This is a genomic window from Hydrogenophaga sp. OTU3427 (assembly GCF_038440225.1).
Taxonomy (GTDB): Bacteria; Pseudomonadota; Gammaproteobacteria; order Burkholderiales; family Burkholderiaceae_C; genus Hydrogenophaga.
In genome coordinates, this window is record NZ_JASATI010000035.1 from 1 (window position 1) to 50,056 (window position 50,056).

The following is a 50,056-nucleotide window of genomic DNA, read 5'->3' on the forward strand; positions in this document are numbered from 1 at the left end:
GGGCGTGGGCGCGGTGCTGCCCGGCGACACGATCACCGGCCGCGTGTTCGGCGTGAACGAGATCACCCTGAGCATCGGCGCCGCCGAATAAGACAAGACGTTCAACCCACGGAGACAAACCCATGCAGATCCCCACCACCCGCCGCCACGTCCTGGGCGCCGCCACCGCCGCCGCGCTGGCCCTGAGCGCCTTCGGTGCCCATGCCCAGGCCCCGGCCAGCGACTTCCCCACCAAGCCCGTCACGCTCTACACCGCCTTCGCGGTTGGCAGCGGTCCCGACGCCGTGTTGCGCCTGGTCGCCAACAAGCTGTCGCTGCTGTGGAAACAGACCGTGACGGTGGACAACAAACCCGGTGGCGGCGGCTTCATCGCCATCGAGGCCGCGCGCCGCGGCACCACCGACGGCTATACCCTGCTGCAGCTCGACAGCGAGCACCTGGCCGCGCTGCCCCACCTGTACAAGGCGCGCAACTTCGACACCCTCAAGGCCTTCGACGCCACCGCGCCGCTGTTCCGCACGCCCTTCATGGTGGCGGTGTCGGCACAGTCGCCGTGGAAGAACATGACGGACCTGCTCAACGCCGCCAAGGCCAAGCCCGATGGCGTCAGCTACGGTTCCTGGGGCGTGGGCAGCCCGGGCCACCTGGGCGCCGAGTGGCTGGACATGTTGACCGGCACGCGCATGGTGCACGTGCCCTACAAGGAGGTGAGCCAGCTCTACACCTCGGTGGCCACCGGCGACGTGCCCTGGAGTTTTGCCAGCATCCCGTCCAGCCAGGGCGTCTACAAGGCCGGCAAGATCAAGTACCTGGCGGTGGCCGCGCCCAAGCGCATTCCCCAACTGCCCGACGTGCCCACCGTGGCCGAGGCCGGTGGCCCGGCCGCGCTGGACGTGAACTCCTTCGTGGTGCTGGTCACCCCCAAGGGCGTGCCGGCCCCGGTGCGCGCCAAGATCCACGCCGACGTGCTCAAGGTGCTGGGCGATGCCGAGGTGCGCGAGCGCTTCAACACCTTTGCCTTCGAACCCCTGGCCTGGTCGGTGGACGAGATCAACAAGCAGGCCGACACCAAATCGCGCCAGTACCTTCAGCTGATCCAAAAAGCGAACATCAGCCTGGACTGAAGCTCAGCGGCTTGTCCTCAAACTCCGTGTTGAGCACCACCGTGCTGGTGGTGCGCGCCACGCCGGGGATGGCCTTGATCTGGTAGATCACGTCTTCCAGCGCGCGGGCGTGGGTGGTGCGTATCTTGGCCAGGAAGTCGTACTCGCCCGCCACGCTGTGCAGCTCCAGCACCTCGGGCAGCAGGCGCAGGGCGGGCGCCACCTCGCGGCAGTGCACGCCGCCGTCGTTGCGTATGGCCACGAAGGCCGTGAAGTGCAGGCCCACCTTGGCCGGGTCCAGCCGCAGCGAGAAGCGCTCGATCACCCCACGCTCCAGCATCTTCTTCACCCGCTCGTGCACGGCGGCGGTGGACAGCCCCACCTCGGCCGCCACCTCGGCGTAAGAACGCCGGCTGTCCGTTCCCAGTGCCGTAAGAATTCTGGCGTCTGTCAGATCGAGCTGTAAATTTGCTTGCATTGGTGGCCTGCTTTGGTCAAAATCTGGCGCAACGCCAGATTTCCGTAAATTATCCGGTCAAACGTCCATCATGCCTACCGATTTCAAGCTCGCCGCCCAGGGTGGCCGCCTTCTGCCCTTGCTGGTGGCCCTGCTCACGGTCTACATCGTCTGGGGCACCACCTACTACGCGCTGGACGTGGCCATGGACTCCATGCCGCCGGTGCTGATGAACGGCACGCGTTTCCTCACCGCCGGGGTGGTGATGCTGGCCGTGGCGCGCTGGCAGGGCCAGGCCTGGCCCACCGCGGTCCAGTGGCGCAACGCGGCGCTGATCGGCGGGCTGATGGCCTTCGTGACCATGTCGCTGGTGGTGCTGGCGCAGAAGCTGGGCATTGGCTCCGGCCTGATGGCCACGGTGGTGACCACCATGCCCATGTGGCTGGCCTTGTGGTCGCGCCTGGGCGGCGAGCGTGTGCCTGTCACCAGTTGGCTGGGTCTGGCCCTGGGCGCGGCCGGTGCCGGCGTGCTGGCGCTGGAGGGCGATTTTTCCGCCACCTGGCTGGGCACGCTGTGTGCCTTTGGCGCGCCGCTGTGCTGGAGCATCGGCTCCTACGCCTCGCGCAAGCTGTCGCTGCCGGCGCCGGCCATGGCCTCGGGCGCGCAGTGGTTCATCGGTGGTGCCATGGGGGTGCTGGCCGCCTGGGCGCTGGAGCCCGGCGCGGCCACCTTCTCGCTGGGCCAGGTCAGCGCTGCCTCCTGGGCCGCCTGGGCCTACCTGGTGGTCATGGGCACCCTGGTCACGCTCAACGCCTACCTGTGGCTGCTGCAGAACAGCTCGCCCGCCGTGGCCGGCAGCTATTCCTTCGTCAACCCCGCCGTGGCCCTGTGGGTGGGCGTGGCCCTGGGGGGCGAGGTGCTGACTGGTTGGGTCTACCTGGCCATGCCCCTGGTGTTTGCCGCGCTGGCGCTGATTTTGTATGGCACGCCGCTGCTGGCCTGGGCCCGGCGCTGGTGGCCGCTGGGGGCTTCGCTGTCAGCACAAAAGCCCTCGTGCTGATGCCCCAAGGTGGCATCGCCTAGCATTTGGGGCATGAACATGCGCCTCATGCATGCGTGTCGCCGACTGGCCGCCGCCACGTTGTTGCTGTCGCTGGTGGCCTGCGCCAGCATGCCGCAGGTCAGCCTGCCGCTGCGCTTTGCCTGGTTTGAAGGCCGGCAGGTGGGCTACGTCAGCACCGACGCTTCGGACCCCGATGTGGCGCGTGAACTCGGTGTCAACCACGCACCGCGCCTGGCCGCCACCGTGCCCGCCGACCCCGCAGCACCGGGGCAGCGCCATGCGCTGGAGCGGGTGTACCACTTCAACGACGGCGCGCAGATCAACGTCTTTCCGTCCGTGCCCCAACCCGTGGGCCCCGACAGCACCGACCGCGCCTACAGCCCGCTGTGGCGCGTGGTGGAAGTGGCCTGGACGCCGGGCAGCACGCGCCGGCTGCTGACCTCCGAAGAAGCCGTGCTCGACGCCGTGGAGCGTGGCCAGCTGAGCCTGCGCGTCACCCGGGTGGTGGTGAACTGCGCGGTGGTGTCGGTCGACGGTGGGCGCGTGCTGCCGGGGGCCAGGCTCCAGCCCTGAGCACCTCAGTCGTCGTCACGGTCGCCACCACCGTGTGGGCGGCCCACCCAGCTGGTGCCGGGCTGGCCCGTCACCGGAGCGGGTGCCTGCTGCCACTCCCAGGCCCAGTAGCCCAGCACCACCGCCAGCAGCAGCCCCGCCAGCCAGGCGCGGTTGTGGGGCACCAGGTCGGGGCCGGTGCCGTCCACGCGGCCAGTGAGCATGGGCTGCGCCTGGTTCTTGCGGCGCAGCAGGCTCAGGCCCAGCAGCAAGGCCAGGTGGGCCAGCACGGTCCACAAAAAGAACTCGCCGACAAACTCGTGCGCCTCTTCCAGCCACTCGCCGCCCCATTCGTTGTAGGTGGCAACGCCGCTCAGCGTGAGCGGCAGCACCAGCATCAGCAGGGCCACCACGGCGCCGGCCATGGCCAGGTTCTGGCCCTGGCGCCAGTTGACGGTGCTCACCGCGACCGAGCCGCCGGCGGGCCGGAACGAACGCAGCCAGCCAGGCAGGCCGGCCACCTTGCGCCAGAGCATGGACAGCCGCGCGTGACGCGGCCCCAGAAGCCCATACAGCACCCGAAAGCCCAGCAGCCCGGCCAGGGTGTAGCCCAGCGTGACGTGTATCAGCCGCCAGCGTTCGCCGTCGGCCGTGGCGTAGGCGCCCACAAAACACAGGGCAAACAGCCAGTGGAAGAGACGGGTCGGGGCGTCGACGGCGCGGCGGCCGGGTGAATGCCTTGTATGCGCCTGCGCGGTGGTGGATGTGGGGGAAGGCAGGGTGGTGTTCATCGGTTCCTCCAGGGGGGTTCTGTGGGTTTCAGTCGCGCCACGCGGCTTGTTGGCGAGCGCCGAGGCCAGCCGGTACGCGCAGGCGGTCATCGCTGAAATCGCCTTGTTCGGCCCCGCCGTGGCAGGCCGCGCACTGGGCGGCGCTTTTCACGCTGGGCAGCTTCCACACGGCCGTTTCGATGTGCCGGTGTTTGCGCTCGAACCAGGCCGAGCGGGTGATGCGGTCCTGCGGCGGTGCCTCGGCCACCCGTTTGTAGGTGCCGGCGTGGGTCTGCAGCCAGCTGTTGAGCTGCAACACGGTGGCAGCGTCCAGGCTGGCGTCGCTGCCGTAGTGCTTGTCCAGCCCGGTCATGACGCGGCGCCACGAGGCGGCCGGCAGCAAGCCCGGCGGGTAGGCCACGTGGCAGGCGGCGCATTCCTGCGTGTAGGCCTTGGGCACCTGGGCCGGCATGGCGCGGCCACTGTCGGCAAGCACGTGGGTGTGGGCGGTGAGGGTGGCCAGCAGGGTGGTGGCGCACAGGAGGCGGTGTTGCATGGTGTGGGTTGGTCAGGGTTTGAGACGCAGCAGGTAGGCCAGCACGTTGGCCTTTTCGCCGGGGCTGCACTCGCGGCTGAGCACGTCCTTGCAGTTGCGGCGGAACCATTTGTCGACCTTGGCGCTGTCGGTGAAGGCCTCGCGGTTGAAGGCCGGCGCCAGCGGCGCGATCGGCTTGCCGGTGCTGGCGTGCTGGCCGGCGCGGGTGGGTGGGCTGTGGTGGCAGCTGCTGCACGACCACTCGGCGCCGTGGCGCTGGGTGAACAGCTGCTGGCCACGCTCGGCGTTGCCGGGCGCGCTGGCCTGGGCGCTCCAGCGCTCCAGTTGCTGGGGGGCGCTGGTGTCGGCGGCGCGCACGCCGCCGGTGGCGAGCAACAGGCCGGCCAGGACCGCGGCTTGCAGAGGGTGGAGGTGGTGTGTCATGGCCGCCATCCTGCGACCCAGCGTCTGTACCGCGTCTGAAGGCGCCGTTCATCTGCGGTTCATCGCTGCGCCGCGACAATCGGGGTCCATCCCACCGCTTCAGGGCCACCGTGCACCCGTTTGTTTCTGTGATCGCTGCCTGCGCCGTCGCCACAGGGCCCGCCCTGGCCAGCGACAGGCACGACCACGACCGTGCGCGCGCCGCCCTGCAGGCGGGCGAGATCCAACCGCTGGCCACCGTGCTGCAGCGTGTGGCGGCGGACCACCCCGGCCAGGTGCTGGAGGTGGAGCTGGAGCGCGACGGCGGCCGCTGGATCTACGAGATCAAGCTGCTGCAGGCGGGGGGTGGCCTGCTCAAGCTCGAGGTGGACGCCGCCAGCGGCCAGGTGCTCAAGGCGCGCGCGCGCCGCCAGGAGGGCCGTTGATGCGTGTCCTGCTGGTGGAAGACGAGGCCGCGCTGGCGCTGCCCCTGCAGAAGGTGCTGACCGAGGCCGGCTACGCGGTGGACTGGGTGGACAACGGCCGCGACGCCTGGGCGCTGGGCGGGTCACAGCCTTTTGACGCCGTGGTGCTCGACCTCGGCCTGCCGGTGATGGACGGTCTGAGCGTGCTCAAGCGCTGGCGCAGCGAAGGCATGAGCGCGCCGGTGCTCATACTCACCGCCCGCGACCAGTGGCACGACAAGGTGACCGGCATCGACGCCGGCGCCGACGACTACCTGACCAAGCCCTTCCACACCGAAGAACTGCTGGCCCGCGTGCGGGCGCTGATCCGCCGCGCCCAGGGCCTGGCCTCGCCCACCCTGGTGTGTGGGCCGCTGGCGCTGGACACGCGCAGCGGCCGCGTCACGCTGGACGGCCACCCGGTGGCCCTCACCAGCCACGAATACAAGGTGCTGGCCTACCTGATGCACCGCCCCGGCGCGGTGGTCTCGCGCGCCGAGCTCACCGAACACATCTACGCCCAGGACTTCGACCGCGACTCCAACACCATCGAGGTGTTTGTGGGCCGCCTGCGCAAGAAGCTGCCGGCCGAGCTGATCGAGACCGTGCGTGGCCTGGGCTACCGGCTGGTGGCGCCGCCCGGCCCATGAAGCGGCTGCCGCTTTCTTCGCTGCGCTGGCGGCTGCTGGCCGCCACTGTGGCGGGCGCGGCGCTGGCCCTGCTGCCGGCCGGCCTGGCGCTCACGGCCCTGTTCCGGGCCGAGATCGACCGGCAGTTCGACGACGCCCTGCGCCAGCAGCTCGACCAGCTCACCGCCCTGGTCGAGTTCGACGCCCAGGGGCAACTGCGGCTGGACGACAGCGGCCTGACCGACCCGCGCTGGCGCCGCCCTTATTCGGGCCTGTACTGGCAGGTCGACGCTCCCACGGCGCCTGCGGTGCTGCGCTCGCGTTCGCTGTGGGACGCCACGCTGGACAACGCGAGCGACGCCCTGCCCGATGGCAGCCTCCACCGCCACGACGTCACCGGCCCACAGGGCGCCACGCTGCGGGTGCTGGAGCGCAGCGTGTTCCCGGCCGGGCAGCCCCAGCAGCTGTGGCGCCTGCTGGTGGCGGCCGACCGCAGCGCATCGGCCCAGGCTGTCACGCGCTTTGGCCGGGTGCTGGCCCTGTCGCTGGGTGTCCTGTGGTGTCTGCTGGTGGCCGCCGCCTGGGCGCAGGTGCGTGTGGGGTTGGCGCCCTTGCGTGCCCTGCAGGCCGCTGTGCGCGCCGTGCGCGAAGGCGGGGCCACACGCATCGAGGCCGACGCGCCGACCGAGCTGCGGCCCCTGGTGCAGGGCTTCAACGAGGTGCTGGCGCACAACGAGGCCATGGTCGAGCGCGCCCGCCAGCAGGCCGGCAACCTGGCCCATGCCGTCAAGACGCCGCTGGCCGTGATGGCACAGGCGGCCGAAGGCGAGGCCTCCCCGCTGGGCCAGGTGGTGCGCGAGCAGACCGAGGCCGCCCGCCGCCAGGTCGACTGGCACCTGGCGCGCGCCCGGGCCGCGGCCCACAAGGCCTTTGCCAACGAGCGGGCGGCGCTGGCGCCGGTGGTGGACGGGCTGCTGCGGGTGATGGAGCGGGTGCATGCCGACCGTGGCCTGCACCTGCGCGCCGAGCCCGGCGACCCCACCGCTGCCTGTGGTTGCCCCGCCCAAGACGTGCAGGAGATGCTGGGTAACGTGCTGGACAACGCCTGCAAATGGGCCCGCAGTGAGGTGGTGGTTTCCGTGCTGCCGCGGTCTGGGGCCTGGTGCCTGCAGGTCGACGACGATGGCCCGGGCATCGCGCCAGGGCAGCGGCAGGCCGTGCTGGCGCGTGGCGTCAGGCTGGACGAGTCGGTGCCCGGCTCGGGCCTGGGACTGCACATCGCGCGCGATCTGGCCCTGGCCCACGGTGGCGACCTGGCGCTCGACCAGTCTCCTCTGGGTGGCCTGCGGGCGCAGCTGGTGCTGCCGGCTTCGAGGAGCTTGGGTACGATGTGAAGCGCGGCGCGGGTTGCGGCGCGGAGCGGGCCATGCCACTGTTCTCGAATTTCAACCTCTCGCGCTACTTCTCCACCGTGAGCCTGGTGCTCATCGTGCTGGCCGGTGGCCTGCTGGTGTACTTCTACGAACGCTACTCGGTGGCCCAGCTGCTGCGGCTGGCCGAAGACCGCAACACCGCCATGACCCAGGTGTTTCGCAACACCCTGTGGCCGGGTTATGGCGACTACCTCAAGACGGTGGACCTGCGCGACGTGCCCCGCCTGCGCGACGCCGACACCTACGGCCGCCTGCACGCCGAGGTGACCCGGCTGATGCGCGACACCGAGGTGGTCAAGGCCAAGGTCTACAACCGCGACGGCCTGACCGTGTACTCCAGCGAGGCGGCCCAGGTTGGCGAGGACAAGCGCGGCAACGCCGGTTTCCGCTCGGCCCTGGATGGCCGCGCCGCCTCTGAACTCACCCACCGCGACGCGTTCAGTGCCTTTGAAGGCAGCCGCGTCGACCTCGACCTGATCTCCAGCTACGTGCCCATCCGGGGTGCGGACGGTCAGATCGAAGGGGTCTTCGAGCTTTACCAGGACGTGTCGCCGTTTCTCGCCCAGCTGCGCCGCACCATCTGGTGGATCGCGCTGGGCGTGTTGTCGGTGCTGGGCCTGCTGTATTGGGCCCAGTACCTGGTGGTGCGCCACGCCCACCGCATCCTGCGCCAGCAGGAAGCCCAGCTGCAGGCCAGCAACAACGCGCTCGAATCGCGAGTGTTGCAGCGCACCGCCGAGCTGGAGTCCAGCAACCGCGCGCTGGAGGTGGAGGTGGCGGAGCGGCGCGCCACCGAACAGCGGCTGGACCACCTCGCGCACCACGACCCCCTGACCGGCCTGCCCAACCGGCTCATGTTCAACGCCCAGCTGGAGCGCTCGCTCAAGAGCGCCGACCGCGCGGGGCAGCAGGTGGCGGTGATCTTCATCGATCTGGACCAGTTCAAAGACGTCAACGACTCGCTGGGCCATGCGGTGGGCGACGAGCTGCTGCGGGCGGTGGCGCAGCGCCTGGGCGAGGTGCTGCGCGCCAATGACCACCTGGCGCGCCTGGGCGGCGACGAGTTCATCTGCATGGTCGAAGGCGTGCAGGGCAGCAGCGGCGCGGCGCACGTGGCGCAGAAGATCCACGACCACCTGCGGGCCCCGTTCCACCTGGACGACCATACCCACCATGTCTCGGCCAGTATCGGCATCAGCGTGTTCCCCGAAGACGGCCGCGCGGTGGGCGCGCTGGTGCGCAACGCCGACACCGCCATGTACCGCGCCAAGGCCCAGGGCCGCAACGGCAGCCACTTCTATTCGCCCGAGATGACGGTTTATGCGCGCGAACGCCTGCGCCTGGAAGGCCTGTTGCGCCACGCGCTGGAGCGCGGCGAGATGGCCCTGCATTTCCAGCCGCAGTTTCACAGCGTGGACGGTGTGCTGTTGGGAGCCGAGGCCCTGCTGCGCTGGAACAGCCCCGAACTCGGCGCCGTGCCGCCCGCGCGTTTTGTGCCGGTGGCCGAAGACACCGGCCTCATCGTCGCGCTGGGCGACTGGGTGTTGCGCGAGGCCTGCCGGCAGCTGGCCGACTGGGACCTCGCGGGTTTTGTGCTGCCGCGCCTGGCGGTCAACGTCTCGGCCAAGCAGGTCGAGCGTGGCGACCTGGTGCTGCGGGTGGCCGAGGTGCTGCAGACCCATGGGCTGGCGGCCGGTCGGCTGGAACTGGAGATCACCGAGTCGGTCATCATGGAGGTGGACAACGCGATGGACGTGCTGGAGCGCCTGCGCCAGACCGGCGTGCGCCTGTCGGTGGACGACTTCGGCACGGGCTATTCCTCGCTGTCCTACCTCAAGCGCCTGCCCTTGCACAAGCTCAAGATCGACCGCAGTTTTGTGGTGGGCATCGGGCAGACGCCCGGTGACGAGGCCATCATCCGCACTGTGGTGGCGCTGGCGCACAGCCTGCAGCTGGACCTGATCGCCGAAGGCGTCGAGACGCCGCAGCAGGCCAGCTTCCTGGCCAGCGTGGGCTGCCCGGGCGTGCAGGGTTTCCTCTACGGGCACCCGGTCGATGCCGCCGACTTCGTGCGGGCCCACGCGGGCGCGCCGCGCCAGCCATCTGTCTAGGACCTGACGGCGCCGGCCGCGCAGCCGCTATGCTCCCGCGGTGGATTCACCACAGGGAGCAAAAAACATGGACTTGTTGAAATCGGTGCTGGGCGGCCTGGCCGCAGCGGCACAAGGCGGTGCCGCACCCCACGCGAACGCCGCATCGGGTGGCCTGGAGGCGCTGGCGCCCGTGCTCATGGAGCTGCTGGCCGGCAAAGGCGGCGGCGCCGGTGGCGCCGGTGGCCTGGGCGGGCTGGTCGAGCAGCTCACCCGCGGCGGGCTGGGCGACGCCGTGCAGTCGTGGATCGCCCGCGGGCAGAACCTGCCGGTGTCCGGTTCGCAGCTGGAGTCGGCCCTGGGCAGCGACGTGCTGGGGCAGCTCGGCGGCCAGCTGGGCATGAACAGCGGCCAGCTCGGCGAGGTGCTGGCGCAGGCCCTGCCGGGCCTGATCGACCGCATGACCCCCGACGGCCAGTTGCCCGCTTCCAGCCCCGGCGCCGGCCCCGATCTGGGCGCGCTGCTGGGCCAGCTGATGCGCTGATCCATGGTCCCCGGCCGGTGTGCCGGGGCCTGGGTGGTCCGATCGGGCCAAGGGTCGTGTGGGCGTTCGGGGTATGCTTTTCGGGTTCGTACCCCCTCAAGCGGCCTCAGGCCGACCCAACATGACCCCCTCCCCTGTTCGCAAAGCCGTGTTTCCCGTTGCTGGCATGGGCACCCGTTTCCTGCCCGCCACCAAGGCCATGCCCAAGGAAATGCTGCCGGTGGTGGACAAACCCCTGATCCAGTACGCGGTCGAAGAGGCCTACGCCGCCGGCATCCGCGAGATGATTTTTGTCACCGGCCGCCACAAGCGCGCCATCGACGACCACTTCGACATGGCCTACGAGCTCGAGCGCGAGCTGGAGGACGCCGGCAAGGACGCGCTGCTGGAGCAGGTGCGTTCGGTCAAGCCCGACGACATGGTCTGCATCGCCATCCGCCAGCCCAAGGCCCTGGGCTTGGGCCACGCCGTCTTGTGTGCCGAGCCGCTGGTGGCCGGCGAGCCTTTTGCCGTGCTGCTGGCCGACGACCTGATGGTGGGCACACCGGCCGACGGCGCGGTGCTGAGCCAGATGGTGCGCCAGTTCGGCCAGCTGGGCCGCTCCATCCTGGCGGTGCAGGAGGTGCCGGCCGATCACACCCGCCGCTACGGCATCGTGGCCGGCGACATGTTGAACGAGCGCCTGATGGACGTGCGAGAAATCGTCGAGAAGCCGGCCCCCGAGGTCGCGCCTTCGCGTTGGGGCGTGGCCGGGCGCTACGTGCTCACGCCCGAGGTGTTCCAGCAGATCCGCGAGCAGCCGCGCGGCGTGGGCGGCGAGATCCAGCTCACCGACGGCATCGCCGGCCTGATGCGCAGCCAGAAGGTCTACGCCTTCCGCTACGAAGGCAAACGCTACGACTGTGGCAGCAAGGAAGGTTTCCTGGAGGCCACGGTGGAGCTGGCGATGCTGCGGCCTGAGCTGGCACCCGGCCTGCGGGCCACCATGCAGGCCTTGCTGGCACGCTGATCAGCGCCCCACGCCGGCCGCCCAGCCCACCAGGGCCTGCAGGGCCGGGCGCGCGGCGCCGGCGTTGGGGTGGTTGACGATGGCCACCAACACCAGGCGCTGCCCGCGCGGGCCGTGCACATAGCCGGCCAGGGCACTCACGTCGTTGAGGCTGCCGGTCTTGAGGTGGGCCAGGCCGACCGCGTTCTGGCTGCGGCGCAAGGTGCCGTCGTGGCCGCTCAGCGGCAGCGAGGCCATCAGCTCGGGCATCTGGCCGGTGGCGTAGGCCACCCGCAGCAGCTGCGCCAGCGCCTGGGCTGTGGCGCGGGCGTTGCGGCTCAGGCCGGCGCCGTTGTCCAGCTCGGGCAGGGGCACGTCGGGGCCCATGCGTTCGCGCCACCACGGGGCCACACGCTGGCGCGCCGCCTCGAAGGTGGCCGGGCCGTTGCCGGTGTTCAGGGCCAGGCTCAGCAGCAGGTGCTGGGCCATGACGTTGTTGCTGAACTTGTTGACGTCGCGCACCACCTCGCCCAGAGTCACGGAAGGCATCACCAACCGGGGGCTGAGGCCGGCCGGCACGGCGCCGTCGCGCACCTGGCCGTCGAGCTGTCCGCCCACCGCCTGCCACATGCCCAGCACGGCGCGTTCGGCAAAACGCTCGGGCGCGGCGTAGGCCACGGGCCAGGTGCGTTCGGCGCAGCTGGCGGGGTAGGCGCCGTTCAGGCGGATGCGCAGCGGGTCGGCAAAGTCGGCCTTGAGGCCGCCGCGCCAGTCGCCGCAGGCCGTGCCGGCGGGCGCCAGCGGCACGCTGGTGGGCAGGCCCACGCCCCCCAGCGGCGGCTCCACCACCACCTGCGCGACGCCGTTGGCGGGGTCGGGCGTGAAGGTCATCAGCAGCGACTTGAAGTTGATCAGCAGCGCGTCCGGGGCCGCGTTGTAGGGCCGCAGCAGCTCGCCGTCGAAGGCGCCGGGGTCGGTGGGCGGCAGCTGGAAGGCGCGGCGGTCGAGCACGATGTCGCCCGCGATGCGACGTATGCCCAATCCCTGCACGCGCCGCATCAGCAGCCACAGGCGTTCGGTCACCAGCTTGGGGTCGCCCGCGCCATGCAGGTAGAGGTTGCCCTGCAGCACGCCGCCCGTGACCGGGCCGTCGGTGTAGACCGGCGTGTTCCAGGTGTGGGCCGAGCCCAGCAGGTCCAGCGCCGCGTAAGTGGTCACCAGCTTCATGACCGAGGCCGGGTTGACCGGCACATCGGCGCGGTGGCTGAGGTGCGTCTTGCCGGGGTCGGTCGCGTCCACCACCAGCGCCGACAAGGCCGAGACCGGCACCCGGGCCTGGGCCAGGGCCGCCGTCACTGCGGCGGGCAGGGCGTCGGCGGGTGGTGGGGTGGGCTGCGCGGTGTTCTGTGCCACAGCCGGCAGCACACAAGCCGCCAGCAGCGCCCACACGCCCAGGCGCCAAAGGTGAAGGGATGACGGTGTCATGGGGCCGATTATCCGAGCCGCACCCGGATAATCCCGGCCATGACGTTTTCCTTTCGCCGGCCCAGTCCGCGTGTGCTGGGCGTGGGCTCGGCGCTGGTCACGGTCCTGATGTGGACCGCCTTCATCGTGGTGGCGCGCGCCAGCGCCCACCGCACGCTCACCCCGTTCGACATCGCCTTCATGCGTTTTGTGGGCGCGGGTGTGGTGCTGCTGCCCGTGGGCTGGTGGATGGTGCGGCGCGCGGCCGACCGCGGCCAGACCTGGCTGGGGCTGTCGCCCTTGTCCGCCCGCCTCACGGTGACGGTGGGGCTGCTGGCCGGTGTGGGCTATTCGTGCCTGGCCTACAGTGGCTTTTATTTCGCGCCGGCCACCCACGCCTCGGTGCTCATGCCCGGCACCCTGCCGCTGTTCACCACGCTGGTGGCAGCCTGGGTGCTGCGCGACCGCATCACCCCGGCGCGGGCCGCCGGTCTGGCCCTGATCCTGGGCGGCGACCTGCTGGTGGGCGGGGCCAGCCTGCTGCAGGCGTTTGCGGGCGGCACGGTCTGGATGGGCGACCTGATGTTCATGTCGGCCGCCTTCTGCTGGGCCATCTACACCGTGATCGCGCGCCGCCACGGCCTGGCGGCGGTGCCGGCCACGGTGGCGGTGTCGGTGTTCGCCCTGCTGAGTTTTGTGCCGCTGTATGTGGCGCTGGCGGCCAGTGGCGTGGTCACCAGCCACCTGCTGCAGGCGCCCTGGCAGGAGCTGCTGTTCCAGGCGGCCTTCCAGGGCGGTGGGTCGGTGGTGATTTCGGGCATCACTTTCACCCAGATGGTGCGTTATTTCGGGCCGGTGCGCTCCACCATGCTCACGGCCATGGTGCCCGGCCTCTCGGCCATGGGTGCCGTGCTGCTGCTGGGGGAGCCGTTGCACTGGAACCTTGTGGTGGGTTTGGCGCTGGTCACCGGGGGTATCCTGTTTGGCGTGCGGGCAGCGGCCCAACGCGCCTGAAGCACAATCGGCCATGGTCCGCGTTACCCGATTCCTTGCCTTTGACACCAGCACCGACAGCCTCTCGGTGGCGGTGGGCGCGGGTGGCCCCGACGCCGCCCCCCTGGCTGCACACACCGGTGTCGGCGGCGCCCAGGCCTCGGCCACGCTGATCCCGCTGATCCAGGATCTGCTGGCCCAGGCGGGCTGGCGGCTGGACGAGCTCGACGCCATCGTTTTCGGGCGCGGGCCCGGCGCCTTCACCGGTGTGCGCACCGCCTGTGCGGTGGCCCAGGGCCTGGCCTTTGCCGCCCGCCCGCAAGGCCTGCCGGTGCTGCCGCTGGACACCCTGTGGGCCGTGGCCGAAGACGCCCGTGCCACGCTGGCCGCCGCCGGATCGCCCGCCCCCCACACCATCGCTGCCGTGCTCGACGCCCGCATGGACGAGGTCTATGTGGCCCGGTACACCTTGACCGGCGACGCCCTGAGGCCCCTGGAGCCGCCTCGCCTGTGCCGGCCCGAAGACCTGCTCCAGGTGGTGCCGGCGGTGCCCGGCACGGTGCTGGCCGGCAACGCGGTGGCGGTGTACGGCAATCGCTTCGGGCCTGCCCTGTTGGCCTTGCCGCAGGTGCCCGCTCTGCCCACGGCCACCGCCTTGTTGCGCCTGGCGCCGCAGGCCATGGCCCAGGGCCTGGCCGTGAGCGCGCCAGAGGCCCAGCCCCTGTACGTGCGCGACAAGGTGGCCCAGACCACGGCCGAGCGCGAGGCCATCAAACAGGCCCAGGCGGCCACGGGGCCTGCATGACGCGCCGCGTGGCCTGGGAGCCCCTGGGGACCGGGGTCTTGCCCACCGTGGTGGAGGTGGAAAAAACCGCCTACAGCCACCCCTGGACCGTGGGCCATTTCAGCGACACCCTCAACGCCGGCCACCACACCCAGGTGCTGGTGGGCGAGCCCTTGCCCGGCGATGTGGGCCTGCCCACCTTGAGCGACGGCCGCGTGCTGATCGGCTACCTGGTGGCCATGCAGATCCTGGACGAGGTGCACCTGCTCAACCTCACCGTCACACCCGCCCTGCAGCGCCAGGGCTGGGGCCGCGTCTTGCTCGATGGCCTGGCCCTGTGGGCGCGGGGCCAGCAGGCCCAGTGGCTGTGGCTGGAGGTGCGCGCCAGCAACACCGCCGCACTGTCGGTTTACCGCCAGCGCGGTTTTGCCGAAGTGGGCCGCCGCCGCGACTACTACCCGCTGGACAACAGCCGGCGCGAGGACGCCATCGTGATGAGCCTCAACCTCAAGGTGGCCGCATGAGCGACACGACAACGCCCTTGACCCAGGGCCTGCAGCTCGACGAGCGCCAGCGCGCCATGCTGGCGGAAATGGGCGTGCGCCTGTGGTGGCCCGAGCCCGAGGTGCCCGCCGAGGTGAAGGCCGACGCGCCCGCCCGCCCTGCGGTGGCAGCGCCCGCGCGCGCGGCTGCACCCGCACCTGCCACTGCGCCGCTGCCCCGAGCTGCGCCGTCCGAGCGCCCGGCGCCACCGGCCCCCCGCACCGTGCCTGTCGTTCCCCTGGGCGATGGCGCCCTGACCGACCTCGACTGGCCGGCCCTGCAGGACCACATGAAGGCCTGCACCGCCTGCCCGCTGAGCCAGGGCCGCTGCAACGTCGTCCCCGGCGTGGGCGACGCCCAGCGGCCCGACTGGCTGGTGGTGGGCGAAGCCCCGGGCGAGCAGGAAGACCGCCAGGGCGAGCCCTTCGTGGGGGCCGCCGGGCAGCTGCTGGACAAGATGCTGCTGGCCATGGGTCTGGCGCGCGGCGAGCGGGTCTACATCACCAACGTCATCAAGTGCCGCCCGCCCCACAACCGCAACCCCGAGCCGGCCGAGGTGGCGCAGTGCGCGCCCTTCCTGCAGCGCCAGATCGAGCTGCTGCAGCCCCGCATCGTGCTGGCGGTCGGGCGCTTCGCCGCGCAGAGCGTGCTGGCCCTGGCCGGCGTGGACGAGGCCACCCGCGGCCAGCCGCTGGGCAAGCTGCGCGGCCAGGTGTTCCGGCTGCCGACCGCGCAGGGCAGCGTGCCGGTGGTGGTGAGCTACCACCCGGCCTACCTGCTGCGCAGCCCGGCCGAAAAAGGCAAGGCCTGGGCCGACCTGTGCCTGGCCATGGCGCAGCTGGACCGGCCGGCCTGAGCGGCGGCGCTGCCCCGACTCGCCTGGCCCACGGCCTGTGGCCGTTCAGGCCTCGCCCAGCGACACCCCGATCTCGCGCGCCGTCACCAGCAGCGGGTCATCCGCCGCGATGGTGCGCTGCTGGTCGGCGACCCGGGCCATCGGCACGGTGCACAGCGCGCCGCCCTGCAGCGTGACCATCTCGCCAAAACGCCCGGCGGCCACCAGCTGCGCGGCGTGGTGGCCAAAGCGGGTGGCCAGCACGCGGTCGAAGGGCGTGGGCTGGCCGCCGCGCTGCACATGGCCCAGCACGGTGGCGCGCACCTCGCTTTTGAGGTGGGGCTGCAACTGCTCGCGCAGCACATGGGCGACGCCGCCCAGGCGGATCGGGTCGTGGCTGCCTGGCACCGTGTTTTGCACCGTGAGGTCGGCGCCGCGCGCCTTGGCGCCTTCACCCACGCAGATCACGGTGTAGTGCTGCTTGGCTTCGCGTGTGCGGCAGACGCGGACCACGGCCTCGATGCTGTAGTCGATCTCGGGCAGCAGGATGATGTCGGCCGCGGCGGCCAGGCCCGCTTCCAGCGCGATCCAGCCCGCATGCCGCCCCATGGTCTCGACGATCATCACCCGGCTGTGGCTCATGGCCGTGGTCTCGATGCGCATCAGCCCCTCGGTGGCGGTGGCCACGGCGGTGTCAAAACCGAAGCTGCGCTCGCAGCCCACGATGTCGTTGTCGATGGTCTTGGGCACGCCGACGCTGCGCAGGCCGTGGGCGGCCAGGCCGTGGGCGATGGACATGGTGCCGTCGCCGCCGATCACCACCAGGCCGTCGAGCGCCAGCGCGCGCGCGTTGGCCAGGGTGCGCTCGGTGTCCGCCGGGCTGCGCAGCGGGTTGGACTTGTTGCTGGTGCCCAGGATGGTGCCGCCCCGGTGGGCGATGCCACTGACGCTGCGCCAGTCCAGCACGCGGGTGCGCGGGCTGGCGTCCATGAGGCCAAAAAAACCATCCTCGATGCCGATGACCTCGGCGCCACATTGGCGGATCAGCGACTTGGTGACGGCGCGGATCACCGCGTTGAGACCGGGGCAGTCGCCGCCGCCGGTGAGGATGCCTATGCGCATGTTGTGTCTCCTGTCCGTCCTGCCTAGCGTGGCCACAGCGCCCACAGCTGCAGCGGCTGTTTCAGACCCGCTGCCAGGGACAGCGCATCGTCGCCCCAGCCGGTGAAGTAGTCGGCCCGCACCGCGCCCACGATGGCGCTGCCGGTGTCCTGGGCCAGCACCAGCTTGTTGAAACGCCCGGCCGGGCCCTGGGTGCTGAGCCACACCGGCGTGCCGTAGGGCACGCTGCCGGGGTCGACCGCGATGGAGCGCCCGGGCGTGAGGGCCACGCCCTGGGCGCCGCGCGGGCCGAACTGGGCATCGAGATCGCTCATGGCTTCCTCGCGGAAGAAGACGTAGCGCGGGTTGCTCGCCAGCAGTTCGTTCACGCGCTGCGGGTTGGCACGGACCCAGGCCTTGGTGGCTCCGGGCCAGGGGGTGATGGGCACGCCTTGCTGCTGCAGCCAGGTGTTGATGCTGCGGTAGGGCTGGCCGTTGGTGCCGGCGAAGGCCACGCGCACCGTCGACACGGTGCGGCCGTCCTGCTGGATCTGCAGCCGGCCGGAGCCCTGGATGTGCAGCAGCATGGCGTCGATGGGGTCGGCCAGCCAGGCGATTTCCTGGCCGCGCAGCGCGGCCTGGGCCTGGGGCAGGTTGCCGATGTCCTCGCGGCTGAACCAGGGCTGGCCGTTGCGCAAGCCGGCCGGCAGGCGGTGCAGGGGCCAGGCGTATTCGGCGCTGGGCGTGCGGCTGGCCTTGAGCGTGGGCTCGTAGTACCCGGTGAGCAGGCCGCTGGGGTTGCCGTCGCTGGCGGTGATGCGGTAGGGCTGCAGGCGCTGTTCGATGAAGCGGCGCTGTTCCTCGGCCGTCGCGATCGACAGGCGGCGCACCTCGCCACACAACGCGCCCACCGTGGGGGCGGGGCGTTCACAGCTGCGAAGCCAGGCGTTCCAGGCCTCGTGCAGGGCGTCCTGGCCCCAGCCGGGCAGCTCGCTCCAGCGCACCGGCACCCACTGGCTCTTGGCGCGTGCCAGGGGGGCGACGCCGGGGAGACCGTCGTCCATGGGGGGCGGGCTGACCGGCGGCTGTGTCCCGGCCGGTGGGGCCGGCGCGCGTGGGGGCTCTGGCAGCGGGACGGTGGTGCAGGCGGCCAGCGTTCCTACAATCGCCACCACCGCCCATTTTGTCAGCGCCCAGGCGCGCGCCTCTGTCATGATCCTGCTGTTGCTCGAAGCCCTGGGGGCCTTGCTGATTTTGTTGTTCATCGTCTGGTGGACCATGTTCTCCGGGCGCCAGAAAGGCGAATTGCCGCCCGAGGATGCCGACGACAAAGGGGACGGCCCGCCGCGCTGAGTTCAGCTCTCCACATCGCGCAGCATGTTGGCCAGTTCCACCGCCGACCTGACGTTCATCTTGTCGAACACGCGCGAGCGGTGCACCTCCACCGTGCGCACGCTGATGCCGAGCTGATCGGCCACCAGCTTGTTGGGCAAGCCGGCCACCACGCGCTGCATCACGTCGCGTTCGCGCTCGGTCAGGCTGGCCATGCGGGCCTGGTGGTCGCGCCGCACCTGGCGCAGCGCGATGGCTTCGCTCGACGCCTGCAGCGCCTGTTCGATGCGATCGACCAGGGCGTTGTCGGAAAAGGGCTTTTCGCAGAAATCGAAAGCGCCGCGCTTGACCGCGTCCACCGCGGTGGGCACATCGGCGTGGCCCGATAGAAATATCACCGGCAACACGCTGCGCCAGGGCTGGGCCAGCAGCTGTTCGAACAGGGTCAGGCCGCTCATGCCGGGCATGCGCACGTCCAGCAGCAGGCAGACCGGGTCGGAGGGTTCGTTGTGCCAGCTTTGGGCTTCGGCCCAGAAGGCGTCGGCGCTGGCATAACACTCGCTCAGCAGGCGGCGGGTGCGCAGCAGCCACGACAAGGCATCGCGAACACTGGCATCGTCGTCGACGATGAAGACTCGGGCGCGCTGGGGCAGGTTCATGGCGGGGCGATCATAGCGCTGGCGGGGCCGGCCAGGGCGCGCGGGGCCGAGGTGGCCACCGGCAGCGTGAAGCGGAACACCGTGCCCCGGGGCTCGGCGGGGCCGTGGGCCAGCGCGCCGCCGTGTTGTTCGACCACGGTGCGGCACAGACTCAGGCCCAGACCCATGCCCTCGGCCTTGGTGGTGAAAAAGGGCGTGAACAGGCGCGCCGCGACCTCGTCCGACAGACCTTGCCCGTGGTCGGTGATGGCGAATTCGACCCAGCGCTTGGTGCCGGCCACCGAGGGCGAGGCCCGCACCGGACCCACCTCCAGCGTGAGCGTGCGCAGCCCACTGGTGGCGGTGGGGTCGCCTTCGGGCATGGCCTGCATGCCGTTGCGCGCCAGGTTGAGCAGCACCTGTTCGACCATGGTGCGGTCGCACAGCACGGGCGGACAGCCGTCGGCCACGGTGGCCAGCACGCGGATGCCGAGCTTGCGTGCCTGCAGGTGCACCAGCGGCATGATGGCGTCGAGCAGTGCCTGCGGCGCCACCGGCTCGCGCACCTGCTCGCGCCGGCGCACCAGGTCGGCCACGCTTTTGATCACCCGGGCAGCGCGTTCGGCTTGCTCGACGATGCGCTGCATGGCCTGGCCGAGGTCGCGCGCCAGTTCCGGGTCGGTGCCGGGCAGGGCCTGCTGCTGGGCCGACTGCATGAGGTTGAGCGCACCGCTGGCGTAGCTGGACATCGCGGCCAGCGGCTGGTTGAGTTCGTGGCTCAGCAGCGAGGCCATCTCGCCCACCATGGCCAGCCGCGCGGTGGCCTGCAGGCGTTCCTGGCTGGCGCGCGAGAGTTCCTCCACCCGGCGCTGTTCGCTCAGGTCCAGCACGGCGCTCATCCACCCGGTCTGCTGGCTCTGGGCATTGACCAGCGGGGCTTCGATGATGAGCACCGGGAATCGGCTGCCGTCGGGCCGCATGAACACCGACTCGAAACCCTCGCGTGGCAGCGTCATGCCGGCCAGGCGCACGGCCTGGCGCTGGTGGTATTCGTCCATCAGGTCTGGCGGCCAGTAGGGTGCCGGCGTGCCTCGGCCCAGCAGCTGGTCGGCGCTCAGCCCCACCATCTGGCAGAAGGCCGGGTTGACGTAGGTGATGCGGCCGTCCATGTCGCGCGCGCGCAGCCCGGTGAACAGCGAGTCCTCCATCGCGTTGCGAAAGGCCAGCGCCTTGGCCAGCTCGCTTTCGACCCGCATGCGCCGGCGCATGTCGCGCCCAAGCAGGCCCAACACCGCCATCAGGGCCACCGCCAGCGCGCTCACCAGCGCGGTCAGCACATTGGGAAAGAGGCGCGGCGCGTCGCGCGGGCTTTCCAGGCGCACCATCATGGTGACGCCGGGCAGGTCCAGCAGGTGGGTGGCGTGCATGGCGCGGCGCCGGCCGGTGATGCTGCCGTACATGGACAGGCGGGTGCCGTCCACCTCGGTCAGCGCCACCGCCTTGCTGCGCAGCGAGTCCTTGTTGGGGAATTCGCTGAGCATGCCCAGCAGCGAGTAGGTCGCGACCAGGAAGCCGTCGGCCTGCGCGGCGTTGTACAGCGGCACACACAGTTCCATGAGTTCCAGGCCCAGGCCCTGCGGGATGGGCCAGAAGTAGCTGGGCGCGTAGGCCGGCGAGTTGATGCGCCGCGCATTGGTGCAGGCCTGCCGCACATCGGCCATGGACTGCTCGCGCTGCGCCACCTCGAACAGCACCGGGTGGAAGGGGCTGTCGCGCGCGGCCAGCAGCCGCAGCTGGTTGTCGCGCCATTCCAGGCGCACCAGTTCGCGGTGCTGGCCCAGCAGCCCGGCCGCCAGCGGCTCCCACGCCTCGGTCCCCGGGCGCTGGGTGTGCAGCGATTGCAGTGTCTGCACGTTGCGCAGCAGGTTGCCCCGGATGTCGGCGCCCAGGGCGGACGCTTCCTGCTCCAGCGCGTCCATGCTGCGCACTTCCTCGTACTCGCGGGCCAGGAAGACCAGGGTGACCAGCGTGACCCCCACCAGCAGGCACAGCAGCGCCCACAGCCGCCAGCGACGCGCCTGGCCCGGCCGTGGGTCCGGCGTCTGCGGCAGCCTCAAAGCTTGCGGTGTTCGAGCGCTGGCAGCTGGCGGCGCACCTGCTGCAGCCGCGCGCTGTCGAGGTCGCAGACCACCACGCCCGGGCCTTCGGCATGTTGGCCCAACACCTGGCCCCAGGGGTCGATGATCATGGTCTGCCCCCAGGTGCGGCGGCCGTTCTCGTGGTTGCCGCCCTGGGCGCTGGCGATCACATAGGCCTGGTTCTCGATGGCGCGCGCGCGCAGCAGCAGTTCCCAGTGGGCCTGGCCCGTGGTGTGGGTGAAGGCCGAGGGCACCACCAGCAGGTCGGCCTGGAGCTGGCGGTAGAGCTCGGGGAAGCGCAGGTCGTAGCAGACGCTCATGCCCACGCGCCAAGGCTGGCCGTTTTTTTCGCTCATGGTGAAGTGGGTCGGCGTGTCGCCGGCCACCAGCACGTTGGCCTCGTCGTAGCGTTCGCGCCCGTTGTCGTAGCGGAACAGGTGGATCTTGTCGTAGCGCGCGACACACTCGCCCTTGGGGTTGTAGGCCAGCGAGGCGTTGGCCGCGTGCTGCGGATCGTCGGTGGCCATGGGCAGGGTGCCGCCCACGATCCACAGGCCCAGCTCGCGGGCGCTGTCCTGCAGGAAGGCCTGCACCGTGCCCAGGCCGGGTGTTTCGGCCAGCACCAGCTTGTCGCGGTCGTTGGCACCCATGAAGCAGAAATACTCGGGCAGGACGGCGAGTTCGGCGCCGGCCTGCGCGGCCTGGTCGAGCAGGGCATGGGCTTGCGACAGGTTGTGGTCCAGGCTGATGCCGGACACCATCTGCAGAGCGGCGGCTTTCATGGCGTGTGGGGCGTCGGTTGGATGATGGGGTTCATTGTGACGGAACTGGCGGCGTCGCAGGCGGCGACTTGCGAGGCACCCGCTCGACCTGCGGGTCGTCCCAGCGTCCGCTGATGTGGAATTGCTGCGTGGCCGCCTCCTGCAAGGGTTGGCGCAGCAGGAATTGGGCCAGGAAGGTGCCGATGCCGACGGCCGGATTGATGGCGCTGGCGATCAGCGAGGCGGTGCCGGCGCTGAGGTCGGGCACCACCACCGCGTGGATGTCCTGCGTCTCGCGGGCGATGTCGGCCTGGCCCTCCAGCAGCACGGCGGCGTTGACGCCCTTCATCTGCAGGTTGTTGGTGGTGGCCACGCCCTTGTCGATGCGGGCGTCGCCGCGCACGAAGTCGAAGGCAAAACCTTCGCTGAACACGTCCTTGAAGTCCAGCAGCAGGCGCCGCGGCAGGGCCTGCAGGCTGAGCACGCCCATGAGCTTGGCCAGGCCGGGGTCGGCCTTGAGGAACTGGCCGCGTTCGACGTCCAGCTTCATCTGGCCGGTCAGGCTGGGGTGGTCCAGCGCCAGCGGCGAGCCCAGCCAGCCCACCGTGCCACCGAGCTGGCCCTTGCCGCCGCGCACCACGCCGGCCATGCCGAAGCGCTCCAGCAGCTCGCCGGCGTCGCTCATGTCCAGCGTGAAGTTGAGCACCGTGCGCCGGGGCGCCGCGCTGGCGGCGCCTACCGTGGTCCAGTTGCCCGTGCCGCTCAGGCGGGCTTCCGGCACTTCCAGGCTGAAGCGGCTGAGCCGCCATTCGTTGTTGCCGTCGGTGCTGCGGTTGACCGCCTCCAGCTCCAGCTTGCCCAGCACGCGTGGCCCCAGTTCCAGCCGCTCGACCACCACATCCAGGGCCGGCACGCTGGTGGGTTGCTGACGCAACAGCTGGTCGACCTCGCTGGCGGCCGACTTCTCCAGCTTCAGGTGCGAGAGCCGGGCGAACACCCGGCCGGCCGTGCCGGTCGCGCCGCCCTCGGCCTCGCGGTATTCGATGCGGCCGCTCAGTTCGTCGGCATCGATGCGGGTACGCCACAGCCGGGCCTCGCGGCTGCCCTCGGCGCGCACACGGTGCAGCACCCGCTGCGCCACGGTCAGGCGCTCGATGTTCGCGCTGGCCTGGGTGGGCCCGTAGGCCTGGGAGGCGTTCAGCGTTGCATGGGTGGCACCCCCACCGGGCAGGCGGTCCAGCCAGCGTTCCCAGGCGTCGGCGTCCAGGGCCGGCAGGTTCACGCGCGCCAGCACGCCGCGCGGCGGCGGCGCCAGCGGGGCGCCTGCGCCGATGCCGAGGGCGCCACGCAGCACCCTGGGCTCGGCGCCCGACACGTCGCGCTCGTAGCGTGCCGACAGCAGGGGGCTGGCGGTGGTGCCCAGTTCCAGTGTCACCTGATCGCGTGCCAGCCCGCCTTCGGCGGCCAGCGGCGTGGTGTTCAGCCGCAGCGGCAGCGCCGTGGTGGCCGCCTTGTCCAGCGGCGCCGGCAGGGTGCTGGCCAGGCCTTGCAGGCTGCTGTTGAGCGTCAGTTCCGGTCGCCCGCCATCGACGAAGGCCAACTGGAGCTGGTAGGGCGCGCTGCCACTGAACGAGGGCAGCAGCGGGGCCAGCGCGGCCAGCTCGCGGGCCGAGCGCAGGCCGTCCACCGTGGCCTGTCCTTGTCCCTGGAAGGCGATGCGCGGCCGGCCGTCGGGGCCGGGGCGCATGCCACCGCCGAAGCGCAGCTCACCGCCATACACCCGCGCCACCGCCTGGGGCACCTCGAAGCCCTTTTCGCTGAACGACACCTGCGCGCTCGCGCGCGCCAGCAGGGGCGTGTCGGGGCTGAACTGGACGTCGTTGCCCGCCAGGGTGACACTGCCGGCCACCGTGGTGCTGGCCAGCGCGCCCAGGGGCAGCCCGAGCTTGAGCTGCAGATCGGCCGCGCCACCGAAACGTGCCGCCGCCAGCGCCTGGCCGGTCATCTCGGCCAGCGGCGAGCGGTTGACGAAGCCCAGCATGTCGTCGGCCACGCCGTTGGCCCGCAGGTTCACGCTCACCGTGCCCAGGCGGGTGTAGTTGTCCAGCCTGGCATCGGCCTTCTGGATGCGCACGCCGGGGCTGCCGGCGACGGTGCCTCGCACGTCGACCAGGCGCATGGACTCGCCCTCGATCAGGAACTGGCCCTGCAGCCCGCGCAGGCCCGGCCACGGCGGGGCGCCGGCCGCGGCCACCGAGGGCGGCACGTAGTCGAAGTCCACCCCCGACAGCGGGGCGCTGATGCGGAATTCACCGTCGGCGGCTTTGGCAAAGGGGAAGCGGTTGAGGTCGCCCTTGACGCGAAAGCGCGCGTTGTGCGCCTCGCCGCGAGGGATGGCCTCGCGCACGTAGCGGCGGGCGTCGGCGGCGATCTCCAGCGGCAGGTAGCGGTGCACCTGGGCGCCGTTGGCGCGCTCCAGCCGGGCGCTGAGGTCCAGCACGCCCGGCCAGCGGGGCTGGCGGGCCGTGCCCTGCCCGGTGTGCCAGTTCAGTTGCAGTTCGCCGGCCGCGTCGGCGTTGGCGAAGCGCAGCTGCGGCAGCTTGAGTTCGATGCGCTCACCGTCCAGCTTCCACGACACCGGGCCCTGCAGGCGGTCGACCTCGACCCGGGGCTGTTCGAACAGCCCCGGCCAGCTCAGGGCGCCCTCGCTGATGCTGAGTTGCAGCGTGCCCTGCGCCGGGCCCAGGTCGAAGTCGACCCCCGCGCCCTCGATGCCGGGGCGGCCCAGGGTGCCCACGGGGGCGTCGGCCGGCAGGCGGCCGGGTGCCACGGCCAGCCCGTCGACGCGGCCCTTGGCGTGCCAGCGGCTGGGCATCTCCTGGCTGGCCCAGGGGGTGCCGCTCCACCGCAGTTCCAGGTTGCTGATCAGGCCTTGCGGCTGGGCGACACCGAGTTCACGCCGCAGCGCCAGGGGCAGGGGCAGGTGCTCGGCCACCTCGTGCACCGCGTCCAGGTCGATGCGTTCGGCCTTCAGCTCGGTGTCGGCCTCGGCACCAAGGCGGGGCAGGTTGTGGGTCACGCTGAGCCGCCCGACCGACCAGGGCGTGCCGCCGGGGGTCTGCAGCTGCAGGTTGTCGGTGCCCACCTCCCAGCGCTGGGGCAGCCAGCGGGCCACCACCCGGCCGCTGAGCGCGGGCACCTCCAGGGCCGGCAAGGCGGGGTTGAGCTGCAGGCGCACCCGCTCCAGCGCGGTGTCGGCGGTGAGGGTGGCCAGGCTGCCGCGTTGCAGGTCGGCCCACAGGCGAAGCGCGCCGTGGCCCTGGTGCACCTGCAGCGCGGCCGCCTCGGGCACCGACACCTGCTGGCGCAGGCGCTGCAGGTCAACCCGGCCAAACTCGGCGAACAGGGTGCCATTCCATTCCTGCCAGTGGTTTTTCTGCCGCAGCGAGAAGGCCTGGCGGAAGTCGCCGCGCAGACTGAAGCGTTCCCCCCATTCCGGTGGCGGGGTGGCGTCCAGGCGCATCAGGTGGCGCCGCGCCGGGTTGCGCACCACAAGGTCGACGTCGGTGAGTTCGAGCGGCGGCTGAGACAGGCTTTCGTCCTGCCAGCGCAGCTGGCCGTTGCGGATGACGAACTCGGTCTGCGAGAAGAACCAGTCGCCCAGCGCGCCCTGGTCGTTGGCCTGTGCCGTGCTGAGGTCGAGCCCGGCCACGCGCCACTGGCCGTCGCGGGTGCGCCGCACGTCCAGGCTGGGGCGGTCGATCACCAACTGCTCGAAGCCCATGCGCCACAGCGAACGCACCGACAGCGCGGCCTGCACCAGCGGCAGGTGCAGGGCTTCGCGGCCCTCGCGGTCGTACAGGCGCACATCGCGCAGTTCGACAGCCGGGATGGCGCCGGTGGCGGTGGCCCGGATCTCGCCCACCCGCACAGGAGTCCCCAGCGCCCGGGTGGCGGCTTGCTCCAGCTGCGGACGCCATTCGCCGATTCGCGGCACAATCCAGCCGTGAAGGGCGCCCCAGCTCAGCGCAAACAGGCCCCAGGCCCCCAGCACCAGCCACCACAAGGCACGTGCGGTCCAGGTCAAGGCCCTCAGCGTGCGCGGGGGAGGAGGGGTCAAATCGTGTTGCATCAAGAACTCAAATTATGACGGTCGGAGATTGCACTGGCGGCGGGCACGCCGTGTTCACCACGCCTGCGCGTGCCGACCACTCGCGCTTTGTGCAGCGCGTGCGCCGCCGCTACGAAGCGCAGCTGGCCCGCCTGGCGCCCGGCGCGCCGACCCGCGAGCAACAACAGCAGACGCTGGCGACGCTGCTGGGCGGCGGCCTGGACCTGGCCTCGGCCCTGCGCGTGCTGCGCCAGCTGGTGATGGAGCGCCTGGTGGCGCTCGACTGCGAACAGGGCGCCGACCTGGCGGTCATCACGCGGGCCGTGACCGAGCTGGCCGAAATCGCGCTCGACCGCGCCAGCCTGCAGGCCGAGGCCGAACTGGACGAACTCCATGGCGCGCCCATGCACCTGGCGCCGCCCGCCACCGCGCCCACCCGGGCCCGCCTGTGGATCATCGGCATGGGCAAGCTGGGCGCGCGCGAGCTCAATGTCTCCAGCGACATCGACCTGATCTACGTCTACGACCACGACGGCGAGACGGCCGGCAACGCCCAGGGCCGCCACCGCATCTCCAACCACGAGTATTTCGGCAAGGCGGTCAAGCGCATCTACCAGCTGGTGGGCGACACCACCGAACACGGCAACGTGTTTCGCGTCGACCTGGCGCTGCGGCCCAACGGCAACTCGGGGCCGGCGGCGGTGTCGCTGGGCGCGCTGGAGGAGTATTTCCTGGTGCAGGGCCGCGAGTGGGAGCGTTTCGCCTGGCTCAAGAGCCGCGTGGTGGCGCCCCTGGCCGCGGTGCGCGACGGCACCGCCAGCGCGCTGCGCGGCGTGGTCCTGCCCTTCGTGTTCCGCCGCTACCTCGACTACAACGTCTTCGAATCGCTGCGCACCCTGCACCGGCAGATCCGCGAACACGCCTCCAAACGCGCCGCCGGCAACCCGGGCCGCGCCAACGACGTCAAGCTCTCGCGCGGCGGCATCCGCGAGATCGAGTTCACCGTGCAGCTGCTGCAGGTGGTGCGCGGCGGGCAGTTCCCCGAGCTGCGCACCCGGCCCACGCTGGACGCCATCGAGCGGCTGCAGCGCGCCAACCTCATGCCAGCCGACACCGCCCGCGCGCTGGCCGAGGCCTATGTGTTCCTGCGCCGGGTCGAACACCGCATCCAGTTCCTGGACGACCAGCAGACCCACCTGATGCCGGAGCGCGACGACGACCTGGCGTGGATGGCCCAGACCCTGGGCTTCACCAACACCTGTGCCTTCCTGCACCAGCTCGACGCCCACCGCGAGGCGGTGGCGCAGGAGTTCGACACCCTGCTGGGCGGCGCCACCAAGACCTGCAACGGCAAGGGTTGTGGTGGCCCGCGTGGCGGCGTGGACGACTTGCAGGCCGTGCTGCCTCAGCTGCCCGAGCGCCTGTCGGCCCGGGTGGCGCAATGGTGCGAAAACCCGCGCGTGGTGGCCTTGCGCGAGGACACCCGCTTGCGCCTGGTGCGCCTGGTGCAGCGCACCGGCGCCTGGGTGGAGGAGGGCCGCGTGACCGAAGAGGCCGCGCTGCGCCTGGTCGACTGGCTCGACGCCCTGCTGAGGCGCGAAAGCTACCTCGCCCTGCTGCAGGAGCGCCCTTCGGTGCACGAACGCCTGCTGCGCCTGCTGGGCGCGGCCAGGTGGCCGGCACGCTACCTGCAGAAACACCCGGGCGTGATCGACGAGCTGGCCAGCCGGCAGCTGCTGACAGACCGTTTCGACGGGGCGCAGTTCGAGGCCGAGCTGGAGGCCCGGCTGGCGGCCCTCAAGAGCACCGGCGAGGACGACGAGGAAGCCCTGCTCAACCTGCTGCGCCGCGCCTGCCATGCCGAGGTCTTCCGAACGCTGGCGCGCGACGTGGAAGGCGTGCTGACGGTGGAGGACGTGGCCGATGACCTGAGCGCGCTGGCCGACACCGTGCTGCGCACCACGGTGCGCTGGTGCTGGGCACGCCTGAAGAACCGCCACCGCGACGTGCCGCAGTTCGCCATCATTGCCTACGGCAAGCTGGGCGGCAAGGAGCTGGGTTACGGCAGCGACCTCGACATCGTGTTTGTCTACGACGACGAGGACGAGCGCGCGCCCGAGGCCTACGCCGCCTTCGTGCGCAAGATCATCAACTGGCTGACGGTCAAGACCGGCGAGGGCGACCTGTTCGAGATTGACACCGCGCTGCGGCCCAACGGCAGCTCCGGCCTGCTGGTCACCAGCTTCGAGGCCTACGCCAACTACCAGCAGCAGCGCGGCAGCAACACCGCCTGGACCTGGGAGCACCAGGCCATCACGCGCGCCCGGCACGTGGTGGGCGATGCCGCGCTGGCGGCCCGTTTTGACGCCGTGCGCGAGGCCGTCATCACCGCACCGCGCGACGTGGCGTCGCTGTCCGAAGAGATCCGTGCCATGCGCGACAAGGTGCGCGCCGCCCACCCGGTGCGTGGTGAGGGTTTCGACGTCAAGCACAGCCCCGGCGGCATGGTCGACGTCGAGTTCGTGGTGCAGTTCCTGGTGCTGTCGCAGTCGCGCGCCCACCCGGCCTTGCGTGCCAACCGCGGCAACATCGCCCTGCTGCAGATGGCCGAAGCCGCCGGGTTGCTGCCCGCTGGCATGGGCGAGGCGGCGGCGGCGGCCTACCGCACGCTGCGGCAGATGCAGCACCGCGCGCGCCTCGACGAGGCCCCCACCCAGGTGGCGCCCGAGGACGTGGCCCAGGAGGCCGCGGCCGTGCGCGCCCTGTGGCAACACGTGTTTGCCAGCCACTGACCGCGCGCGTGAGAAGCCTGCCCGCCATCCGCACCGTCGGCCGCGAGTGGCTGGTGCTGTGTGGGCTGCATGGTGTTGCCAGCATGTTGTGCTGGTGGTGGTTCGAGTCCTCGCTGCGGCTGCTGGTCTGGCGGGTGGACGACTGGGACCAGCGCTGGTGGACCCTGTGGACCACCGCCTGGGTGCACACCAACACGCCCCACCTCATCACCAACCAGATGTCGCTGGGCCTGCTGACCGCCTTCGCGTGGCGGGTGCGGCCCGACCGCTGGTGTGCCCTGGCCTGGTTTCTCGCCTGGCCGCTGGCCTACCTGGCCGTCGCCTGGTGGCCCCAGGTCGGCCATGTGATGGGGCTGGCCGGGCTGCTGCACGCCGCGTTGGCGGTGATGGCGGTGCACCTGCTGCTGCAGCGCCTGCCGGTGCCGCAGGCGCGGCGCTGGGGGGTGCTGCTGGCGGTGTGCCTGCTGGGCAAGCTGGTGCTGGAACAGGCCTGGAGCCGCCCCGTGGTGTGGGACGGCGTCAACGACATGTCGGTGGTGCAGGCGGCCTGGCTCGGGGGCGCGCTGGCGGGCGCCGCGCTGGGCGCCCTCACCGCCTGGGCGGCGCTGCTGCTGGAGCGCCTGCAGGCCAGGCCTTGACGCGCACCGAGTGTCAGGTGGCTGCCGGGGCGGCCAGGTGGCTGCTCATTTCCTTGCGGAAGCGGTTGAGCTCCTGCACGGTCTTGAAGCTGCGGTCCATGAGCAGGCTCATGTTGTGCAGGATGCGCTCGACCACCTTGGTCTCCCACACCGCGTCGAAGGCGATCTGCTTGTCCAGCCAGTGCTCCAGCCACTCGGGGTCGGGCAGCCGGCTCTGGATGGTGTCGCGGGGGAACAAGGCCTTGTTCACGTGCAGGTTGGTGGGGTGCAGCGCCTGCGCGGTGCGCCGGGCGCTGGCCATCAGCACGCCCACTTTGGCGAACGAGGCGCGGGCCTCGTCGCCGAACTTGGCGATGGCGCGTTTCATGTAGCGCAGGTAGGCGCCGCCATGGCGGGCCTCGTCCTGGCTCAGCGTGGTGTAGATGTGCTTGATCACCGGCTCGGTGTGCCATTCCGAGGCCCGGCGGTACCAGTGGTTGAGCCGGATTTCGCCGCAGAAGTGCAGCATCAGCGTTTCGAGCGCCGGCGCCGGGTCGAAGTCGAAGCGGATCTCGTGCAGCTCGTCCTCGGTCGGGGCCAGCTCGGGGCGGAAGCGGCGCAGGTACTCCATCAGCACCAGGGAGTGTTTCTGCTCCTCGAAAAACCAGATCGACATGAAGGCCGAGAAATCGGAGTCGTCGCGGTTGTCGCGCAGGAACATCTCGGTGGCCGGCAGCGCCGCCCACTCGGTGATGGCGTTCATCTTGATGGTCTGAGCCTGTTCGTCGCTCAGCTGGCTGGCATCGAAGCGGTCCCAGGGGATGTCCTTGTCCATGTCCCAACGGACGGATTCGAGTTGTTTGAACAGTTCAGGGTAAAGCATGTCAACCTCTTGCGGTGCGTGCACCGTGCAGACGGCGATTTTAGGTGCTGCACTCCAAAACACCTCGACAACCTCAGCTTTGCCCGCCGTGTGGAACGGACTTCCGTGCCAGCTGTCACCATCGCTGTTTCGGCTTTCAGGAGAGCAGACATGACTTCACGACGGATTTTCAGCGGCCTGGGCGTGCTGGCGGCACTGGTGACCCTGGTGGGTCCGGCACAGGCGCAAACCGGCAAGGCGAGCGCGCCCCAGGCGACCGCGGCAGGGGCCTGCGCGCCGCTGTGGCGGCACACCATCGACCGCCTGCAAGACGAAAAGCCGCAGGACCTGTGCCAGTACAGCGGACGGGTGGTGCTGGTCATCAACACCGCCAGCAAATGTGGTTTTGCGCCGCAGTACGAGGGGCTGGAGGCGCTGTACCGCCGCTACAAGGACCGCGGCTTTGTGGTGCTGGGTTTTCCCAGCAACGACTTCGGCCGCCAGGAGCTGGACAACAACACCGCCATCGCCGACTTCTGTGAAAACACCTACGGCGTGCAGTTCCCCATGTTCGTCAAGACCTCGGTCGCCGGCGCCGGGGCCCACCCGCTGTACCGCGAGCTGGCGCAGCGCACCGGACAGCGGCCGCGCTGGAACTTTCACAAGTACCTGGTGGCGCGCGATGGTCAGACCATCAAGGCCTACGCCAGCGCGGTGGAGCCACAAGACCCTGCATTCGTCAGGGAGATCGAGCGAATGTTGTCGACAGCGAAGTGACCGAGAGGTCAAAATGTGACCGTTCAGTATTTTTGTGTCTCGATAGTTTATTTCGAGGCCGAACGGTCATGGAGGCTTCATGTGCGGCATTTCTGGGAACTTTGAGGCCTCTGGCCGCCTCCATCGCCGCGACACGGTTTTAGTACTGCACAGAGGCGGTGTCGGTCCGATCGGCACCGAAACCCCGAGGCGCTTCTCCTCCTCCATCCCTCCCCCCTTCGTTTCGGGGCGCTGCGCAGTACGTTCTTCCAGGCGGCAGGGGGTCTGACATGTACGCAGATCCCCGCCAACTCCCTGCGCGTGAGGCCGGCCGCCGCCCGCGCATCGCGGTGGTCGGTGCCGGCATTGCCGGCCTGGCCGCCGCGCACGCCCTGCGCGCCGAGGCCGATACCACCCTGTTCGAGGCCAGCGCCAGCTTTGGCGGTCACGCCCACACGGTCGACATCACCCTGCCCACCCGTCAGGGCCTGGTCACCCACGGCGTGGACACCGGCTTTCTGGTGCTCAACGAACGCACCTACCCGAACCTGCTGACGCTGTTCGCCGAACTGGGCGTGGACATCGCGTCTTCGGACATGTCGTTTTCGGTGCAGGCTGCGGGCGCCGCCGGCGCGCCGCCGTTGGAGTGGAGTGGCAGCAGCCTGGACACGGTGTTTGCCCAACGCGCCAACCTGTTCAGGCCTGCCTTTCTGCGCATGCTGCTCGACATCCTTCGCTTCAACCGCCTGTGCACGGGCCTGGCCAACAGCCAGGAGGACAGCGCGCCCGACGGCCGCCTGTGGATGCCGCTGGGCGAGTTCCTGCGCCAGCAGCGCTTCAGCGACGCTTTCTGCCACGACTATTTTCTGCCCATGATGGCCTGCATCTGGAGCTGCCCGGCCGAACAGATGCTGCAGTTTCCGGTGGCCGCCATGGTGCGTTTCTGCCACAACCACGGCCTGCTGCAGGTCAGCGACCGCCCGCAGTGGTTCACCGTGCGCGGGGGTTCGCGCCATTACGTCGACAAGATCGTCGCCGGCCTGAGCGACGCGCGGCGCAACACCCCGGTGCGTGCACTGCGGCGCGATGCCGAGGGCGTCAGCGTGGTGACCGATGGCCGCGAGGAACGCTTCGACCACCTGGTGCTGGCCTGCCACAGCGACCAGGCGCTGGCCTTGTTGGGCGAGGGCGCCACGGCGGACGAACGTGCGGTGCTGGGCGCCATCCGCTACCAGCCCAATCGGGCCGTGCTGCACACCGACGCCTCGGTGTTGCCCACCCGCCGCAAGGCCTGGGCGGCCTGGAACCACGAGCGCGCTGCCCGCGGCCGCGACCCCCACGCCCGGGTCTGCCTGCATTACCTGCTGAACCGCTTGCAGCCCCTGCCCTTTGAGCAGCCGGTGCTGGTCTCGCTCAATCCGCTGCGCGAGATCGCGCCGCACACCGTGCTGGGCGAATACGACTACGCCCACCCGGTGTTCGACCTCGCCGCCATGTCGGCGCAGCAGCGCATTCCGGCCATGCAAGGGATGTTGCACACCCATTTCGCCGGCGCCTGGTGTGGCTACGGTTTCCACGAGGACGGCCTCAAGGCCGGCCTGCAGGCCGCGGCCGATATCCTGCGCGTGTTCGCGCCAGCCGCCGGGGCGCGGTCATGAGCGACACCCCGGCCCGGGCGATGATCGGCTTTGGCCAGGTGCGCCACACGCGCCTGAGGCCACGCCGCAACGCCTTCGCCTACCCGACCTACTTCCTCATGCTGCCGCTGCGCAGCCTGCGTGCGCACGGTGACGGCGCGCTGGCGCGCAACCGGTACGCGGCGCTGGCCTTCCACGACCGCGACCACGGCGATGGCCGCGGCGACTGCCTGGCCTGGCTGGACGAGATGCTGCGTGCCCAGGGCATCGCCGACGCCCTCGGCGAAGTCTGGCTGCACACCTACCCCAGGGTGTTGGGACACACCTTCAAGCCGGTCAGCTTCTGGTATTGCCACCGCAGCGACGGCAGCCTGCGCGCGGTGGTGGCCGAGGTCAACAACACCTTCGGCGAGCGCCATTGCTACCTGCTCGACGCGCCCCGGTACGGGGTGCCGGTCACGGCCGACAAGGTGTTCCACGTTTCACCCTTCTGCTCGGTGCAGGGCGAGTACCGCTTCGTCTTCATGCGTTGCCAGCACCGTGGCCGTGAGCACACCGTGGTCCGCATCGACCACGATGACGTGCCCGGGGCCGCGCAGGGCCCGCTGATCCAGACCAGCGTGAGCGGCACGCTGCTGCCACTGGATGCGACGCAGACCCGCCGCGCACTGTGGCGCCACCCGGCCATGACGTTGGGTGTGGTGGCGCGCATCCACTGGCAGGCGCTGCGCCTGTTCGTGCTCAAAGGCCTGCCCTATTTCCGCAAGCCGACGCCGCCCCAGGCCTTTGTCACGCCTGGCCGCGGCACCGGCTGATCCCTGCCCACATGGACCCCATGCCCATGACTTCCAGCACCACTGCCCCGTTTGCGCTGCCCGCCGGCGCTCCCGCCGCCGCAGCAGCCACGCTGCGTCTGTTGCAGCGCCTGCGCCACGGCCACCTCACGGTCCAACTGCCCGACGGTTCGTTCCAGCAGTTCGGGCAGCACGGCGGACCCAGCGCCACGCTGTGCCTGCACAACTGGCATGTGTGCCAGGCCGCGCTCAAATCGGGCGACATCGGCTTTGCCGAGAGCTACATCGCCGGCGACTGGAGCACGCCCCAGTTGGCCGACCTGTTGCGGCTGCTGTTGCTCAACCGGCGCGAGATCGAGGACGTGGTCTACGGCACCTGGGTCGGTCGCCTCGCCTACCGGCTGCGCCACCTGCTCAACCGCAACACCAAGACCAACAGCCAGAAGAACATCCACGCCCACTATGACCTGGGCAACGATTTCTATGCGCTGTGGCTGGACGACACGATGAACTACTCGTCGGCCTGGTTCGAACACCCCGGCCAGGACATGCGCAGCGCGCAATGGGCCAAGGTGGACCGTGCCCTGCGCATGGCCCAGGTGCGCCCGGGTGACCGCGTGCTCGAGATCGGCTGTGGCTGGGGCGCCCTGGCCGAAGCCGCCACCACCCGCTTCAATGCCTCGGTGGTGGGCGTGACGCTGTCCACCGAGCAGTTGGCCTGGGCACAGCAGCGCATGGACCGCCTCGGCGCCGGCGGCCGCGCCGACCTGCGGCTGCAGGACTACCGCGACATCGACGATGGGCCCTTCGATGCGGTCTGCTCCATCGAGATGGTCGAGGCCGTGGGCCGCGAATACTGGCCCACTTACTTCCAGGGTGTGGCCCGCCTGCTCAAGCCCGGCGGCCGCGCCTGCATCCAGACCATCACCATTGCTGACGCGCTGTTCGAGCGCTACATCCGTGGCACCGACTTCATCCAGCAGTACATCTTCCCGGGTGGCTGCCTGCCCAGCCCGAGCGCGTTTCGCGCCCAGGCCGAGGCCGCCGGCCTGGTGGTGGAGGACGCCTTCGCCTTCGGCCCCGACTACGCCGAGACGCTGCGCCAGTGGCGCGAGCGCTTCCTGCACGAGGAGCCGCGGGTGCGCGAACTGGGCTTTGACGAACGTTTCCTGCGCATCTGGGCGTTCTACCTCGCCTATTGCGAGGCCGCGTTCGCCGAAGGCAACACCGACGTCATGCAGTTCACCCTGCGCAAGCCCCACTGAATGAACACCATGCGCCGCCGGTTGCTGATCGCCCTGACCACCCTGCCTTGGGCCGGGCCGCTGTGGGCCTCGCACGGGGGTCCGGGGCGGCTGCTGCCCAGTGCGCGCCGCCTGGGCCAGGCGCGGCTGCGGTTTTTCGGGCTCTCGGTCTACGACGCCAGCCTGTGGGTGGAGCCGGGGTTTGATGTGGCCGATTTCGGTCGCCACCGATTTGCTCTGGAACTGCACTACCTGCGTACGCTCTACGGCAAGGCCATCGCCGAACGTTCGCTCAAGGAAATGCGCGGCGTGGGCAGCGTGAGCGAGGCGCAGGCCGAGCGCTGGCTGAGCGCCATGGTCAAGCTGTTCCCCGACGTCAAGGACGGCGACCACATCACCGGCCTGCACGTGCCGGGAGCGGGCGCGCGTTTCTTTCTCAACGATCAGCCGCTGGGCGAAGTCCCCGACCCCGAGTTCGCCCAACGTTTCTTCGGCATCTGGCTGTCCGCGGCCACTTCCGAGCCGCAAATGCGGGCCCAACTCATCGGCGCGGCCGAGGGGCCACGATGAGCGCCGATCACCCCAGCGGCGCCGCGCTGATGGCGGCGCCCGGAGGTTGGCGCCACGGCCTGCGCTACGGGCTGCTGGGCCTGCCGCTGGCCTTTGCCGCCCTGCCGCTGTATGTCGTCTGGCCCAACCACTATGCCCGCGCCTACGGCGTGTCGCTGGCGGCCCTGGGCGCAGTGCTGCTGGGCGCGCGCCTGTTCGACGCCTTCATCGACCCGCTGATCGGGCGTTGGTGCGACGCCTGGTTCCGCCACTCGCACGGGCGGGTGTTGGCCGTGGTCGGCGGCGCGGCCACGTTGTTGGCGCTGGGTTTTGCCGGGCTGTTTTTTCCGCCGGTCGCGGGCCGCTCGCCGACCGCGCTGCTGGTCTGGGCGGTGGCCTTGTTGCTGCTCACCTACACCGCCTACAGCGTGGTCAGCGTGGCCCACCAGTCCTGGGGCGCCATGCTGGGCGGCACCGAGCCGCAACGCGCCCGTGTGGTGGCCTGGCGCGAGGCCCTGGGCCTGGCCGGTGTGGTGCTGGCGGCGCTGCTGCCCTCGCTGGCCGGCCTGGGCAGCACCGTGGCCGTGTTTGCCACCGGGCTGGCGGTGGGCTGGTGGGCCTGGACGCGTTCGCTGCGGCCGCTCACATCGGCCCCCGACCCGGCCGCGCCCACGGTCTCGTTGTGGGCGCCCTTGCGCCAGCCGGCCTTTGTGCGTTTGCTGGGCGTGTTCATGCTCAACGGCATCGCCAGTGCGGTGCCCGCCACCCTGGTGCTGTTTTTTGTGCAGGACAAGCTGCAGGCCAGTGCGGCGGTGGAGCCGGCCTTCCTGGGCACCTATTTCCTGTGCGCCGCGGCGTCCATGCCGCTGTGGCTGCGGGTGGTTGCCCGCCTGGGGCTGGTGCTTGCCTGGCGCCTGGGCATGGGCCTGAGCGTGGCCGTGTTCGCCTGGGCCGCCTTCCTGGGGCCGGGCGATGTGTGGACCTTTCTGGCCGTCTGCGCCTTGTCGGGGCTGGCGCTGGGCGCCGACCTGGCCGTGCCCGGCGCGCTGTTGGCCGGTGTCATCGCCGATCTGGGTGAGCGGGGCCGGGGCGAGGGCCGCTACGTCGGCTGGTGGAACTTCGCCTCCAAATTCAACCTGGCGCTGGCCGCCGGACTGGCGCTGCCGTTGCTGGCCTGGTGGGGCTATGCCCCCGGTCAGCGCGACGCCCAGGCCCTGACGGCCTTGACCTGGGCCTATTGCGTGCTGCCATGCGGCCTCAAGCTGCTGGCCGCCGCCGGCCTGCAACGTTTCCTTCTTCAAGAGAAAGCCTCCCCATGAAACGACGCGCCGCCCTCAGCGCCCTGATGCTGGTTTCCGCCGGTGGCCTGGTGGCCTGCGCCGGCCCGCAGGTCAGCGACTACGCGGCAGAAAAGCCGGTGCTGGACCTCGCCACCTATTTCAACGGCACGCTGGACGCCTACGGTGTGTTCACCGACCGCACGGGCGCCGTGGTGCGCCGCTTCACCGTGGTGATGACCTGCACCTGGCAGGGCAACGACGGCGTGCTGGACGAGGACTTCACCTACTCGGACGGCGAAAAGCAGCGCCGCATCTGGCGCCTCAAGAAGCTGCCCGATGGCCGCTACACCGGCACCGCGGACGACGTGAAGGGCGAGGCCCAGGGCCAGGCCGCCGGCAATGCCTTCCGCTGGGGCTATACCCTGAGCCTGCCGGTGGACGGCAAGGTCTACGAGGTGCAGCTCGACGACTGGATGTACCTCATGGACGAACGCGTGATGCTCAACAAGGCGGTGATGACCAAGTTCGGCTTCAAACTCGGCGAAGTCACGCTGGGTTTTGTCAAGCGCGCGGGATGAAGGCCATGGGGCTGCGACCGCTCAACACCCCCATGCGCGACTGGCGTGGCCGCCGGGTCTGGGTGGTGGGCGCGTCCTCCGGCATTGGCGAGGCCACCGCCGCCGCCCTGCACCGCGCGGGTGCGCAGGTGGTGGTGTCGGCGCGCAACGCGACGGCCCTGGCTGCCTTCGCCGAGCGCCACCCGGGTGCGACCGCGTTGCCGCTGGACGTGACCGACGCCGCGGCGGTGGCCGAGGCCGCGCGTCGCCTGCTGCACGCTGGTGGCCAGATCGACCTGGTGATGTACTGCGCCGGCCACTACCGCGAGATGCGGGCCGATGCCTTCGACCTGGTCGAACTCAAGCGCCATTGGAGCGTCAACTTCGATGGCGCCCTGCATGTGCTGGCCGCGTTGTTGCCGGCACTGCGCCGCCAGGGCCATGGCCACATCAGCCTGGTCAGCAGCGTCGCGGGTTTCCGGGGCCTGCCCCAATCGCTGGCCTATGGGCCCACGAAGGCGGCGCTGATCAACCTGGCAGAGACCCTGTACCTGGACCTGCGCCACGAGGGCGTGGGCGTCAGTGTGGTCAATCCTGGGTTTGTGGAGACCCCTCTGACCGCCCGGAACACCTTCCACATGCCGGCCCTCATCACACCCCCACAGGCCGCGCAGGCCATACTTGAGGGCTGGGCCTCGGGTCGGTTCGAGATCGATTTCCCCAAACGCTTCACGTGCTGGATGCGCCTGCTGCGGCTGCTGCCGGCGCGCCCCTACTTCGCCGCCGTCGCCCGTTTCACAGGACTCTGAACCGATGGCCTTCCTGACCACCGACACCCGTCTGCAACGCGTGGCCGATTTTTTCGAGGCGCTGTCGCCGGCCGACCTCGAGCACATCGGCATGTACTACACATCCACGGCCCGCTTCAAGGACCCGTTCAACGAGGTGCAGGGCCTGCCGGCGATCCGCGCGGTGTTTGCCCACATGTACGTGGCATTGGACGAGCCGCGTTTTGTCGTCACCGGTGGCATGTCGCAGGGGACAGAGGCCTTTCTGACCTGGGACTTCGTGTTCCGCTTCAAGCGTTTCGACCGCGCCACCGTGCAGACCGTGCGCGGCGCCACCCAGCTGCGGTTTGCGCCCGATGGCCGCATCGAGCAACACCGCGACTACTGGGACGCGGCCGAGGAACTGTACGAAAAACTGCCCGTGGTGGGCGGACTGATGCGCTGGCTCAAGCGCCAGGCGAATACCTGAGACCACCCCGTCGCTTGCCCGCTTCGCGTGGACGCATCCCCCTCAAGGGGCGACACCAGCCGTCCGGCCAAGCCGGCCCGGCGGTGTCTCCCGGGGCGGCGGGTTCACGCGTTTCGGGTGGCGGCGCCAGCGCGAGGGGCCATTGGTCAGAACAATCTGCTCTGATCAGCGATCACTTCAGGCCACCGGCGGGCGCGTGTCGATGAAGCTCTGGCGCAGCGCGAGTTTGTCCGACAGCTTGGCCAGGTTGGGGTGCTCGGTCCGCCAGCCCAGCTCGGGGAAGCGGAAGTCCAGGTAGCCCAGGGCGCAGCCCACGGCCACGTCGGCCAGGCTCAGGTGGATGCCGTGGCAGTAGGGCTTGTCGCCCAGGCCGTGTGCCATGGCCTTGAGCGCACCATGTACCTTGGCCATCTGGCGCTCAATCCAGGCCACGCTGCGCTGCGGGGCATCGCGGTGGGCCCAGGTGGCTTCCAGACGCGCCAGGATGGCGGCGTCCATCAGGCCGTCGGCCAGGGCTTCCCAGGTCTTGACCTCGGTGCGTTCGCGGCCGGTGGTGGGGATGAGCTTGCCCACGGGCGAGAGGGTGTCGAGGTACTCGACGATCACGCGCGAGTCGAAGATGGCTTCGGCGCCGTCCATCACCAGGCAGGGCACCTTGCCCAGCGGGTTGGCGTTGGCGATGGTGGTGTTGTCGGCCCACACGTCCTCCAGCACCAGCTGGTAGTCCAGCTTTTTCTCGGCCATGACGACACGCACCTTGCGCACGTAAGGGCTGGTGAGGGCTCCGATGAGTTTCATGTGGGGGGCTGGTCGTGACGGTGAAGGGGACGGGCCATTTTAGCCACCGGCTCCGTGCCGCGCGGCGGGTGGGTCCAAGCAGGCGTTGTGCCATGCCGGATGGCGCTTCCCTACAATTCCGGGTATGCAAGAACCATCCAAACCCGCCGCCGCCGCCCTGGGCCTGTCGGCACTCACCGCCCTGTCGCCGCTGGACGGCCGCTACGCCCCCAAGCTGGCCACGCTGCGCCCCTTCATGAGCGAATTCGGCTACATGCACCGCCGTGTGCAGGTGGAGATCGCCTGGTTCATCGCCCTGTCCGATGCCGGCTTCAGCGAATTCAAGCCCCTGTCGGCCGCTGCCCGCGCCCACCTGCTGGGCTTGGTTCAGCGCTTCGACGAGGCCGATGCCGCCGCCATCAAGGACATCGAAAAGACCACCAACCACGACGTCAAGGCGGTGGAGTACTGGATCAAGGCACGCTTTGCCGACGCCGCGCTGCCGTCCGATCTCAAGGCCGAACTGGCCGCGGTGCAGGAATTTGTGCACTTCGCGTGCACCAGCGAGGACATCAACAACACCAGCCACGCGTTGCAGCTCAAGGCCGGCCGCAACCAGGTGCTGCTGCCCGGGCTGGACGCGGTCATCGCCAAGCTGCGCGACATGGCCCACGCCTTCGCCGACGTGCCCATGCTCAGCCGCACCCACGGCCAGACCGCCAGCCCGACCACCGTGGGCAAGGAGTTCGCCAACGTGGTGGTGCGCCTGAACAAGGTGCGCGCCGCGATCGCCGAGGTCAAGCTCATGGGCAAGATGAACGGCGCCGTGGGCAACTACAACGCCCACCTGAGCGCCTGGCCCGACTTCGACTGGGAGGCCTTTGCCCGTGGCGTGGTGGAAACGCCCGAACCGCAGGACGTGGCCGCCGGCGCCACCTGGGGCCTGGGCCTCAGCTTCCAGCCCTACAGCATCCAGATCGAGCCGCACGACTACATGGCCGAGCTGTTCGACGCCACGGCGCGCGCCAACACCATCCTGATCGACCTCTCGCGCGACATCTGGGGCTATGTGTCGCTGGGCTACTTCAAGCAAAAGCTCAAGGCCGGCGAGATCGGCTCCAGCACCATGCCCCACAAGGTCAACCCGATCGACTTCGAGAACGCCGAAGGCAACCTGGGCCTGGCCAACGCCGTGCTCAAGCACCTGAGCGAGAAGCTGCCCATCAGCCGCTGGCAGCGCGACCTGACCGACTCCACCGTGCTGCGCAACATGGGCGTGGCCCTGGGCTATGCCGCGCTGGCCCACCAGTCGCTGCTGACCGGCCTGAACAAGCTGGAGATCAACCTGGAGGCCCTGGCCGAGGACCTCGACGCCTCCTGGGAGGTGCTGGCCGAACCCATCCAGACCGTGATGCGCCGCTACGGTGTGCAGGGCGCGTATGAAAAGCTCAAGGAGGTCACGCGCGGCAAGACCGTGACCGCCGAGGCCTTGCACGGCCTGATCCGTGGCCTGGACATTCCCGACGCCGAAAAACAACGCCTGCTGGCGATGACGCCGGGCAGTTACGTCGGCCAGGCCGCCGCCCTGGCGCGCCGCGTCTGACCCAGCGCTGTCCTGTTTCCACCAGAAAGCCACCCTTGCGGTGGCTTTTTTGTGCACCCACGGGCGCGGCTTGAATTGATAAATTCATAACCTTGGGGTACAACCGGTGCAGGCAGCTCCACTTCACCCCATGGCCGCTACCCCACCCGCACCGACCGACTTCAACGATCAGGCCCTGATTGCCCGCCTGGTGCGGCACGCCGCCCAGGTCATCGCGCTGCTGGGTTTCCTGATCGCCGTTGCCCTGGCGCTGGAAGACGGCTCGCGCTCCGACCACGTGCTGCTGCATGTGCTGGTGGGGCTGGTGGGCGTGGCCACGCTGGTCCTGCAGCGTGTGGGCCACCAGCGCGCGGCGGCCTATGTGATGGTGTGGTCCTTCTGGGCTCTGGTGGCGGTGGTCACGGCGCGCAACGGTGGCGCGCGTGGCCCCAGCATGCTCAACTACCCGGTGCTGATCGTCTTTTCCGGCTGGATACTGGGCTCGCTGGCCACCCGCTGGCTGGCGGTGGCCACCGGTCTGTTGTTCCTTGGGTTTGTCTGGGGCCAGGACCAGGGCTGGTTTCCGCCGCCGTACTTTGGTCCACCGGCCCTGCACGCGGCCTACCTCAGCGGCGTGTTGCTGATCACGACCGCCGCCACCCTGCTGTCACGCCGCGACTACCTCAAGCGCCTGGGCGATGCGCGCCGGCTCGCGCGCGATCTGGCCGACCGCGAGGTCGAACTGCGCAAGTTCTTCCTCGCGGTTGAGCAAAGTCCCATCTCCATCGCCATGGTGGACACCGAACACCGCGTCGACTACGTGAACCCGGCCTTCGAGCGCATGAACGGCTGCAGCCGCGCCGAGGTGCTGGGGCGCCTGCCGGGCAGCCTGGGGCTGCAGTCGCCCCTGGTCGACGACGACGTGCTGGCGGTGGTGCAGGACGGCGGCACCTGGGTGGGCGAACGCATGGCGCAGCGTGCCGATGGCAGCGCCTACCCGTCGTATGCCATCGTCATGCCGATCCGCCAGGCCGACGGCCGTGTCAGCCACCTGGTCACGCTCAAGCAGGACTTGTCGGAGCAGAAGGATGCCGAGGAACGCATCCACCGGCTGACCCATTTCGACAGCCTCACCGGCCTGCCCAACCGTCGGCAGATGCTGGAGCGCCTGGCGCTGGACTTCGCGCTCAACCGGCGCCACGGCCGCCTGGCCGCGGTGATGCTGTTCAACATCGACCGCTTCCAGAACGTGAACAACGCGCGCGGGCAGGAGGTGGGCGACCAGCTGTTGCGGGCCGTGGGGCAGCGCCTGCAGGGCCTGCTGCGCGCGGGCGACGGGCTGGCCCACCTGTCGGCCGACGAGTTCGTGCTGCTGTTCCACGAGCTGGGCGACGCCCCCGAGATCGCCAGCCGCAGCGCGCTGAGCCTGGCCGAGAAGATCCACGACAGCCTGACCCGGCCCTTCGAACTGGACGGCCACGACATCATCCTCACCGCCAGCCTGGGCGTGAGCCTGTGCCCGCTGAACGACCAGGACGAACCCGCCGAAGCGCTGCGCCGCGCCCACGCCGCGCTGCGCCGGGCCAAGGACGGCGGCGGGCGCCAGACGGCGTTCTTCGACACCGCGCTGGGCAGCGCGGTCGAGCAACGCTTCCAGGTCGAACGCGAGTTGCGGCACGCGGTCGCGGCGGGCGAACTGCGCCTGTACCTGCAGTCGCAGGTCGACGCCGGTGGCCGGGTGGTGGCGGCGGAGGCCCTGGTGCGTTGGCAGCACCCCGCGCAGGGTCTGATGCCGCCGGCGCGTTTCATCCCGCTGGCCGAGGAAAGCGACCTCATCGTGGCACTGGGCGACTGGGTGCTGGACCAGGCCTGCGCCTGCATGGCCCAGGCGGCGCAGGCCGGGCGCGATCTGCGCCTGTCGGTCAACGTCAGCCCGCGGCAGTTCCGTGAACGGTGTTTTGTCGACCGGGTGCGCGAGCTGCTGGCCGGCCATGGCGTGGCGCCCAGCCAGCTCACACTGGAGGTCACCGAAGGCCTGGTGGTCGATGACGTGGAGCAGGTGGCGGCCAAGATGCGGGCGCTGGCGGGCATGGGCGTGCGCTTCTCGGTCGACGATTTCGGCACCGGCTACTCGTCGCTGCGTTACCTCCGGCGCCTGCCCCTGCACGAGCTCAAGATCGACAAGAGTTTTGTGCAGGACGCGCCCACCAGCACCGACGACGCGGCCCTGGTGGACACCATGCTGTCGGTGGCCGCCCACCTGGGCCTGCGCGTGGTGGCCGAAGGGGTGGAGACACAGGCGCACGCCGATTTCCTGGCGGCGCGCGGGGGCACCATGCTGCTGCAGGGCTACCTCCATGGCCGCCCCGAACCGGCGGCCGATTGGCTGGAGCGCTGGGTGACGGCGCCCAGGCCCGCCGCGGTCTGAGGGCGGGAGGCGGCGGGCGGGTATGCTCGCCCCATGGCCATCAAGTCCACCATTTTCAAGGCGCATCTGCAGATCGCCGACATCGACCACGGCTACTACGCCGACCACGCCCTGACCTTGGCCCGCCACCCCAGCGAAACCGACGAACGCATGATGGTGCGCCTGGCGGCGCTGGCGCTCAATGCCTGGCGCCTGCAGGCCGACTGCAACGGCGACGGCACCCTGGCCTTTGGCGCCGGCCTCAGCGACCCGGACGACCCCGACATCTGGCTGCGCGACTTCACCGGCCGCACCCGGCTGTGGATCGAGGTCGGCCAGCCCGAGGACAAACCCATCCTCAAGGCCTGCAGCAAGGCCGACCGGGTGCTGGTCTACGCCTACGCCTCGTCGGCCGACATCTGGTGGCGCGGCATTCAGTCCAAGCTGACCCGCAGCGACAAGCTGGCGGTGTGGCGGGTGCCCGCCGACGCGGCGCAGGAGCTGGCCCGCATGGCTGAGCGCAGCATGCAGCTGCAGGCCACGGTGATGGAGGGGGCGCTGACACTGGGCAACGGCGAGCGCAGCGTCTCGCTGGAGTGCCTGCCCTTACTGGCCGCCCGCGACTGAGGGCTCGGCGGCACCCCGGTTTTCGGCCGCGCGCTCCGCGTAGCGGTCGAAACGCCAGGCGCTGGCCTCCAGCGTGATGCGGCGCCAGGTGGCCCGTTTCTCGCCCGGGCTCATGCCCGGCCAGTGCTGGACTTCGTCGAAGCTGCGGCCGCAGCCCTTGCAGATGTCGTCGCCCTGGCTGGTGGAGCAGATGGCGATGCAGGGGGTGTCGGGCGTGGTGTCGTACCAGGCCTTCCAGGCCGCGTAGGCCTTCGGTGGCATGGTGGCCTCGTCGGCCTCGCTCTCGCGGTGGTAGACCAGCAGGGCGTAGACCTCGGCCAGGGCCCGCGTCTCGGGCGCCAGCGACACCCCGTCCGGCGACGGCCTGCGCCCGCGCCAGAAGTTGATCGCCGCTTCGATGTCCGTGATGTGTATGCCTGCCATGAGGCGCAGGATGATAACCCTCACGCCTGCCAACGCGCCCCCTTGGGGGGCAGCGACCCGCGCAGCGGTGGAGCGTGGGGGCTCGTTACCTTGCATTCGGCGCGGTCTTCACACTCCAGAGCATGGTGATGGCCAGGATGCCGACCACCACGCCCAGGGACACGGCCACCGGGATCTTGAAGACATCGATCAGCATCATCTTGCCGCCAATGAACACCAGGATCACGGCGAGGCCATAGTTGAGCAGGTGGAACTTGTTCGCCACGGCGGCCAGCAGGAAGTACATCGCGCGCAGCCCGAGGATGGCGAACACGTTGCTGGTCAGCACGATGAAGGGGTCCTGGGTGATCGCGAAGATGGCCGGGATGGAGTCGACCGCGAAGATCACGTCGGTCAACGCCACCAGGGCAATCACCATCAGCAACGGGGTGGCGATGCGCTGGCCGTTTTCCACCGTCCAGAACTTCTCGCCGTCGAAGGATTTGCTCACCGGCAGCACGCGGCGCAGCAGCTTGAGCGCGGGGTTGTCGTCCAGCGAGCCTTCCTTGCCGGCCGCCCACCACATCTTCAGGCCAGTCAGCACCAGGAAGGCACCGAACACGTAGAGGATCCAGTGGAACTGCGCCAGCAGCCAGCCGCCAATCAGGATCATGACGGTGCGCAGCACGATGGCGCCGATGATGCCGATCATGAGCACCCGCTTCTGGAAGGCCGGCGGCACCGCGAAGTAGCTGAAGATCATCAGGAAGACAAAGATGTTGTCGACCGCGAGTGACTTCTCGATCAGGTAGCCGGTCAGGAAGGCCAGCGATTTCTCGTTGGCCAGGGCCACCGAGCCGGTGCTGTGGTGCACCGCCCACCAGAACAGGCCGTTGAAGGCAAAACTGAGCGCCACCCACAGCAGCGACCAGTTGAGGGCTTCTTTCACCCCCACCTCATGGGCGCCCTGTTTTTTCAGGACCACAAAATCGACAAACAGGGAAACGAGGACGATGGCGGCAAAGACAAGCCAAAGCCAGACCGGTGCAACGGTGCTCATGAAAAAGACCTTCCAGTGTTGAGTGTGGTGACACACCCAGAAGGTCTCGCGGGGGCGCACAGCGCGTGTGGCTGGGTCCCTGGCGGCTCCGGAGCGCGCCCGGAGGGCACGCACGTATTGACGGAGGACGCCGCCCTGGCACTGTCACAGGCGTGGACAGCCGGGCTCGCTACTCCCCTTGCGGGTGACAGGAGTGTGTCATGCCACCGCTGGCCTGTGGCCGATGTGCCGAGCCGCCGCGGGGTCTTTGTGACCGTTCAGCGGCGGCCGCGCTGCTCCAGGGCCTCGCGCTCCAGCTCCTGTTGCAGGCGCTCGATCTCGCGCGTGCGGGCGTCCAGGATGGACATTTCGATGTGGTCGGTCTGTGGCAGCTGGCGGGCCAGGTTCTGGGCCGACTTGAAGCGGTCGCGCGCGCCGGCGTAGTCCAGCAGCGCCACCTGGGCCTCGGCGTCGGCGCGCACCGCCCGCAGCGTCTGGCCCTGTGTGTTGTGCAGGGTGGCCAGGGCCTGCCAGGCCGGGGCGTCGGTGGGGTGTTCGACCACCCAGGCCTGCAGCCGGTCGGCCGCGCGTGCCATGGCGTCCGCCTGGTGGCTGGCGCGCGCCGCGCGCGCGCCCAGCAACAGCCCGGCACGGCTGCGCTGGGCCAGGGCGCGTGTGCTCCAGTCGCCCAGGTCGCGGCCATCGAGGCGCCGGCCCGGGCCGGCCTGCGTCAGCACCTCCACCGCCAACGCCTCGACCACCGGCAGGGCGGCGGCGTCCAGCGCCGGCCAGCGCAGCAAGGCCTGGGTGGCCTCGATGGCGGTGTTGACATCGCGTTGCTGCAGCGCCACCAGCGCGGCGGTGTAGCGGCGGGCCGCCTGCGCCGGGCCGGTTTCGGTGCCGGGCTTGTCGGGCGCTTGCAGGTGGTCGCTGGCGCGGGTGCGCTGGCGGTCGGCGCCGGCGTCGCCCAGCACGCGGGCGCGCGCCGCGATCAGCGCGTGCACCCAGGCGTTGTGGCGCCGTGGCGTGGCGCCGGTGTGGGCCGGCTGCAGCGGCACGCGGGCACGCATGTCGGCCATGCGTTCGGTGGTCAGCGGGTGGCTGCGCAGGTAGGGAAAGCCGCCGTCGTCGTTGAGCCGGGCCGACTGCTGCAGGCGTTCGAACATGCCGACGAAGCCTTCGCCCTCGAAGCCGGCGGCGTCCATGACGCCGAAGCCGACCCGGTCGGCCTCGCGCTCCATGTCGCGCGAGAAATTGAGCTGGTTCTGTGCGGCCAGGGCTTGGCCGCCAGCGATGGCGGCGGTGCCGATGTCGGCGTTCTTGGCGGCGCCGGCCGCCAGCACGCCCAGCAGCAGGCCGGCCAGCAGCAAGGGGGCCTGCTGGCTTTGTTTGTCGATCAGGCGCGCGATGTGGCGCTGCGTCACGTGGGTGAGCTCGTGGGCCAGCACCGAGGCCAGCTCGTCGGCGCTGCCGGTCGCCGCGATCAGCCCCAGGTGCACCCCCAGGTAGCCGCCCGGCATGGCGAAGGCGTTGACCGAGTTGTCGCGCGACAGCATCAGCCGCCAGGCAAAACGCTCGGACATGTCGGGCGGCAGTTCGCCGCGGCGGCGTGCCGATTCGAGCAGCGGTGTCCAGAGGCTGTCCAGGTAGTCGGACAGCACCGGGTCGTCGAGGTAGTCGGGGTCGCGGTAGATGGCGCGCGCCATGTGGTCGCCCAGGCGGCGTTCGGCGCTCAGCGACATGGTCTGGCCATCGCCCAGCTGGGGCAGGGCAGGCACATCGCGCGGGGACCTGACCGTCTGGGCCAGCAGCGGAGGCTGCGTCTGCACCAGCAGGGCCAGGGCCAGGGAGGTCAGGGCGGCGCGGCGGCGGCCGGCGTGGGACGTGGACATGCGCCGTATGATGCCGCGTCACCGTAAAGGTTTCGTAACAACATGAACCAGAACACCGCTGCCCAGGCCGCTTCGCCGCTGACCCATTTCGATGCCCAGGGCCAGGCCCACATGGTCGACGTCGGCGCCAAGGCCCACACCCGACGTGTCGCGGTGGCCGAGGGACACATCACCATGCTGCCGGCGACGCTGGCGCTGATCACCGCCGGCAACGCCAAGAAAGGCGATGTGCTGGGCATCGCACGCATCGCCGGCATCCAGGGCGCCAAGCGCACCAGCGAGCTGATCCCGCTGTGCCACCCGATCGCGCTCACGCGCGTGGCGGTGGATTTCGAACTGTTGCCCGAGCGCTGCGCGGTGCGTTGCACCGCCACCGCCGAGACCGTCGGCCAGACCGGTGTCGAGATGGAAGCCCTGACCGCCGTGCAGGTGGCCCTGCTGACCATCTACGACATGTGCAAGGCGGCCGACCGTGGCATGGAGATCGGCGGCGTGAAGCTGCTGGAAAAACACGGGGGCAAGTCGGGCAGCTACGTGCGTTGAGTTCTAAGTGTTTGATTTTTAAGTCGAAATCGACCGACCTTGCTCTCTTGCTCGTTGCGGTTTGAGCCACTTTCGGCGGCTTGCCATGCGGTCTAGCTAGCCTCGAAAACTCGCTTTTGTCCAACGCCTGTCCAAGTGAGAGGCGATATGGCATCCATCCGTCAACGTGCCGACAAGTGGCAAGCAAGGGTTACCCGCAAGGGGTTTCCGGCAGTGGTTCAGAGCTTTGCAACCCGTAGCGAGGCCATTCGTTGGGCAAGGCAAACAGAAGCGGCGATGGACCAAGGCGCGTTCCGGCAAGTAGGCGCCTCCGATGGCATGACACTACGCGAGCTGCTTGAGCGCTACGCAGTTGAGGTCTCGCCACGCAAGCGCGGCAGTCGTGACGAGGTAATCCGCATTCGCGCCATGCAACGGACCAAGATGGCCGGGTAACGGCTGTCCAAAAAGCTGTCAAGCTAGCTTGTGGACACGGTGCGACAGCCTGTCCATAACCGGTCGGTTTTGGTCAACGCTAGAAGAGGTCATCCTCTTGCGTCAAGATTAAGTCGATTTGCGCCTTCAGTCGGTCTTTGTCTGCTTCATAAAGCACTGACGGAATTACCAACCACGCGCGTCTACCACCGGTTAATCGCACAGGGATGCGATCGTGTCCCGCCTCTTCGGGCGCCTGGAGCTCAGAAGGCGACAAACTGGCGGGCTGATGGCGAGGTGAGGGCACAGGATTGGCTTCGGGGCTGGGCCCGTTTGCGATCTCACCCTCAACCGCTACGGGCGACTCTTTTGCAGGCTCGTCGAATACTCCCGCGAAAACTACCGACTTCTGGAATACACCGACAACACTTTCGGCTGTCCCGGGCAAGAACCCGCGCTGGATCAGCTCGTAACGCAGGTTCCCTTCTGATGGCAGTCCGCCCTGATAGCGATCCACCAACTCCGCGAAGAGCGGCGGATTTGTCAAAAAGCGCATCAAAAAAGATCGCTTGAGCTCCTCGCTGGGTGCGAATTTATAGGCCTCAACATCCTTGGTGACTGCAAAGAATCCCTCCTTAGGGCGTTCCACTAGGCCGTAGTACCGAAGTGACGCCAATGCCGAGAGAGCGTTTCCGTTATTCGCACTCTTGTATCCCATGTGCTGAGCGACGACGTCCGATGGGGCGGGGTGCAATCGTTCTTTGTCGTAGACCCGAAAAGCTCGCTCCAGTGCCTCATCAAGAGCGATCGACGGGGCTCGAGGACTCTTCCTGCGTGGCTGTACAACTACCATTGGGGCTTTCTAACGAGTGACTGTTCGGTATGAGTGGCTTTATACGCGGCGAAAAACGTTTTGATTATACGCACACCCGTTTACTTGTGTGGAAGACATCAAGAAATCACTTGTGTCCTTGATACGCAAAGGAAAAAGTTGACCAGAATCATCGTTTTCATGTTTCATGAAACGAGAAAAATTGGCTTTTTCTGGTAGGATGCACAAAAATTCATGTTTCATGAAACGAGAAACTGGCGTCAAACGTCGAAAAAATAGTTATGAACGACACGAAACAGGCAGCCCTGAAGCCACAAGACCTCTTGGTCGCACTCAAGCTAGCGGTAAACCCCGCAAGGGAGTACTTGCTTGTGGAGTTGGCTAATGAGCTCCGAATGCCTATCTCAGTGGTTCACGGATGCATCCGGCGAGCAGAGCTTGCTAAGTTGGTGAGCCGCTCCTCCGGCTCAATCCGGCCACTGCGCCCATCTGTGAAGGAGTTTGTGATTCACGGCGCTAAGTACGCCTATCCAGCCCAACTCGGCAGTTCATCGCGCGGCATCCCGACGGCCATAGGCGGGCCAGTGCTCGCTAAACATTTTGAGAGAATCGAGGCGCCACCAGTTTGGCCGTCGCCGGAAGGGACGCATTGGGGTGTTTCTGTGTCACCTCTTCATCCCGCAGTATTGGGTGCCATAGAGCAGGACGAGCCCCTTTACGAAGTTCTTTGCCTGCTCGATGCGTTGCGCGTTGGGGCTGCGAGGGAGCGCGAGATCGCAGTACGCGAGCTAGAAATCAGATTTGGATGATCGGCATGGAAGACCCCAACATAGCAGGCGTTGAACTGGTTGCTGCTGCCCTCGGTTCCTTGTGTGAAAAACTGGTCCTTGTTGGAGGCTGCTCCGTCGGACTCCTGATTACTGATCATGCTCGACCGCCCATTCGGCAGACGATCGACGTGGACTTGGTCGCCCAAGTGGCCTCAATTGGGGACTACTACGGTGACCTTCATCCCAGCCTAAAAGACCGCGGATTTGTCGAGCATGCTGACGCTGCCCACTTCTGTCGCTGGACGAAAGGAAGCCTCATCGTTGACGTGATACCGAGTTCGGACATCTTCGGGCACTCCACGAATATCTGGTACGAGCAAGTCGTTCAGCAGGCCAACAGAGTGACGCTCCGGACTAGTCAGGAGATAAGAGTTATCTCTGCGCCACTATTCATCGCAACAAAATTGGAATCGTTTGCGAGCAGAGGCGGTGGAGACTATCTGCATCACGACATGGAAGACATCATCAATGTCGTTGACGGTCGCCCTGAACTCGTCGAAGAAATGAGCGCGTCAGATCCTCTAGTCAGCGCTTTTGTCGAAGATGAAATGGACAGGCTGTTGTCGGACCATACATTTCTGGAGCTTCTTCCGGGGCATTTTCGTACAGATGCCG

The 50,056-nt window shown here is 69.3% G+C and carries 48 protein-coding genes; 31 read left to right on the plus strand and 17 right to left on the minus strand.

Annotation, left to right across the window (positions count from 1 at the left end; all coding sequences use genetic code 11):
- The first annotated feature begins 122 nt into the window (after positions 1 to 122).
- Positions 123 to 1,124 carry a Bug family tripartite tricarboxylate transporter substrate binding protein gene (locus AAHB17_RS17835; protein ID WP_342132040.1) on the plus strand — a complete coding sequence of 334 codons (1,002 nt, stop codon included), beginning with the start codon at positions 123 to 125 and terminating at the stop codon, positions 1,122 to 1,124.
- Here the strand turns inward: AAHB17_RS17835 and AAHB17_RS17840 are convergent.
- Entirely contained in the window at positions 1,111 to 1,581 is a 471-nt protein-coding gene (locus tag AAHB17_RS17840) for an Lrp/AsnC family transcriptional regulator (protein WP_342132041.1), read from the minus strand. The genes AAHB17_RS17835 and AAHB17_RS17840 overlap by 14 nt on opposite strands.
- A 70-nt stretch (positions 1,582 to 1,651) precedes the next feature.
- On the opposite strand from AAHB17_RS17840, the gene AAHB17_RS17845 reads away from it, so the two are divergent.
- Both AAHB17_RS17845 and AAHB17_RS17850 read left to right on the plus strand, forming a co-directional pair.
- Positions 1,652 to 2,620, plus strand: a complete 969-nt coding sequence (locus tag AAHB17_RS17845) for an EamA family transporter (protein ID WP_342132042.1) — start codon at positions 1,652 to 1,654, stop codon at positions 2,618 to 2,620.
- Positions 2,621 to 2,653: 33 nt separating this feature from the next.
- Positions 2,654 to 3,196 (plus strand): DUF7482 domain-containing protein, encoded by a 543-nt coding sequence (locus AAHB17_RS17850; protein ID WP_342132043.1) that lies wholly within the window; start codon positions 2,654 to 2,656, stop codon positions 3,194 to 3,196.
- 5 nt (positions 3,197 to 3,201) lie between these two features.
- Here the strand turns inward: AAHB17_RS17850 and AAHB17_RS17855 are convergent, their stop codons facing one another.
- The 3 genes from AAHB17_RS17855 to AAHB17_RS17865 are packed head-to-tail and all read right to left on the minus strand — an operon-like array spanning position 3,202 to position 4,924.
- Positions 3,202 to 3,966 (minus strand): cytochrome b/b6 domain-containing protein, encoded by a 765-nt coding sequence (locus AAHB17_RS17855; RefSeq protein ID WP_342132045.1) that lies wholly within the window; start codon positions 3,964 to 3,966, stop codon positions 3,202 to 3,204.
- Positions 3,967 to 3,994: 28 nt separating this feature from the next.
- Positions 3,995 to 4,501: a diheme cytochrome c gene (locus AAHB17_RS17860; protein ID WP_342132047.1), complete on the minus strand. Its 507-nt coding sequence runs from the start codon at positions 4,499 to 4,501 to the stop codon at positions 3,995 to 3,997.
- A gap of 12 nt (positions 4,502 to 4,513) precedes the next feature.
- Positions 4,514 to 4,924, minus strand: a complete 411-nt coding sequence (locus tag AAHB17_RS17865; protein ID WP_342132048.1) for a DUF1924 domain-containing protein — start codon at positions 4,922 to 4,924, stop codon at positions 4,514 to 4,516.
- A 128-nt stretch (positions 4,925 to 5,052) separates the two neighbouring features.
- Here AAHB17_RS17865 and AAHB17_RS17870 point away from each other — a divergent pair, with 128 nt between their 5' ends.
- The 6 genes from AAHB17_RS17870 to galU all read left to right on the plus strand — a co-directional run bounded on the left by AAHB17_RS17870 (position 5,053) and on the right by galU (position 11,072).
- The gene (locus AAHB17_RS17870) at positions 5,053 to 5,349 is read left to right on the plus strand and encodes a PepSY domain-containing protein (protein WP_342132049.1); all 297 of its coding nucleotides are present in this window, start codon (positions 5,053 to 5,055) and stop codon (positions 5,347 to 5,349) included.
- Complete coding sequence (locus AAHB17_RS17875) at positions 5,349 to 6,017, plus strand: response regulator transcription factor (protein ID WP_342132050.1); 669 nt, start codon at positions 5,349 to 5,351, stop codon at positions 6,015 to 6,017. The genes AAHB17_RS17870 and AAHB17_RS17875 overlap by 1 nt, the downstream gene beginning before the upstream one ends.
- The gene (locus AAHB17_RS17880) at positions 6,014 to 7,390 is read left to right on the plus strand and encodes a sensor histidine kinase (protein ID WP_342132051.1); all 1,377 of its coding nucleotides are present in this window, start codon (positions 6,014 to 6,016) and stop codon (positions 7,388 to 7,390) included. The genes AAHB17_RS17875 and AAHB17_RS17880 overlap by 4 nt, the downstream gene beginning before the upstream one ends.
- A 32-nt stretch (positions 7,391 to 7,422) precedes the next feature.
- Complete coding sequence (locus AAHB17_RS17885; RefSeq protein ID WP_342132052.1) at positions 7,423 to 9,540, plus strand: putative bifunctional diguanylate cyclase/phosphodiesterase; 2,118 nt, start codon at positions 7,423 to 7,425, stop codon at positions 9,538 to 9,540.
- A 67-nt stretch (positions 9,541 to 9,607) separates the two neighbouring features.
- On the plus strand, positions 9,608 to 10,063 hold the full coding sequence (locus tag AAHB17_RS17890; protein WP_342132053.1) for a YidB family protein: 456 nt from the start codon (positions 9,608 to 9,610) through the stop codon (positions 10,061 to 10,063).
- Between the two features lie 121 nt (positions 10,064 to 10,184).
- A complete protein-coding gene (gene galU / locus AAHB17_RS17895; protein WP_342132054.1) occupies positions 10,185 to 11,072 on the plus strand; it encodes a UTP--glucose-1-phosphate uridylyltransferase GalU in 888 nt (295 codons plus the stop codon).
- Here galU and dacB read toward each other — a convergent pair whose 3' ends face one another.
- Entirely contained in the window at positions 11,073 to 12,536 is a 1,464-nt protein-coding gene (gene dacB / locus AAHB17_RS17900) for a D-alanyl-D-alanine carboxypeptidase/D-alanyl-D-alanine endopeptidase (protein WP_342132055.1), read from the minus strand.
- A gap of 39 nt (positions 12,537 to 12,575) precedes the next feature.
- Here dacB and AAHB17_RS17905 point away from each other — a divergent pair, with 39 nt between their 5' ends.
- Genes AAHB17_RS17905 through AAHB17_RS17920 form a run of 4 tightly spaced genes read left to right on the plus strand, consistent with a single transcriptional unit; the run spans position 12,576 to position 15,691 of the window.
- Positions 12,576 to 13,529: a DMT family transporter gene (locus AAHB17_RS17905; protein WP_342132056.1), complete on the plus strand. Its 954-nt coding sequence runs from the start codon at positions 12,576 to 12,578 to the stop codon at positions 13,527 to 13,529.
- Positions 13,530 to 13,542: 13 nt separating this feature from the next.
- Positions 13,543 to 14,313, plus strand: a complete 771-nt coding sequence (gene tsaB, locus AAHB17_RS17910) for a tRNA (adenosine(37)-N6)-threonylcarbamoyltransferase complex dimerization subunit type 1 TsaB (protein ID WP_342132057.1) — start codon at positions 13,543 to 13,545, stop codon at positions 14,311 to 14,313.
- Positions 14,310 to 14,816: a ribosomal protein S18-alanine N-acetyltransferase gene (rimI, locus tag AAHB17_RS17915; protein WP_342132059.1), complete on the plus strand. Its 507-nt coding sequence runs from the start codon at positions 14,310 to 14,312 to the stop codon at positions 14,814 to 14,816. The genes tsaB and rimI overlap by 4 nt, the downstream gene beginning before the upstream one ends.
- Entirely contained in the window at positions 14,813 to 15,691 is an 879-nt protein-coding gene (locus AAHB17_RS17920; protein WP_342132060.1) for a uracil-DNA glycosylase, read from the plus strand. Before rimI ends, AAHB17_RS17920 begins: the two co-directional genes overlap by 4 nt.
- 45 nt (positions 15,692 to 15,736) lie before the next feature.
- Here AAHB17_RS17920 and AAHB17_RS17925 read toward each other — a convergent pair whose 3' ends face one another.
- Both AAHB17_RS17925 and mltA read right to left on the minus strand, forming a co-directional pair.
- Complete coding sequence (locus AAHB17_RS17925; RefSeq protein WP_342132062.1) at positions 15,737 to 16,792, minus strand: 6-phosphofructokinase; 1,056 nt, start codon at positions 16,790 to 16,792, stop codon at positions 15,737 to 15,739.
- 23 nt (positions 16,793 to 16,815) lie between these two features.
- Positions 16,816 to 17,835: a murein transglycosylase A gene (gene mltA, locus AAHB17_RS17930; protein ID WP_342132063.1), complete on the minus strand. Its 1,020-nt coding sequence runs from the start codon at positions 17,833 to 17,835 to the stop codon at positions 16,816 to 16,818.
- A 148-nt stretch (positions 17,836 to 17,983) separates the two neighbouring features.
- On the opposite strand from mltA, the gene AAHB17_RS17935 reads away from it, so the two are divergent.
- Entirely contained in the window at positions 17,984 to 18,124 is a 141-nt protein-coding gene (locus AAHB17_RS17935) for a hypothetical protein (protein WP_342132065.1), read from the plus strand.
- 2 nt (positions 18,125 to 18,126) lie between these two features.
- Here the strand turns inward: AAHB17_RS17935 and AAHB17_RS17940 are convergent, their stop codons facing one another.
- Genes AAHB17_RS17940 through AAHB17_RS17955 form a run of 4 tightly spaced genes read right to left on the minus strand, consistent with a single transcriptional unit; the run spans position 18,127 to position 25,772 of the window.
- On the minus strand, positions 18,127 to 18,762 hold the full coding sequence (locus AAHB17_RS17940; RefSeq protein ID WP_342132066.1) for a response regulator transcription factor: 636 nt from the start codon (positions 18,760 to 18,762) through the stop codon (positions 18,127 to 18,129).
- Positions 18,759 to 20,858, minus strand: a complete 2,100-nt coding sequence (locus AAHB17_RS17945; RefSeq protein WP_342132068.1) for a two-component system sensor histidine kinase NtrB — start codon at positions 20,856 to 20,858, stop codon at positions 18,759 to 18,761. Before AAHB17_RS17945 ends, AAHB17_RS17940 begins: the two co-directional genes overlap by 4 nt.
- Entirely contained in the window at positions 20,855 to 21,661 is an 807-nt protein-coding gene (locus tag AAHB17_RS17950; protein ID WP_342132069.1) for a carbon-nitrogen hydrolase family protein, read from the minus strand. The genes AAHB17_RS17945 and AAHB17_RS17950 overlap by 4 nt, the downstream gene beginning before the upstream one ends.
- A gap of 31 nt (positions 21,662 to 21,692) precedes the next feature.
- Positions 21,693 to 25,772, minus strand: coding sequence for a YhdP family protein (locus AAHB17_RS17955; protein ID WP_342132071.1), 4,080 nt, complete (start codon positions 25,770 to 25,772; stop codon positions 21,693 to 21,695).
- Positions 25,773 to 25,822: 50 nt separating this feature from the next.
- Between AAHB17_RS17955 and glnE the strand changes: the two genes are divergently transcribed.
- The gene (glnE, locus tag AAHB17_RS17960) at positions 25,823 to 28,543 is read left to right on the plus strand and encodes a bifunctional [glutamate--ammonia ligase]-adenylyl-L-tyrosine phosphorylase/[glutamate--ammonia-ligase] adenylyltransferase (protein ID WP_342132072.1); all 2,721 of its coding nucleotides are present in this window, start codon (positions 25,823 to 25,825) and stop codon (positions 28,541 to 28,543) included.
- Positions 28,544 to 28,551: 8 nt separating this feature from the next.
- Positions 28,552 to 29,181 carry a rhomboid family intramembrane serine protease gene (locus tag AAHB17_RS17965; protein WP_342132073.1) on the plus strand — a complete coding sequence of 210 codons (630 nt, stop codon included), beginning with the start codon at positions 28,552 to 28,554 and terminating at the stop codon, positions 29,179 to 29,181.
- A gap of 13 nt (positions 29,182 to 29,194) precedes the next feature.
- Here the strand turns inward: AAHB17_RS17965 and AAHB17_RS17970 are convergent, their stop codons facing one another.
- Positions 29,195 to 30,043, minus strand: coding sequence for a ferritin-like domain-containing protein (locus AAHB17_RS17970; protein WP_342132074.1), 849 nt, complete (start codon positions 30,041 to 30,043; stop codon positions 29,195 to 29,197).
- Between the two features lie 150 nt (positions 30,044 to 30,193).
- On the opposite strand from AAHB17_RS17970, the gene AAHB17_RS17975 reads away from it, so the two are divergent.
- The 9 genes from AAHB17_RS17975 to AAHB17_RS18015 all read left to right on the plus strand — a co-directional run bounded on the left by AAHB17_RS17975 (position 30,194) and on the right by AAHB17_RS18015 (position 38,096).
- Positions 30,194 to 30,799, plus strand: coding sequence for a glutathione peroxidase (locus AAHB17_RS17975; RefSeq protein ID WP_342132075.1), 606 nt, complete (start codon positions 30,194 to 30,196; stop codon positions 30,797 to 30,799).
- A gap of 269 nt (positions 30,800 to 31,068) precedes the next feature.
- Positions 31,069 to 32,436, plus strand: coding sequence for an NAD(P)/FAD-dependent oxidoreductase (locus AAHB17_RS17980; protein ID WP_342132077.1), 1,368 nt, complete (start codon positions 31,069 to 31,071; stop codon positions 32,434 to 32,436).
- Positions 32,433 to 33,230, plus strand: coding sequence for a DUF1365 domain-containing protein (locus tag AAHB17_RS17985; RefSeq protein WP_342132080.1), 798 nt, complete (start codon positions 32,433 to 32,435; stop codon positions 33,228 to 33,230). Before AAHB17_RS17980 ends, AAHB17_RS17985 begins: the two co-directional genes overlap by 4 nt.
- 26 nt (positions 33,231 to 33,256) lie before the next feature.
- Positions 33,257 to 34,474 carry a cyclopropane-fatty-acyl-phospholipid synthase family protein gene (locus tag AAHB17_RS17990; protein ID WP_342132083.1) on the plus strand — a complete coding sequence of 406 codons (1,218 nt, stop codon included), beginning with the start codon at positions 33,257 to 33,259 and terminating at the stop codon, positions 34,472 to 34,474.
- A 9-nt stretch (positions 34,475 to 34,483) separates the two neighbouring features.
- Positions 34,484 to 35,023 (plus strand): chalcone isomerase family protein, encoded by a 540-nt coding sequence (locus AAHB17_RS17995; RefSeq protein ID WP_342132085.1) that lies wholly within the window; start codon positions 34,484 to 34,486, stop codon positions 35,021 to 35,023.
- Entirely contained in the window at positions 35,020 to 36,321 is a 1,302-nt protein-coding gene (locus AAHB17_RS18000; protein WP_342132087.1) for an MFS transporter, read from the plus strand. The genes AAHB17_RS17995 and AAHB17_RS18000 overlap by 4 nt, the downstream gene beginning before the upstream one ends.
- Entirely contained in the window at positions 36,318 to 36,860 is a 543-nt protein-coding gene (locus AAHB17_RS18005) for a DUF3833 domain-containing protein (protein ID WP_342132089.1), read from the plus strand. The genes AAHB17_RS18000 and AAHB17_RS18005 overlap by 4 nt, the downstream gene beginning before the upstream one ends.
- A 5-nt stretch (positions 36,861 to 36,865) precedes the next feature.
- Positions 36,866 to 37,648 carry an SDR family NAD(P)-dependent oxidoreductase gene (locus tag AAHB17_RS18010; protein WP_342132091.1) on the plus strand — a complete coding sequence of 261 codons (783 nt, stop codon included), beginning with the start codon at positions 36,866 to 36,868 and terminating at the stop codon, positions 37,646 to 37,648.
- Positions 37,649 to 37,652: 4 nt separating this feature from the next.
- Positions 37,653 to 38,096: a nuclear transport factor 2 family protein gene (locus AAHB17_RS18015; RefSeq protein ID WP_342132093.1), complete on the plus strand. Its 444-nt coding sequence runs from the start codon at positions 37,653 to 37,655 to the stop codon at positions 38,094 to 38,096.
- Between the two features lie 177 nt (positions 38,097 to 38,273).
- On the opposite strand, the gene AAHB17_RS18020 is transcribed toward AAHB17_RS18015, so the two are convergent.
- The gene (locus tag AAHB17_RS18020) at positions 38,274 to 38,894 is read right to left on the minus strand and encodes a glutathione S-transferase N-terminal domain-containing protein (RefSeq protein WP_342132095.1); all 621 of its coding nucleotides are present in this window, start codon (positions 38,892 to 38,894) and stop codon (positions 38,274 to 38,276) included.
- Between the two features lie 124 nt (positions 38,895 to 39,018).
- Between AAHB17_RS18020 and purB the strand changes: the two genes are divergently transcribed.
- From purB to AAHB17_RS18035, 3 genes are all read left to right on the plus strand, one after another.
- The gene (gene purB / locus AAHB17_RS18025) at positions 39,019 to 40,476 is read left to right on the plus strand and encodes an adenylosuccinate lyase (protein ID WP_446719617.1); all 1,458 of its coding nucleotides are present in this window, start codon (positions 39,019 to 39,021) and stop codon (positions 40,474 to 40,476) included.
- A 130-nt stretch (positions 40,477 to 40,606) separates the two neighbouring features.
- Positions 40,607 to 42,883 carry a putative bifunctional diguanylate cyclase/phosphodiesterase gene (locus AAHB17_RS18030; RefSeq protein ID WP_342132097.1) on the plus strand — a complete coding sequence of 759 codons (2,277 nt, stop codon included), beginning with the start codon at positions 40,607 to 40,609 and terminating at the stop codon, positions 42,881 to 42,883.
- Positions 42,884 to 42,916: 33 nt separating this feature from the next.
- On the plus strand, positions 42,917 to 43,489 hold the full coding sequence (locus AAHB17_RS18035; protein ID WP_342132099.1) for a YaeQ family protein: 573 nt from the start codon (positions 42,917 to 42,919) through the stop codon (positions 43,487 to 43,489).
- Here the strand turns inward: AAHB17_RS18035 and AAHB17_RS18040 are convergent.
- The 3 genes from AAHB17_RS18040 to AAHB17_RS18050 form a co-directional block, all read right to left on the minus strand.
- Positions 43,469 to 43,912, minus strand: coding sequence for a DUF3717 domain-containing protein (locus AAHB17_RS18040; RefSeq protein ID WP_342132101.1), 444 nt, complete (start codon positions 43,910 to 43,912; stop codon positions 43,469 to 43,471). The two genes, AAHB17_RS18035 and AAHB17_RS18040, sit on opposite strands and share 21 nt — an antisense overlap.
- Positions 43,913 to 43,997: 85 nt before the next feature.
- Positions 43,998 to 44,951, minus strand: a complete 954-nt coding sequence (locus AAHB17_RS18045) for a TerC family protein (RefSeq protein ID WP_342132102.1) — start codon at positions 44,949 to 44,951, stop codon at positions 43,998 to 44,000.
- Positions 44,952 to 45,208: 257 nt separating this feature from the next.
- Entirely contained in the window at positions 45,209 to 46,822 is a 1,614-nt protein-coding gene (locus AAHB17_RS18050; RefSeq protein ID WP_342132104.1) for a M48 family metalloprotease, read from the minus strand.
- 42 nt (positions 46,823 to 46,864) lie between these two features.
- Here AAHB17_RS18050 and moaC point away from each other — a divergent pair, with 42 nt between their 5' ends.
- Both moaC and AAHB17_RS18060 read left to right on the plus strand, forming a co-directional pair.
- A complete protein-coding gene (gene moaC, locus AAHB17_RS18055) occupies positions 46,865 to 47,365 on the plus strand; it encodes a cyclic pyranopterin monophosphate synthase MoaC (protein ID WP_342132106.1) in 501 nt (166 codons plus the stop codon).
- Between the two features lie 147 nt (positions 47,366 to 47,512).
- A complete protein-coding gene (locus tag AAHB17_RS18060; protein WP_342132107.1) occupies positions 47,513 to 47,800 on the plus strand; it encodes a hypothetical protein in 288 nt (95 codons plus the stop codon).
- 79 nt (positions 47,801 to 47,879) lie between these two features.
- On the opposite strand, the gene AAHB17_RS18065 is transcribed toward AAHB17_RS18060, so the two are convergent.
- Positions 47,880 to 48,497, minus strand: coding sequence for a hypothetical protein (locus AAHB17_RS18065; protein WP_342132108.1), 618 nt, complete (start codon positions 48,495 to 48,497; stop codon positions 47,880 to 47,882).
- A 928-nt stretch (positions 48,498 to 49,425) separates the two neighbouring features.
- On the opposite strand from AAHB17_RS18065, the gene AAHB17_RS18070 reads away from it, so the two are divergent.
- Positions 49,426 to 50,056, plus strand: a 631-nt coding sequence (locus AAHB17_RS18070) for a hypothetical protein (protein WP_342132110.1), incomplete at its 3' end; no start/stop codon positions are given.

Coding starts and splice junctions, on each gene's coding strand:
- AAHB17_RS17835 (WP_342132040.1), top strand. CDS start 123: ATGCAGATCCCCACCACCCGCCGCCACGTCCTGGGCGCCGCCACCGCC.
- AAHB17_RS17840 (WP_342132041.1), bottom strand. CDS start 1,581: ATGCAAGCAAATTTACAGCTCGATCTGACAGACGCCAGAATTCTTACG.
- AAHB17_RS17845 (WP_342132042.1), top strand. CDS start 1,652: ATGCCTACCGATTTCAAGCTCGCCGCCCAGGGTGGCCGCCTTCTGCCC.
- AAHB17_RS17850 (WP_342132043.1), top strand. CDS start 2,654: ATGAACATGCGCCTCATGCATGCGTGTCGCCGACTGGCCGCCGCCACG.
- AAHB17_RS17855 (WP_342132045.1), bottom strand. CDS start 3,966: ATGAACACCACCCTGCCTTCCCCCACATCCACCACCGCGCAGGCGCAT.
- AAHB17_RS17860 (WP_342132047.1), bottom strand. CDS start 4,501: ATGCAACACCGCCTCCTGTGCGCCACCACCCTGCTGGCCACCCTCACC.
- AAHB17_RS17865 (WP_342132048.1), bottom strand. CDS start 4,924: ATGACACACCACCTCCACCCTCTGCAAGCCGCGGTCCTGGCCGGCCTG.
- AAHB17_RS17875 (WP_342132050.1), top strand. CDS start 5,349: ATGCGTGTCCTGCTGGTGGAAGACGAGGCCGCGCTGGCGCTGCCCCTG.
- AAHB17_RS17880 (WP_342132051.1), top strand. CDS start 6,014: ATGAAGCGGCTGCCGCTTTCTTCGCTGCGCTGGCGGCTGCTGGCCGCC.
- AAHB17_RS17885 (WP_342132052.1), top strand. CDS start 7,423: ATGCCACTGTTCTCGAATTTCAACCTCTCGCGCTACTTCTCCACCGTG.
- AAHB17_RS17890 (WP_342132053.1), top strand. CDS start 9,608: ATGGACTTGTTGAAATCGGTGCTGGGCGGCCTGGCCGCAGCGGCACAA.
- galU (WP_342132054.1), top strand. CDS start 10,185: ATGACCCCCTCCCCTGTTCGCAAAGCCGTGTTTCCCGTTGCTGGCATG.
- dacB (WP_342132055.1), bottom strand. CDS start 12,536: ATGACACCGTCATCCCTTCACCTTTGGCGCCTGGGCGTGTGGGCGCTG.
- AAHB17_RS17905 (WP_342132056.1), top strand. CDS start 12,576: ATGACGTTTTCCTTTCGCCGGCCCAGTCCGCGTGTGCTGGGCGTGGGC.
- tsaB (WP_342132057.1), top strand. CDS start 13,543: ATGGTCCGCGTTACCCGATTCCTTGCCTTTGACACCAGCACCGACAGC.
- rimI (WP_342132059.1), top strand. CDS start 14,310: ATGACGCGCCGCGTGGCCTGGGAGCCCCTGGGGACCGGGGTCTTGCCC.
- AAHB17_RS17920 (WP_342132060.1), top strand. CDS start 14,813: ATGAGCGACACGACAACGCCCTTGACCCAGGGCCTGCAGCTCGACGAG.
- AAHB17_RS17925 (WP_342132062.1), bottom strand. CDS start 16,792: ATGCGCATAGGCATCCTCACCGGCGGCGGCGACTGCCCCGGTCTCAAC.
- mltA (WP_342132063.1), bottom strand. CDS start 17,835: ATGGACGACGGTCTCCCCGGCGTCGCCCCCCTGGCACGCGCCAAGAGC.
- AAHB17_RS17935 (WP_342132065.1), top strand. CDS start 17,984: ATGATCCTGCTGTTGCTCGAAGCCCTGGGGGCCTTGCTGATTTTGTTG.
- AAHB17_RS17940 (WP_342132066.1), bottom strand. CDS start 18,762: ATGAACCTGCCCCAGCGCGCCCGAGTCTTCATCGTCGACGACGATGCC.
- AAHB17_RS17950 (WP_342132069.1), bottom strand. CDS start 21,661: ATGAAAGCCGCCGCTCTGCAGATGGTGTCCGGCATCAGCCTGGACCAC.
- AAHB17_RS17955 (WP_342132071.1), bottom strand. CDS start 25,772: ATGCAACACGATTTGACCCCTCCTCCCCCGCGCACGCTGAGGGCCTTG.
- AAHB17_RS17970 (WP_342132074.1), bottom strand. CDS start 30,043: ATGCTTTACCCTGAACTGTTCAAACAACTCGAATCCGTCCGTTGGGAC.
- AAHB17_RS17975 (WP_342132075.1), top strand. CDS start 30,194: ATGACTTCACGACGGATTTTCAGCGGCCTGGGCGTGCTGGCGGCACTG.
- AAHB17_RS17980 (WP_342132077.1), top strand. CDS start 31,069: ATGTACGCAGATCCCCGCCAACTCCCTGCGCGTGAGGCCGGCCGCCGC.
- AAHB17_RS17985 (WP_342132080.1), top strand. CDS start 32,433: ATGAGCGACACCCCGGCCCGGGCGATGATCGGCTTTGGCCAGGTGCGC.
- AAHB17_RS17990 (WP_342132083.1), top strand. CDS start 33,257: ATGACTTCCAGCACCACTGCCCCGTTTGCGCTGCCCGCCGGCGCTCCC.
- AAHB17_RS17995 (WP_342132085.1), top strand. CDS start 34,484: ATGCGCCGCCGGTTGCTGATCGCCCTGACCACCCTGCCTTGGGCCGGG.
- AAHB17_RS18000 (WP_342132087.1), top strand. CDS start 35,020: ATGAGCGCCGATCACCCCAGCGGCGCCGCGCTGATGGCGGCGCCCGGA.
- AAHB17_RS18005 (WP_342132089.1), top strand. CDS start 36,318: ATGAAACGACGCGCCGCCCTCAGCGCCCTGATGCTGGTTTCCGCCGGT.
- AAHB17_RS18010 (WP_342132091.1), top strand. CDS start 36,866: ATGGGGCTGCGACCGCTCAACACCCCCATGCGCGACTGGCGTGGCCGC.
- AAHB17_RS18015 (WP_342132093.1), top strand. CDS start 37,653: ATGGCCTTCCTGACCACCGACACCCGTCTGCAACGCGTGGCCGATTTT.
- AAHB17_RS18020 (WP_342132095.1), bottom strand. CDS start 38,894: ATGAAACTCATCGGAGCCCTCACCAGCCCTTACGTGCGCAAGGTGCGT.
- purB (WP_446719617.1), top strand. CDS start 39,019: ATGCAAGAACCATCCAAACCCGCCGCCGCCGCCCTGGGCCTGTCGGCA.
- AAHB17_RS18030 (WP_342132097.1), top strand. CDS start 40,607: ATGGCCGCTACCCCACCCGCACCGACCGACTTCAACGATCAGGCCCTG.
- AAHB17_RS18035 (WP_342132099.1), top strand. CDS start 42,917: ATGGCCATCAAGTCCACCATTTTCAAGGCGCATCTGCAGATCGCCGAC.
- AAHB17_RS18040 (WP_342132101.1), bottom strand. CDS start 43,912: ATGGCAGGCATACACATCACGGACATCGAAGCGGCGATCAACTTCTGG.
- AAHB17_RS18045 (WP_342132102.1), bottom strand. CDS start 44,951: ATGAGCACCGTTGCACCGGTCTGGCTTTGGCTTGTCTTTGCCGCCATC.
- AAHB17_RS18050 (WP_342132104.1), bottom strand. CDS start 46,822: ATGTCCACGTCCCACGCCGGCCGCCGCCGCGCCGCCCTGACCTCCCTG.
- moaC (WP_342132106.1), top strand. CDS start 46,865: ATGAACCAGAACACCGCTGCCCAGGCCGCTTCGCCGCTGACCCATTTC.
- AAHB17_RS18060 (WP_342132107.1), top strand. CDS start 47,513: ATGGCATCCATCCGTCAACGTGCCGACAAGTGGCAAGCAAGGGTTACC.
- AAHB17_RS18065 (WP_342132108.1), bottom strand. CDS start 48,497: ATGGGATACAAGAGTGCGAATAACGGAAACGCTCTCTCGGCATTGGCG.